We start from the raw sequence: 56,557 nt of genomic DNA on the forward strand, positions 1-56,557 counted from the left end.
AAACCGTCCAACTTTTGGGGGGCAGTTCACTGGAGCGTGCGGAACGATCACCTGCCTATCGTGCGACGCTCCTATTCGTCAATCCCAATGCTGGAGCGTAGGAAGCGATCATCGCACTTATCGTGCGACGCTCCGCGTCGCATGCCGTTCTGGACGCTCTGCGTCCTCTAGCATCAGCCGTCTATCGGCCTGACGATCACCGTGCAGGTCATTCCCGCAGCCAGCAATACGCTTTCCGGTACTGCGTCCAGATGAATGCGCACCGGCACGCGCTGGGCCAGACGCACCCAGTTGAAGGTCGGGTTCACGTCAGCGATCAATTCGCGACTTTGCGGGTTGTCGCGGTCGTAGATACCGCGTGCGATGCTTTCGACATGGCCTTTTAGCACTTCGCCACTCATCAACTGCATATCGGCAGGATCGCCCACGTTAAGGTGCGGCAACTTGGTTTCCTCGAAAAAACCGTAGACCCAGAACGAGTTCATATCGACCACGGCCATCTTCGCTTCGCCAATGCGTGCATAGTCGCCACGATGGACGTTCAGATTGGTGACGTAACCGTCCACCGCCGCCAACACCCGCGTGCGGGACAGATTAAGTTCGGCCGCTTCCAGTTGCGCCTGCGCCAGCTGGTAATCAGCCAGCGCCGAGGTGGCGACATTGCTCGCGTCGTCACGGTTTTCTGCCGAAATGACCAGTTCATCCATGTCGGCACGGCGCTTCGCGTTGAGCTTGCGCATCTCCCACGTCGCCTTGCGTGAAGCCAGCAACGCCTGCGCCTGGCGGACTGCGATCCGGTAATGTTCCGGGTCGATCTGCATCAGCAAATCGCCGCGTTTTACCCGTTGATTGTCGTGCACCGGCACATCGACCACGGTGCCAGACACATCGGCGGCTACATTGATGATATCGGCGCGTACTCGACCATCACGGGTCCACGGCGTATCCATGTAGTCGACCCACAGCGTACGACCAACCCAGAGCGCGATTGCCAGCACCAGCAACGTGGCAAGCAGGCTATAGAACTTTTTCATGGGGATATTTCTCGACTCAGGCGTCAACGATAAAGGGGCAGCGCCAGAGCGCCGAAGATGCAGATAAACACGCACAAGCGCAGCAAGGCCGGGTGCCAGAAATGCCGATACAGGTCAAAACCAGCCAGCAGACGATCCAGCGCCCATGCCAGAACGACAGCCAGCAGAAACATCAGCGTCAGGCTCGGCATGTACAGACCGTGGAAGGCTATTTCACGCGGCATGGGCCATTCCTGAATGGGCGCGTTCGACGCCATAGGCGGCCAGCGGCGATTGCGGGTCCAGCAGCGAGGTGCGGATAAAGTGCAGATAGCTTTTCACCCGACGCAGCACCGAGGTGTCGAAATGCGAGGCGAAGGGTTCATCGGCCTCCTGCACCCGTTTGATGGCCTGATCGACCGCCGACAGGCCGCGCTGCAGATTGACCGCATCGGGCTGGATGAACAGGCGTACCAAGGCGCGTCCCATGACGCGCAACGCGATGCGCCAGGGTTGGTATTCGGCGTAGGCCGGATGAATCGGCAGAATTGCCTGTTCGCGGCGCAGCTCGATAATGGCGTGGCCGATTTCCAGCACCACGAACATCCAGCGCAACAGCTCGCGCTGCACCAAGGGTTTGCTGATCGCCAGACCGTACGCCTGATGCATCAGGTCGCGGGTCTGGCTTTCGAAGCTTGAACCCAGACGCTTGAGCGGTGCGCCAATCGCAAACACCACCTGATTGCGCAAGGCCTGCTCCAGACGCTGCCACATCCAGCGGCTGTTGGGTGGCAGGATGATCGCCCCCGCTGCGGCACAGATCAGCATGCCGATGACCATCGCGAGGTAATCGTTGATGAAGGTGTAAGGGTTGTAGACCGTCAGGTTGTCCGGCACCGAGCCCAGGCTGAAAAAAATCAGCAGCCCCAGGCCGTATCCCGTCCACTGCGGACGTGAACCCAGAAAGGCGCCGAGCACAAACACCGGGGCCAATAGCAGGCACAGCAGCGGGAAGCCGTCGATGTGCGGGAACAGAAAAAAGGTTTCGACAAAACCCAGCAGTGCGCCGAGCAAAGTACCGCCGGCCATCTGCAACGACATGCGCCTGGGGTTGTGGGTGGTCGATGACAGCGCGACAGTCGCCGCCGAAGCCAGGACCATGCTCGCGCCGCTGGGCCAGGCTGTCAGCACCCAATAGGCACTCATCAGGCCGACTACGCAGGTCGCGCGGGCTCCGGACGCCAGGGCTGTCATCCAGTGGGTACGCGGCACGAATGAAGCGTTCCACTGCTCACGCGCATGGGTGTGATCGGCCAGCGATGCGTGGGTCAGTGCGTAATCATGCAGCTCGCTGACCAGCCGGTACAGCAGCTCGAACGCCGTATGAAAATCGAGTCGTTCGGCGTCGCTCGGCAGGGTGTGTTCCAGCTCGGCGCGCAGGCTTCTGACCCGCTCGGGCAACTGCGCCCTGCACGTCTCAAGGCGCGTGACCAGCAGCGCAGCATCATCATTGGTCAACGCGCGGTCGGCGAAGCCATCGAGCAGTTCTGCGAGGGTTTCAAGACCGGGACCGATGTACCTCAACACCGTATCGGCACGTTCCAGCCGCAGCCGTTCAAGCAACTGATGCAGTGCATTGAAGCGCGTCGTAACGGCCATGAACTCGCTGTTCAAGCGATTGAGCCGCCCGTTGCGCCGGCGCATGTGCGGGTCTTCGAACACTGTGACGCTGCGCAGCCCTTCCAGACCGATGGCCTCGGCGACGAAGCGCACGTTTCCGGTTTCAAATGCCGTGCGTGCAATCTCCCCGCGCAAACCCTCGGCCATGAAGCGAGCGAATACGCCGAAGCGCATATACAGAGCATTGCGCATGGCGGCACTGGAACTCTGCGGCAGAATTGCCGCACTCACCGCAGTGGAACAGAGGATCCCCAGGGTGATTTCCAGCACTCGCCACACCGCTGACATGAATGAACCTTCGGGGTGCGCCAGGGCGGGCAGCCCTACCATCGCAGCCGTATACCCCGCCAGCACAAAGCCGTAAGCGCGAAAGTTGCGATAACGTGCCGCACCTGCTGAGCAGACACCGACCCAGAGCGCCAGGCTGCCGAGAAACGGCAGCGGGTTTTGCGCAAACAGGGCCATCAGCAGCACCATCATGGCCGACCCGGCCAGCGTACCCAGCAGGCGGTAAAAACTTTTGGCAAACACCTGCCCGCTCTGCGGCTGCATGACGATGAACACGGTGATAATCGCCGTGTGCGGCTGCGGCAACTCCAGGCGCAGAGCCAGCCAGTACGTCAGAAATGCAGCGATCAATACCTTGAAAAGGTAAACCCAGGTCACCCCGTCACTGCGCGCCCAACTACGAAATTCACGACGCCAGGGCAGAGCGGTCACGCGTTCAAAGGCAGCAATCATTTCGCACACTCAAGATCAGCCGTGGTGTGTGAAGGATGGCAACCGCCGCTCTCCCCACCCAGCGCTACCACCAGCCCGGCATAGGCATTAAGGCGCGCAGCCTCGACCTGTTGCTGAATCTGCTGCTGGCGAAACAACTGGGTCCGTGCGTTGAGTACGTTCAGGTAATCGGTCAGCCCGCGCTGCCAGGCGATCAACGCAATGTCGTAGGTCTTTTGTGCCGACGCCACCGACTCGGCGGCAAGTGCCTGTTGCTTGTCCATCGAGGCGCGACGAATAAGCTGGTCGGAAATACTTTTCAACGCCGTCACCAGCGTCTGGTTGTAACGCGCCACGGCCTGGTCATACGCGGCCGACGCCTGCCCCAGCTGCGCCCGCAAGCGCCCGCCGTCAAAAATCGGCAAGCTGATGGCTGGCCCGACCTTGTAACCCAGCTTGCTGCCGGTCAGAAACTCCAGCATGCCGCCGCCCGTGGCCATGTAGCTCAGGCTGCCGACCAGATCGACATTGGGATAAAAGCCCGCATGCGCAACGTCGATACCACGCGCTTGCGCCGCAACCTGCCAACGAGCGGCCACCACGTCAGGCCGCCGCCCCAGCAGTTCAGCGGGCAATGCCGACGGCAATTTCAGCTCGGTGTGCAACGACAGCGTGGGCCGTTGCAGCGCCGCGCCCTCTCCCGGCCCCTTGCCTGCCAGCGCGGCCAGCTGATTGCGGCTCAGGGCGATGGCCTCTTGCAGCGCATCAATCTGCCGGTGGGCCTCGGGCAGTGGCGTTTCGGCCTGACTGATCTCGAAATGCGTGCCGATCCCGCCCTTGAGGCGACGCTGCGCCAGATCGAGTATCTGTTGCTGCTGGGCCAGCGCTGCCTCGGCGATGTCCAGTCGGGCGTATTCAAGGGCCAGCTGGATGTAGGCGCGAACCACGTTTTCCTGCAATTCGAGCTGCGCCTGACGCTGCTCGGCAGCACTCACGTGCGCCAGATCAAGGGCCTGCTCGCTGGCGTTGCGTTCACGCCCCCACAGGTCCAGCGCGTAGCTCAGGCCCAGCGACGCATTGTTGTCCCAGGTGCGAGTATCGGCCAGCGCTCCGGGACCATAAAACTGATCCTCGGGCCAGTCGTGGCGCATCAGGCTGGCACTGCCCTGCACCTGCACCGACTCGGATGACTCGGCGATCTGCGCCATCGCTCTTGCCTGGCGCACACGGGCAGCGGCCAGCGCCAGACCCGGGCTGCCAAGCGTAGCAATATCGACCCAGTGATTGAGTTGCGCATCGCCGTAGGCACGCCACCATTGCGCTGCGGGCCAATGGGCGTCGAGGGCAGCGCTCTGAATCGCCTGATCGGTGGCCAGGCTGTCCGCGTGCAGAAGACTGCCCTGCGGTTTGATTCCATGTGTTCCGATACAGCCGTTGAGGACCAGCGTAAAAGCCAGGATACCGACGGGCCAGAGCCCTCTGATGATGCGACGCGGCACAGCTGCGAGTTCCCGAACGGAGGTAATACACCTTGAATGGCGGCGATTCTAGGCGGCGCTTGACGCGGCGATAAGCGGGGATATTTGTGAATCTTTGTTACTGAAACGGCGATAATCCTTTGGTCTGGATACATGCATCCGTTACTTCATGTCACAATTTGCCATCTACTCAGAGAAGTACCCATGGACACCCTGCAAAACATGCGTGCCTTCAGTTGCGTGGCGCAAGCGGGCAGCTTCACTGCTGCCGCCGCCGTGCTGGATACCACCACCGCCAACGTCTCGCGCGCGGTCTCCAACCTTGAAGCACATTTACAGACGCGCCTGCTCAATCGCACCACCCGACGCATTGCCCTCACCGAAGCAGGCAAGCGCTACTTGTTGCGCTGCGAGCAGATTCTCGCCTCGGTAGAAGAAGCCGAAGCCGAAGCCAGCGACGCGCATGCCCGCCCGGCCGGGCAACTCAAGGTGCATTCGATGCCCGGCGTCGGCCAGCATTACGTGATTGACGCCATCGCCCGTTATCGCCGCAATCACCCTGACGTCGCGTTCGACCTGACCATGACCCACCGCGTGCCGGACTTGCTGGAAGAAGGCTATGACGTGTCGATCGTGCTGGCCAGCGAACTGGCAGACTCCGGCTTTGTGTCTCAGCGGCTGGGCATTACCTACAGCATCGTGTGTGCATCGCCCGAGTACGTCAAAACTTTCGGCATGGCACACAAGCCTGCCGACCTGCTGAATCACGCGTGTCTGCGCCTGGTCAGCCCGGTGTTCCCGCTGGACAAATGGCTGTTCGATGGCCCGGAAGGCCAGGAGATGGTCACCATCAACAGCTCGCCGCTGCTGGTCAATTCTGCGGATGCCATGAAAACCGCGATTTCCAGCGGCATGGGAATTGGCATTCTGCCGATCTATTCGGCAATAGAAGGGTTGCGCAACGGCACGTTGGTGCGAGTGCTGTCGGATTACCGCTCGCAGGAGCTGAACCTGTACGCCATCTATCCGTCACGCCAGTATCTGGATGCCAAGATCAGAACCTGGGTCGAATACCTGCGAGGTTCCCTGCCGGAAATTCTCGCGGCCGATGAGGCGGATCTGCATGTGCAGGCCCTCAAGTCCTCGTTCTGACATCGTACAACTGTAAAAAGCGGCTGCCAAAGAGCGGAGAGGAATGTTAGCGTGCTACTCATTCAACCGCTCAAGAGTGACTGCCCAATGAAAAAAACCGTACTCGCCTTCAGCCGTGTTACTCCAGAAATGGCCGAGCGCCTGGCACAAGACTTCAATGTGATCGTGCCCAACCCCAAGCTGGGCGACATCAGCGCCCAGTTTAACGAAGCCTTGCCTGAATCCCATGGGCTGATCGGCTCAGGCCGCAAGCTGGGTCGCGAGCAGCTGCAAAATGCAACGAAACTGGAAGTGGTTTCCAGCATCTCGGTGGGCTACGACAACTACGATGTCGACTACCTGAGCGAGCGCGGCATTCTGCTCACCAATACGCCGGATGTACTGACCGAGAGCACCGCCGACCTGGGCTTCTCGCTGATCATGAGCAGCGCCCGCCGCGTCGCCGAACTGGATGCCTACACCAAGGCCGGACAGTGGACGCGCAGTATCGAGCCTCCGCACTTCGGCACCGACGTGCACGGCAAGACGCTGGGCATCGTTGGCATGGGCAATATCGGCGCAGCCATCGCCCGTCGTGGCCGTCTGGGCTTCAACATGCCGATCCTGTACAGCGGTAACAGCCGCAAGACCGAGCTTGAAAAGGAACTGGGCGCACAGTTTCGCAGCCTGGACCAATTGCTGGCCGAAGCGGATTTCGTCTGTCTGGTAGTGCCACTGAGCGAAAAGACCAAACACTTGATCGGCCGTCGCGAACTGAGCCTGATGAAGCCCGGTGCCATCCTGATCAACATCGCCCGTGGCCCGATTGTCGACGAGCCCGCGCTGATCGAAGCCCTGCAGAACGGCACCATTCGCGGTGCCGGTCTGGACGTTTACGAAAAAGAACCGCTGCAAGAATCGCCGCTGTTCCAGCTCAAGAACGCCGTCACCCTGCCCCACATTGGCTCGGCCACCACCGAAACCCGTCAGGCGATGGCCGAGCGCGCTTATCACAACCTGCGCAATGCGTTGCTGGGCGAGCGGCCGCAGGACCTGGTCAATCCGCAGGTGTGGAAGGGCTAAGGCATTCCTGCTCTATAACCGAGGATGAACATCGACTCAGGCCAGTTTGCCGCCGACCAGGACGGCAACCGGCCTGGTCTTCCTGAACACCAGCACATTGCCCGCCATCACCAGCACAAGCCCGAGCAAGGCAGCCACGGTCCACTGGTAGCCTTCGACCCACGTCGAGATGTTCAGCGCCACAATCGGGAACAGCACAGTGCAATAAGCTGCGCGTTCCGGCCCCATGCGCCCGACCAGGGTCAGGTAGGCGGTGAACGCAATCACCGAGCCGGGAATAACCAGGAACAGCAGTGAGCCTACGTAACGCGTGTTCCATTCGAAGGTGAACGGCGTGCCGCTGAGCAGGCAGTAGAGGCCAAGTATGGTCGCCCCGTAGAACATTCCCCATGCATTGGTGGTCAGTGGACGCAGGCCGGCTTTCTGTTGCAGGCTCGACAGCATGTTGCCCGCCGAGAAGCACAGTGTGCCCAGCAGGGCCAGGCCCAGACCGATCAGGGTCTCGCGGCTGGCGCTGTGCCCGGACAGCTCGGGCCAGAACAGACATGCCAGCCCGATCAGGCCCATGGCACCACCGGCCATAACGTTACCGGCGATTTTCTGGCGAAAGAACACCCGCGCATTCAGCGCATTCCACAGCGTCGAAGTCGAGAACACCACAGCGATCAGCCCGCTGGGTATCCACTGGCTGGCCGTGTAGAAACACATGAAGTTGACGCAGAACAGGCACACGCCTTGCGCAAGACAAATCAACTGACCACGACGGTTGACCGGTTGCAGACGCTTTGTCAGCAACAGAAATGCAAACAGCACCAGCGCCGCCAGCGCGAAGCGATAGACAATCGATACCGGAATCGCGACATCGCCGAGTTGAAGTTTCAGGGCGATCCAGGTCGTACCCCAGATCAGCACAGTCAGCAGATAAAGCGAAATGTTCATGGTGCAGGCTCCTTGATGAGCCATCAGTCTGCTGCGTGCCGGTCTGCCAGCGCTTGCACAATCTTGCGCATTTGCTTCAAGCGCTACTGGCAGCGGCGTCGCCAGCGAGTAGGATACAAATCCTAGAGGAATCGTAATGCCCGCTATTGAATCCATCCAGGTCTTTCAGGCCCTGAACAGTTCACCCAATGCCAATCTGGAGCAGAGCGCGCCGCTGGGCGACGGGTTGGTGGCGGCGTTGTGGAACAATCGGCATGACTCGCAGGAATATCACGCACCGACCCACCACACGCTGTCGTGCTACATCGAGGACGGCACCGGGACCTTTCGCCGCGGCAGACCCGACCAGAAAGGTGCGCCGGGCAAGCTGTGCATCTTGCCTGCCGGTCATGAGTCCGCCTGGGTGGTGAACGGCGAGATCCGTCTGGCGCATCTGTATTTCAGCCCGGAACAGTTTGCGCTGGGCTGCGTGACACTACTGGATCGCGAGCCGCGTGAGATGCAACTGCGGGAAAACACCTTTCTGGAAGACCCCGCACAAGCCGCACGCTTCCGGCAGTTGATCCGCCTGAACTGGGCAGAACCCGGTGAGCGTTTGCTGACCAGCAGCCTGGCGCACGAGATGGTCAGCCATGCGTTGCTCAGTCAGGTAGGGTTGCGCGAGGGGTTGCGCCTGAAAGGCGGCCTGGCACCACACCTGCGGCGGCATCTGGTGGACTTCATCGAAATGCACCTCGCCGACCCGCTGAGCCTCGGTCAACTGGCAGGCCTGTGTGCGCTGTCGGAATACCACTTCGCGCGAATGTTTCGCGAAAGCTTCGGCTTGCCGCCACACCAGTACTTATTGGCGCGACGTATCGAACAGGCTCGCCAGTTGTTGCGCAGCACCGGCAAGCCATTAGGCGAGATAGCGCTGGCCTGCGGCTTTGCCAGCGCCAGCCATTTCAGCAATCGGTTTCGTCACGCCGTGGGGGCCACGCCGGGCGAATACCGGCTGGCGTTAGGCCAATAATTGACTCACGGCTGCCAACGGGCTGAGCAGCACGCCGCATCCTGCCAGCGCCAGCACCCAACGCGGCCGGAACGGCAGCAACGCAACCAGCAACACCGCACTGCTCATCAATGCGGCGAACCAGTGCACCGTGCCCATCATCCAGCCATCAGCCTGAACCGCCGCCCATGACGACAACAGCAGCGCGCCCCAGCCAACCAGCTTGAGCACCCGACGCCGCTGTTCGGTAAACGGCCCCTTGAGCAGTTCGCTGTAATGGCGCGCCATGGACAGGCACAGGCAGGTAAACCCTACGTAGCACAGCACGGCAGCCAACAGCATCAGTGGCTCTCCTGAGGTGTGGGCTGCAAGGCAACGCCGGATGTTTTACGGGCGGGTACAGCCGTGAACTTCAGTGCCGCCCAGCCAAGAAACAGCCCGGTGACCAGCGCCGTCAGGTCAAAGGCCGTCATTACCCAGCTTCCCGACATCAGCGAACCCAGCAGATAGCGGCCGCTGGTCAGCAGATCGAGCAGCGGCAGCCCGGCAAACAGCACCGCGCCCAGCCCCAGTTGTTCGCGCCATGCACTGCGCCCTTTGCGCACCAGGGCGTGCAGCACTGACAACGCCCAGCATGTGAAGAACACGCTGACTTCCCAATCGGCACGCCCGATGAAACCCGAAGGCAGCAGACGATTGGCCCAGAAGAAGCTGGCCACGGCAATCATCAACCCGGACATACTGGCGATGTTCAGCACCTCCACCAGACGCAACTCCAGTGGCAGCACGCCGGTTTTAGCGTGCTTGAGCTGACGCTTGCCCAGCCACATCACCAGCCCGGTGCCGATCATTGCGGTTCCGGCGCCCCCGAAAATGAAGTACATCCAGCGCAGCAGCGGCTCGGCGAAATGGCCTACATGCAAACCGTACATCCCGCTGGAAATCAGCAGCGCGACCGGGCGCTCGGGTACTTCGTTCAGCAACGCGCCGCTCGCCCCGCTGAACGTCAGCGCCCCGCCCCGATCCGGCACGATGCTGCCCTTGTCATCACGCGTCAGCAGAACCGAGGCGGTGCTGTCGCCCGGATTATTGACGATCACCCTACCCACCTGCCCGCTGTCCCACTTCGCGTTCGCCGCATTGACCAACGGCGCAAGTGCCACCAGCGGCGCAGGTTTGCCTTCTCGCTTGAGCATTTCCGGGGTCGGATAGGCTTCGCGGTAGAACGCCTGAACCGTGTCGTACTGGCTGAGGATGCTCGCGGGCATCACCATCGACATGAAGATCACCAGACTGCTGTAAGTGATCATCAGATGGAACGGCAACACCAGCACGCCAAGCGCGTTATGCCCATCCAGCCAGGAACGCTGGCCCTTGCGTGGACGAAACGTGAAGAATTCTTTGAAGACTTTTTTGTGAATGATGATGCCGGTGATCAACGCGACCAGCATCACCATCGCGGCGCTGGTTGCCAACCATCGGCCCCAGGGATATGGCATCTGCAGTTGATAGTGAAACCGGTAGAAGAAATCGCCACCGCGTGTGTCACGCGCCTGCACCTCACTGCCGGTCTGCGGATCGAGCAGCTTGCGTACGAAGTTGTTGCGCTGGCCCTGTTTGCCTTCGGGCAGCCAGCCGACCATCAGGCCGGGCGTGCGCTGATCGGGCAGACTGATGAACCAGCGCGTAGCCCCGGCGGCATGGCTTTGCAGATAATCCTGAGCCCGCTGCACGCTGGCACCGGCATCCAGAGCGCGCACCGGAATTTCCGGCTGCATCCACTGGGTAATTTCATCCTTGAAGTAGGAAAGCGTGCCGGTCAGAAAAATAGCGAACAACAGCCAGCCGAACAGTAAACCGACCCAGGTGTGCAACCAGGCCATCGACTGACGAAAACCCTCTTTCACAATAGCCACCGACCGCAGGCGCAGGCAGCCGCCAGCAATGCGCACGGCGCCAGCACTCCGACCCAGGCCTGCAACGCCGTGCGGCAGGCAAAACACCAGAGCACCGCGACCAGATAAACCAGAAAGGACAGCATCATGCCTGTCACCACTGCTTCGGCGCGGGGGATGGGCAGCCACTGCGCAACGCAGATGCTGACCACTGAGGCGAGCACATAACCGGCAAACACGGCCGCCAGCGCCCGCGAGGTAACGGCAAGCCGATAGGCAACCGTCAGGCCCTTGCTTCTGGATTTCGCCATGCGTTTTTCCGGCAGCGAACCGCTTGCGGTGGTGACATCCATCAAAGGGTCTTCATTGATTCATCAAATCTGGGAAGCCGGATCACCAGCCCTCGGGAAGAGGCCGCGATGAATGCCAGCTGTTTGCGCCATTCGTCCCTGAGTGGGATAAATGAACCGCAATATTAATGATAAATATTCTCATACGCAAAAGAGTCTGCCAGAATCCACGCCATCAACGAGTCCCCGTGGATTGTTCCCGTGATGCCCATCGCCCACTCCGCTCTCAATCACACTGTCGAAAGCCTGTACAGGGCACACAACACCTGGCTGACGACCTGGTTGCGACGCAGGCTCGGCTGTCCGCACAGCGCAGCGGATCTGGCCCAGGACACCTTCATCAAGGTATTGGGCGCACGCGATACGCCGCAGATCATCGAGCCTCGCGCTTTTCTGACGACGATTGCCAAACGTGTATTGTGCAATCACTACCGGCGTCAGGACCTGGAGCACGCCTACTATCAGGCGCTGGCTGAGCTGCCGGAATGCGTGGCACCTTCGGAAGAAGAGCGGGCGATCATTCTCGAAACCCTGGTGGAACTCGATCAACTGCTGGACGGCCTGCCGGTGCTGGTCAAGCGGGCGTTCCTGATGTCGCAGGTCGACGGGTTGAGCCACGGCCAGATTGCCGCCGAACTGGGCATCTCCATCGCAACGGTCAAACGCCATCTGAACAAGGCCGCACTGCGCTGCTATTTCGCCTTATGAACCCGAGCAACGAGTCCTTGAACAAATCCGACATCTCGCCTGGCGTAGCGCAGCAAGCGGTCGGCTGGCTGCTGGAAATGCAGGAAGGCACGCTGGATGCGCGTCGTCAGCAGGCCTGGCAGCTCTGGCTCAATGGCAACGCCGAACATCAGCGGGCCTGGGCGCATATGCAGCGGGTCAATCAGCGCCTCAGCGGGCTGTCTTCGCCGCTGGCGCATGCGACACTCAATGCGCCGAAATCCGCCAGCCGTCGGCACGCTCTGAAACTGCTGTTGTTGCTCGGCGCAGGCTCGGCAGCAGGCTGGAGTCTGCGCGAGCAGATCGCCCTGCAACCCTTGCTGGCCGACTACAACAGTGGCGTTGGCGAGCAGCGCAAGGTGGCCTTGAGCGATGGCAGTCAGGTGCAGTTGAATACGGCCAGCGCGGTCGATGTGCGTTTCGATGCACAGCAGCGCCTGATCAAGCTGTTGCAGGGCGAAATCCTCATGACCGCCTCGGCGGACAGCCGCCCGCTGAGCCTGTTGAGCGCCGAGGGCACGGTCAGGGCATCGACAGGCGCCAGCCGTTTCAACCTGCGCCAGCTGGATGGGCGCACGCAATTGGCGGTGTTTGCCGGAGCCCTTGAAATAGCCCCTGCCGGCAAAAGCGGCCCCGGTTTAATGCTGCGGGCCAGCCAGCAAGTGACCTTCAGCCGTGATGCCTGGGACAGCGTGAAACCGATAGATGCGGGCAGTGGCGCGTGGGCGGACGGGATGCTGGTGGCGTCGCGCATGAAGCTGTCCGACTTCCTCGCCGAGCTGGGCCGCTATCGACGCGGTCGTTTGAACTGCGATGCAAAAATCGCCAGCCTGCTGATTTCCGGCAGCTATCCGCTGGCCGACAGCGAGCGCATCCTCGACATGCTGGAACTCGCCCTCCCGGTGCATGTACAACGCCTCACCCGCTATTGGGTGAACGTGCAGGCGCGGGTTTGATGTCTCCTCAAATGCTGACCGCTCGCTCCTGCGTTCCAGTGTTTATGGAGATACCGAAATACGAGGCTGAAACCACGCTAACTATCGTTCCCACGCTCCGCGTGGTAATGCAGTTCGTGACGCTCCGCGTCACACAACTCTGCGATTCAGTGAGATTTCGGCTCGACTCAAGTCACCTTTTCGCCCCTCGGCGAGTTACTTTGAAGGGGCCAAAGTAACCAAAGCCCTTCGCTCCTGTTTCCGGCCCGACTTCGTCGGGTTCCTTCGCCCTGTCACCGATCCGGGGGTCGCCAAACGCATCACCACGCGAGGCGCGGGTGCGATAATCAAACCCGGAAAAATAATTTCAAAACCCGTGAGCCGTTTTCTGTTGCTCGCGTGACAGACAGTGAAAGCCTCTCTCAACCTTCCGGTCAAAGGACTCCTGCATGTCAGCCCGCCCTACCCAACTTTCTCCGCTGGTGCGTACGTTGCGCCATGTCATTTTCGGTGCCAGCCTTTCGGTCGGCAGTCTGTCGATGGCGCAAGCTGCCGAGGTGGCACCCAAGGCGTATCACATTGCGCCAAGCGAGCTTGAAGCTGCGCTGAGCCAGTTCGGTCGAGAGTCCGGTGTGTTGATTTCCTATGGTTCGCAAATCACCAGCGGCCTGAAGAGCCGAGGCCTGGAAGGTCAGTACACGCCCGAGCAGGGCCTCAATGCGTTGCTCGAAGGCACCGGGCTGCAGGCCCTGGCCGACGGCAATAACGGCTTCACCCTGCAACCGGTCAATGCTGCTGGCGCGCCTATCGAGCTGGGTGTGTCCACCGTGGTCGGCGACTGGCTGGGTGCCGCGCAGCAGACCAACGTTTTCGAACACCCCGGCGCACGTGATGTGATCCGTCGTGAAGAATTCGAGCGTGTCGGCGCAACCTCGGCGCGTGAAGTGCTCAATCGCATCCCGGGCGTCAATGCCCCGGACAACAACGGCACCGGCAGCCACGACATGGCGCTTAACTTCGGCATTCGTGGCCTCAACCCGCGTCTGGCGTCACGCTCCACCGTATTGATGGACGGCATCCCGGTGCCGTTCGCACCTTATGGTCAGCCGCAGCTGTCCTTCGCGCCGATCAGCATGGGCAACATGGACGCAGTCGATGTGGTGCGTGGCGGTGGTGCGGTGCGTTACGGGCCGCAGAACGTGGGCGGTATCGTCAACTTCGTGACCCGTGCCATCCCCGACGCACCTACCCTCAAAGGCGGCATACAGACCGAAACCAGCCCGTCGTCCAGCCACGATGGTTTCAAGACCACCGGCAACCTGCTGGCAGGTGGTACGGCGGACAATGGTCTGGGCGGCGCGATTCTGTATTCCGGCGTACGCGGCGGTGACTGGCGCGAGCACAGCTATACCCAGATCGACGACTTGATCCTCAAGGGCAAATACCAGATCGACGAAGCCAACAGCCTCAATGCCATGGCGCAGTATTACGATGGCGAAGCGCAGATGCCCGGCGGCCTGAACGTCAGGGATTACGATGCCGATCCGTACCAGTCGACGCGTCTGAAGGACAAGTTCTGGGGCCGTCGCACCATGTTCAACTTCGGCTACCGCTATGAAGAGGATGCGCGCGTCTTCACCGCCAACACGTTCTTCACCAAAACCCTGCGCAGCGGCTATCTGGATCAGGGCAGCTTCGTTTCCCTGTCGCCCCGCGAATATTGGGTACGCGGTCTGGAAACGCGCTTCTCGCAAGGCTTTGCACTGGGCGAGACCTGGCATGAAGTGGGCGTCGGCTACCGCTACGTCAACGAAGCGGGTCACGAACTGCGCTATCGCGAACCGGTGACCGGTAACCTGCCGACCACCGCCAGCCGCAACGACCGTGACACCCGCGGCGCGACTGAAGCGCATGCGTTCTACATTGATGACCGTATCGACATCGGCAAGTGGACCATCACGCCCGGCGTTCGCTACGAGATGATCGACACCGCGCAGAACAACAACCTGACCAACGCCCGCTATCAAGGCGACTACAGCACCGCACTGCCAGCGCTGAATGTGCTTTATCACCTGACCGACACCTGGAACCTGTACGCCAACACCGAAGGCTCGTTCGGCAGCGTGCAGTACAGCCAGATGCCCAACCGCGTTACCGGCGATGAAGTCAAACCGGAAAAAGCCCGCACCTGGGAACTGGGTACGCGCTACGACAACGGCAACCTGCGAGCCGAGATCGGTGCATTCCTGATCAACTTCGATAACCAGTACGACAGCAATCAGACCAACGACACCGTGATCGCACGCGGCGAGACGCGTCATCAGGGGATCGAGACCAGCGTCAACTATGCGCTGGAAGGCCTGAGCCCGGTATTGGCCGGTTACGATGTCTACGCGAGCTACGCTTTCGTTGACGCGACAATCCGTGAAGACGGCCCGAATAAAGGCAACCGCGTGCCGTTCTCGTCAAAACACAAAGGAACGATGGGCGTCAGCTACACCGAAGGGCCGTGGAAGCTGAATTTTGACAGCTCTTTCCAGAGCGACCAGTTCGCCGACAACGCCAACACAGCGGCCGAAAGCGCCGACGGCAGCACTGGCAAGATCCCTGGTTACATGCTGTTCAGCACCCGCGCCAACTACGATTTCGGCCCGCAACTGTCGGACCTCAACGTAGCGGTCGGGATGAAGAATATCTTCAACCGCCAGTACTACACCCGCTCGTTCGACGACAACAACCGCGGCAAATACGTCGGCGAACCGCGCACCGTGTACGTACAAACGTCGGTCGCATTCTAGTTCCCGGACGCCAGAGCGTGAGAGAAATGTTCTCCCGGACACCTCTCGTTCCTCACGCTCCGCGTGGGGGGGGGTGCCGTTCTGGACGCCCTGCGTCCGCTCCTGATTCTCAGCCTTGAATCAGGGCGGCCATTTTTTGCTGCGAAATATTTCTTACACATTGGGGTTGAATTGTCAGGCCATTGCCGCCAACACTGTGAATGAGCGCAAACGAAATCGATTCCGCAAGGAATCACGTAGTCCAGCCTCGCACGAGCAAGCCCTAATAAGGATTAACTATGCAAATCCAGGTCAATAGCGATAATCACATCGAAAGCAGTATCCGACTGGAGGAGTGGGTTCGTACCACCGTTGAAAGCACGCTCGAACACTACGATGAAAACCTGACCCGCGTGGAAGTCCACATCCGCGACGAAAACGGCGACAAGCCTGGCCCGCACGACATCAAGTGCCAGATGGAAGCTCGCCCCAAAGGACACCAACCTATTTCTGTTTCCCACAAGGCCGATACGGTAGATCAGGCTGTGGATGGCGCTGCTGTAAAACTCGATCACGCCCTCGAGCATCTGTTTGGCAAGCTGCGCGGCAAACGAGGTGCCGCACCGATCATCGCCGAGCAGGATGAAGATCCGGTCAGCCCGGACGCGCTGCTCGAAGAAGAATTTCTGGAAAAAGAGCAGGAGAAAGAAGCCGCTCGTCTGACCTGATGTTCCACTGACACGTTTTGCAAAAAAAGGGCGAACCGGCAACGGTTCGCCCTTTTTGTTTGCCATGGATTGTTCCCCATGAGCAGGCAAACGCAGCGCTCCACGCACGCCGACAATCTGTCGACCAGCGTGCCCTACACACGGTTGTGCCCCAATCAGTGCGCACCACAAACGCTCGCTGCACAGCTTTGGCCACCTTGCCCCATCGCTCGCCTCGCAGCGATCTCGATCGCCGGTTGCCGTCTATCGAATTTAACATTCAGCACCGGGCAGTCCGAGCACGGCACCTGACAGCCATAGGCGAGCAAAAAATCATGCCCCTTGCCTACATGAGCAGGCGGGTCAGCCCTTCAAACCGACAAGCGTTCAACACTCACCCTGCCGCTCTGCAGCAAGACGCTCAACGTCAGGACCTGGGCAGCAGGCGAGTACGGTTTTGACCCGTCTTTACGAATCTCTGACGCCAGAATTCGGTTGTCGGAGTGTCAGACAATCACTCGAAAAAGTCGTACGCAAACTGCATTCGCGAAAGGAGCAGGCCATGTCAGGGACGTGTTCTTCGCGCCTCTTCAAGAGCTCTTTTGCCAACCAAATCACCGGTTCGCATTGAAGCCAAACAAGCCGTGAAGCAACTGCAATGGGCTCCCGTTCAGCGGCTTATCGCGCATCACACATGCAATATGGCCCGAACCATGCAATGTCCTGCAGTACGCGCTACGAGGCTGGCCATCAGGAGGGCCACTTCCCGGCGCGGACTCGTTAAAGCGTCTCAAACGAAACCTGTCATCCACGCGAAAGACGACAGCAAACTGTCAGCAGCAGGCGAAGGAGTAACGCAACCGCTGATCAGTCGTCGAGAACCAAAAGGACTATTACCCGGTCAACTTATGCAGACCATTGAGCAGGTGAATGATATGGACAATCCTTTTCAGATGATCACGGACACTTTTCACCCCGACTATCGGGTGAATCTGAGCATTCAAGGGCTGGACGGCAGCATCATGCTGACCCTGTCCAACGAATGCGGAGTCGTTGCCAAGCGTCTGATCAGCGCAGCGCAACGCAATGACCCGCAACGCCTGCGCAAGCTTATCGAAAGCGTGCAATTCGGCATCGCCATCGAGCGTGGCGAAAGCGCGATCAAGATTCTTGCAGCGATGACTGATGGTGCCACGCTCAAAAAGACACCTGGCCCGGCCAATGGTCTGTGGTCGCAGAATCAGGCCGCGGTGAATGCCGGGGTTTGACGGGCGCTTTCTTCTTCCGATTCAGTGCCTTTGATGGCGCTGAATCGGGATGGAATTCATTGATGCCGTTTTTCATCAGTTACGTTAACTGAATATCTTCAGCGGCGTGTATCGCGGCCGATTGGTCATCAACTTCAAGAAAAAACCCATACTCGCCATGCCCCCTTATGCAGCCTGCAAGGCCTGAAAAATCAGGCACTTCGCCATCAAACTCCCTCCCGCCTCTTCAGCAAAAGTACAGATACATCCTGCTACAACAATCCTTGCGCAGAAACATTCGAGCGACTGGGCACTGCGTTCAGCGCCACTGCACCTGCGGATGATTCCGAGGAGGCAACATGTTCTTAAGGTATGGGGTATTGATCGCATCACTTGCGATAGCGTCAGGCTGTGTCGAAGAGCGGGTGGTCCATGAGCGACCACACGTACATCATGAATACGTCGAAGAAGTCATCGCCCCGCAACCACCCCCTGAGCGGGTAATCGAAGTAGAACCAGCGCCTCGTCCCGGCTACATCTGGGCGCGCGGTTACTGGCACTGGAACGGGCAGCGTTTCGTGCCGGTTCATGGTCACTGGGAGGCGGAACGACCTGGCTACCACTACGTGCATCCGCACTGGGAAAGCGCCGGAGACGGCTGGCACTGGCATGCCGGTGTGTGGCTTAACTGACAGGCGACTTCCATAGCAACCTACTGGCGGCGTCGATCACCGATGCCGCCAGTGTCTCGATCAGACCTCGCCTTTCTCTTCGGTCACAGCGCCTTTGACCGAACTGGACGAATCGGGAATCTTCGCCGACGGGTATTTGTACGACGCGTAGCGCACCACCAGAATTGCAAACGCCAGCAACAGAATGCCGCCACACAGGTAGATGATGCCGATGTCCGGCGGGTTGTGGTGGGACACGTCGGAAATCAGCAGGCGGGTCAGTGCAGTGATCGCAACGTAGATCAGGAAGCGCACGGGCATGTGGTTGGTCTTGAAATAAATCCCGGTCATCGCCCCCAGTTCCAGGTAGATGAACAGCAGCAGGATGTCATCGACCGTGACGTTGCCTTTCTCGACCATGCCCAGGAACGCAACCACTGATGCCCAGGCAGTGATCGCGCCAATCGCGAACAGCGCCAGAAAGTGAAAGCTCTCGACGCAGAGATTACCCAGTGACTCGGCCTGGCCATGCACGCGGTGTCTTATCTTTACTGCCCATTTGTTTCCCATGACGCTCTACCTCTGAACCTTCGTTTATGCCGACCGGATGATGCCGGGTACTGGTGACACCTTTAGTGGCCTGCTTTTTAAAGCAGGAACAGGGCCATAGGCTATGGTTGAGAGCGCGACGGGTTGTCGCAAGGCACATTTGCAGCGCAAAAAAGATGCTTAAACGCCACTATTCAGGGAGGGGTTGATTGGTGCAGGCTTTTTACTGTATAAAAACACAGTAATCAAGAAATCACCTTCAACGCCGATGCGTCGGAGAGCGGCCTTCATGCAGACCCTCATATGGATATGCATGCAGCGCCCCGCTACACCTGACCGGCATGCTGGTCTTGCAGGATCAATGCTTTTGCATACCCGCTGGTCAGAGCGTGAAGCGCTGAACGTCCGGGTCTAGCCCTTTCAACACTGGATAACACGACGAGGCCAAAATGGCTGTTGAAACCCTTTACCGCAGTACCCGCGATCTGGAGACTACTTTCGTGGACCGTAAACTCGCCGATGCGCACGATCAAATGCTCGAGCTGGCCGAGCTTCTCACCGACGTCCTGATCAAGAACGTGCCGGGGATCTCGGAGAAGCATGCAGAGGATGCGAGTATCTACATGGCGAAAAATCGCGCCGTCTTTGCCGCCGCCTTCAAAAACAACGCGACTGCGCTCAGCGAGCTGTCGGAGCCTGCCGAGTCGGAAGGCTGATTGCGTTCTGCACCGCGACCCCCTCATTTGGAGGGGTTCGCTAATCATTCTCATTTAATAACTGGGCAACTGTCCGCATTGCTGCTACAACTCAATAGTGCAGCTCACTTAACTTTAGCGGTATGTAAGCTATTCCTTAACATCTCGTTCACCTGCAGCGCATCAAACTCGATACAAAAGCAAAGTTCCACACTGTCATTATATCAGCGCCATTTTTGTGAACCCCTTCGCTTTTCCTGTCATTAATCAGGCGTCAGTATTCTGCTGTAGTGATGCACGCCACAGCACGGCGATTTTTGTTGGAACTTTTTGCCATCATGGCGACTTTCAGCACATTAGCGTCCTTTGAAAACAGCCTGACCGACGCTATCATGCGCCCGCAAAACCCCCGTATTCATTGGGCAAAACGGATTTTTCAAAAGTTATAACCCTGAACTGACCATCCTGAAAAACCAAAGTTCCTGAAAACTATTACTTTGAAAAATAGTTAATAAAACATTTTGCTTTATTATTTTGTTCTGCTAATAATCCCGACAATTCCGGGTAACAAGGCACATTGCTACATCACATTGAAGTGAATATCGAGCTATGCACTCCGATCTTCCCCGCCCGAGAAACTCATTAACTCGCCAGCTGGTCACGCTGCTCTCAGCCTGGCTTTGCTATTGCGCGGCGCGCTCAGAGCGCGGGAGGAAATAATGGCTGGTCAGCAACCGAGGATGAAGGTCCTTTCCATATTCGGCACTCGTCCAGAGGCCATCAAGATGGCTCCGTTGGTCAGAGCACTGGCCGCAGAGCCGGGTATCGATTCGAGAATCTGCATCACCGGACAGCATCAGAGCATGCTGCAACAGGTGCTGGACATGTTCGAGCTCAAGGCCGATTACAGCCTTGATGTGATGCGCCCCGATCAGACTCTGAACTCCCTGACCGCGGCGCTTTACGCAGCTATCGATCCGATTCTGGACGAGATGAAACCGGACAAGGTGCTGGTTCATGGCGACACCACATCAGCAATGGTGGCGGCCATGTCAGCCTTTCACCGACGTATTCCCATCGGCCACGTCGAAGCGGGCCTGCGCACTGGCGATATCCGTCAGCCGTGGCCTGAAGAGATGAACCGTCGTTGCATCGATCTGATCTCCGATCATCTGTTTGCACCGACGGCCGAGTCGCGCCGCAACGTGCTGGGCGAGCGCCTGCAAGGTATCTCGTTCGTGACCGGTAATACCGTGATCGACGCCCTGCACCTGACCGCTCAGCGGATCGACAGCAACCGCCAGTTGCGCCACGCACTGGATCGCCAGTTTTCGTTTCTGGTACCTGAACGCAGGGTGTTGGTGGTGACCGGGCATCGGCGCGAGAATTTTGGCGACGGCTTCCTGAATATCTGCAAGGCGCTGGGCGAACTGGCCCGACGCGACGACATACAAATCGTCTACCCGGTGCATCTGAACCCCAACGTTCTGGGGCCGGTCACCGAGCACCTGGGCGATTTGCCCAACGTGCACCTGATCAAGCCTCTGGATTACCTGTCGTTCGTGCGCCTGATGCAACGCGCCCACGTCATCCTTACCGACTCCGGCGGCGTGCAGGAAGAAGCGCCGTCGCTGGGCAAGCCGGTGCTGGTCATGCGTGATGTCACCGAGCGTCCCGAGGCAGTCGCAGCGGGTACTGTACGTTTGGTAGGCACCGAGACCGACGCGATCATTAGTGGCGTGAACGCCCTGTTTGATGACGACGCCTTGTGGCAGAGAGCCTCCCATGCCGCCAACCCTTACGGCGACGGCAAGGCCAGTGCGCGCATCGTCGATGCCCTGATGGGTCGTCCGGTGGATGAATTTGTCGCCGAGCTGCCGCGTTATCGCACCGACCCGGTCGATGTGCAGCTCGACACGCTTATCCAGCCTCAGCCTCAGCACCAGCATAACCAGATGCGCTCGATGGCAGGTTAGCGAGAACACGCGCAGGTAGCGCAAAAGAACACCAAACATATCCGCAGGAAGCAGTCCGCAGACGATACGGGCACCCGGTTCACACCGAGTGCCCGAAAAACGTTGTAGCAGACCGGCAGCCTGTATCAAGACCCAATGGCCTTGAGCCTTTACCGAGATCTGCACGATGAAATCTTCCGTTGCCGTAAACATGGGCGCGTTGAACGTCCTTGCCTGCGGGATGAGCCTGCTGGCTCTGATGCCTGCATTTGCCCTGGCTGCCGAAAGCCCGTTGACCCAGGCGATCAACCGAATCACTGCCGACAGTCGTCAGGAGCGAGTGATCGAGCTGCGGGAACTGGGCATCGATCGCCCGATCATTCTCAGTGCCACTGATGCGCGCCGTGAGCTTTACCTGCCGGTGCCCGCCAATGTGCCGCTGACGGATGCGACGCTGAATTTTGACGCCAGCTATCTGAATGGCGAAGCAGGCCGCAACACGCTGCTACTGTCGCTGGATGGTTATCCGGTGCGCGCGCTGGGCCTCAACGAAGAACAGGGTAATGCCAGTGCCGTACTGGGCGTCGACAAGGCAGCCCGGGAAAGCGGCTCGGTGCGCCTGGGCATTGCCTGGTCCTCGGTGATCTCGAAAGTGCTCTGCGAAGACGAACGCGCCATCGGCAATGTGCTGCGCATTGATCCGCACACGCGCCTGACTTACGGCTATGACGCCAGCAAGTTGCAGGATGTGGGTGCGGCGTGGAATGCACTGCCCGGCAAACCTGGCCTGTTGGTCGCCCCCGGCACCTTGTCGAGCGCCAGCTACGACGCCGCCTGGCGTCTTGGCGTAGCGCTGGAACGCATCGGTAAACAGGCGCGTATCCTGCCGTTTCCTGCCGTGCAGGACAGTGTGGACCTGAGCGGCCTGAATATTCCGGCAGAACTCAAGCAGATTCCGGCATTCGCCAGCCTTGACGGCAAAGGCCAATACACCTTGCTCGACCCGGCGCAGATCGGCGCATTGCTGATGCTTGGCCAGACCCCGGCATTGCAGGGCGATCTTGCGATCAGCGATCCGCAACTGCTCAAGGCAATCGACGACGCTCTGAACGCCCTTCAGGCACAGGTACAAGGACTTGACGCAACCGCCGCCGCAGCACTGGGCCAGTGGCGCGAACGTCATATCAAGCAACCGCTCGCCAACAGCAGCGAAGACGTGAGTCTGGCCCTGCTGGGCAATCGCGCGCTGCTGATGATCAAGCCGGAGTCGGCGAACAAGGCCATCGGCCTGTTCAGTTCTGCGTGGAACAAACTGGCGCGCAATCGCCAGTTGACCATCGGTGAAGAAACCGCAATGCCACTCAGCGAAGACGGTCGCGTAGCGCTGACGCGCCTGGGCGGCAAGCCCGGCACGGTGGATGTGCTGGCTAAAACCGACTGGAGCGCCTCGTTCCCGCTGGGCAGCGTGGCCTATGACGGGCGCGTACCGGTAACCGCGATGATTGATGTTGCTGCGGCCCCCGGCGCATCCGGAACGCCACCGGTTGCGACGCTGTTTCTCAACGACTACCTGATCGGTGCGATGCAACTGACTGCCGATGGCAAGAAAGAGCGCATCGAAGCAAGAATTCCGCAATATGCACTGGCAGCGCAGAACACCTTGCGCGTCTCGTTCCAGCGTCAGCCGGTCAGCAACCAGTGCCTGGAGACGCCACAGGCGTTCCCGATCTCGGTATTGCCGACCAGCCATGTGGTACTGGACAAGGTCACGCCTGACGAAAACTTTTCGGGCATGGCAGCACGCTTCGCTACGGACACTCAGATAATGGTGCCCAAGGCCTATCTCGAGCGCCCGGCCAGCAGCCTGCCGCAAGTGATCCGCGTCGCCAGCGCTTCCGGTGTCTCGCCGCTGCGTGCGCAACTCAGCGTCAGCGATGACGCCAGCGTAGCCGTGACGCCCGCCAAAGCGTTTCTGGCGTTCGAACTGCCAGTCAAGGATGGCGTCGAGTCGGTCAAGGCCAGCAACGACGGGCATCTGCTGATCAATCACAAAGAGCAGACGCTGCTCGACCTCAAATCCCTCAACCACCTGGCCTCGCTGCAAGTGATCGACGCGGGCGGCCAGCACGGCATGATCTATCGCACGCTTGGCGGTCAGGCCCCGGTTTTCGAGCGCCCGCTACTGCTGGAGCGCGGCAACGCCACGCTGTTGGCTGACAACGGCCCGATCGCCACCTTCGACGCCAAGGACCCGACCGGCAGCCAGATGATCGAAGACGAGCAAAGCACTGGCCTCGACGCCTGGCGCAAACCGTCGCTGCTGTGGCTGATTCCGGCTGGCATCGTACTCTTTCTCATCCTGTTGCTGGCTGGCCGTAGCGCCCGTCGCAATCGCTCGTAACGGGCCGCCGCAATGACGTCGCTCTATTGGCCTTACTGGCTGGCCCATTACTACAGCGTGCTGGAAGTCGCGACGATCGTTGTCGGGCTGATTATCCTGGTATCGAGTATCGATGACCTGTTCATCGATATCTGGTACTGGGCCAGGCGGCTGTACCGCAAGTTCACCGCCGAACGCCGCTACCGGCCACTGACCGCCGAGCAGTTGATTGCCCGCGACGAGCAGCCGCTGGCAATCATGGTCCCGGCCTGGCTGGAATACGACGTCATCGCGCCGATGATCGAAAACATGGTGTCGACGCTCGATTACCAGAACTACGTTGTGTTCGTCGGCACCTACATCAACGACCAGCGCACCATCGATGAAGTGGAGCGCATGCGTCGCCGTTACAAGCAGTTGCACCGCGTGGAAGTGCCGCACGCCGGCCCGACCTGCAAGGCCGACTGCCTGAACTGGGTCATCCAGGCGATTTTTCTGTATGAAAAGACTCACGCCGTACAGTTCGCCGGGACCATCCTGCACGACAGCGAAGATGTGCTGCACCCGCTTGAACTGCGCCTGTTCAATTACCTGCTGCCACGCAAGGACATGATCCAGTTGCCGGTCGTGTCACTGGAGCGCAACTGGTACGAATGGGTTGCAGGCACCTACATGGACGAGTTTGCCGAATGGCACGGCAAGGATTTGGTCGTGCGCGAAAGCATGACTGATACCGTGCCTTCGGCTGGCGTCGGCACCTGCTTCTCGCGACGTGCACTGATGGTGCTGGCCGATGAAAACCAGAACCAGCCTTTCAATACCGAAAGCCTGACTGAAGACTACGATGTAGGCGCTCGGCTGGCGAAATACGGTATGCAGGCGATCTTTGTGCGCTTCCCGGTGCAATTTCGGGTGTTGCGCAAATCGTGGTTCCGCAAGCCGTATGAGTCGACGCTGGAAATGCCGCTGTGTGTGCGTGAATTTTTCCCGGACACCTTCCGTACCGCCTTTCGCCAGAAAGCGCGCTGGACTCTGGGCATCGGCCTGCAGGGCTGGGAGCAAATGGGCTGGACCGGGTCGCTGGCCAACCGTTACCTGCTGTTTCGGGATCGCAAGGGCGTAGTGACTTCGTTCGTCAGCATCCTCGCTTACTTTATCCTCATTCAATTGCTGGCCTTGATTGTGCTGCGCTCCAGCGGACTGTGGAACACCAGCTTTCCGACCCCGTTTGAAACCACAGGTCTGATTCAGTACCTGCTGGTGGCCAACGGCATCGCGTTGCTGTGGCGGATCCTGCACCGCTGCTACTTCACTACCGTGCTTTACGGCTGGCAGCACGGCTTGTTGTCGATACCGCGCATGGTGGTGGGCAACTTCGTCAACTTCATGGCTGCGGCACGCGCCTGGCGCATGTTTCTGGTGGGCAAAGTGCTCAACCGCAAGCTGGTCTGGGACAAGACCATGCATGACTTTCCGTCTACCGATCTGGTCGCCGTCGCGCCACGTCGTCTGGGCAGCGTGCTGATCTCATGGCAGGCCATCAACGACGAAAAACTGCAGACCGCGCTGACTGAGCAACAGACTCGCCAAGTGCCACTGGGCCGGATTCTGTTGAGCCATGGCTGGCTCGATGACGAGACCCTGGCTGAGGCCATCGCCTTCCAGAACGACCTGCCGCGGGTCTTCGACGTCGCTGGCAAACGTTCGGCAACCAGTGTCCTGGCCGATGAGTTCTGCCTGCGCTGGCGCGTTGTACCGTTGCAAATGAATGCGCTGGGCCGTCAGGAAATTGCCGTGGCCAGCCCGTTGACGGATGAAGGTCTGCAACAGATTACCGAGCAACTGGGTGCCGAGCCGGTGCAGTTGATTGCGCGTGAAAGCGACATCGTCGCGCAGTTGCGTCAGCTTCAGGTAGTCGAGGGCCAACCATTGCCAGCCACTGCCCCGCTGCTGGGCGACCTGCTGATCGAGCAAGGCCTGTTGGACCGCGAAGTATTCCAGAAAGCCATGCTCGGCTACCGCCCGCATGTGCATGGCCGGATCGGCGATTACCTGGTCGACATCGGCGTGCTGCCCCGAGAAACCATCGAGCAGGCAGTGGCGCGTCAACACAACCATTACCGATCTGACGATCATACGGAGCAGCCACTATGAAGCGCCCCTTCATCCTGTCGCTGCTGGTGAGCGGCCTGGGTCTTGTTGCACCGCTCAGCCAGGCGGAAACACTGCCCTTGCCGTTGACCGGACCCGCCTACGCCATCGCCAACGAAGCCTACATGGCCTACAACCGCAAGGACTACGACCTGGCCATCGCCAAGGCGCGCGAAGCGTTGCGTCAGCGTGCGGATGCCGATCAGTTGCGCGATCTGATTGCCCTGGCCGAACGCGACAAATACCGACGCGATCACCCTCAGCGCTTCCCCAAGGCTCGCCCAAAACCGGGCTACCAGGAGGGAAATCAGGCGCTGCGTGCGTATGCCAATCGCGACTACGACGGCTCGGCAAACCATGCGCGCAAGGCCATCGCACAGGCACCGAAAAATCTTGATTACCGCATGATGCTGATCGAGGCGCTGCAACGTCAGCAGCGTCTGGACGAAGCACAGCTGGCCATCAACGATGCAGAGCAGGCAGTCGGTCCACAGCCGGTTTTGACTCGTCGTCGGCAAGCGATTCAGGAACAGGCAGCAGTCGATAAGGCAGCCTCTGGTTATAAGGCACTGGCACGCGGAGATAACGACACCGCTGTCAGCGAGGCGCGGGAGGCTGTGCGCAGTTTTCCCAAACAGATGGCCTATCGCAAGCTACTGGTCAGCGCATTGATCGCTCAAGGGCAGTATGCCGAAGCGCGCTCTGCGGCCACCGAAGCACTGGCGCTCAATGGCAACGACGCCACCCTGCTCGTCCAGCGTGGACAAATGCGTCAACGCCTGGGCGATCAGGACGGTGCGCGTCAGGACTTCGCTCAGGCACTCGCCGTGGGTAATCTGCCACTGCGCGAGCAAGCTTCCTTGTACGCAGCGATGGGCCAGCCGAGCGAGGCGCTGCAACGCCTGCAGAAAGCTCGCGATGCGGGCGAACTGCAACCCGGCGATGAAGTGCAGATTGCCTATTTCCTAAGCCAGGCGGGCGACGATCGTGGCGCGCTGGACGAGTTCAAACGGGTCGACCGCAGCTCCGGGCTCAAGCCGCGTGAAGTTCAGGACGCAGCCTACAGCGCCATGCGTACACCAGACGACGCACAGGCCATCGCCTACTTCAAACGCGTGCTCGACTATCAGCAGGCCGGTGATTTGCAGATGCCCGCGCAACAGGTGTTCGATACCCGGCGCGCCGTTTCCGATCTTTCCCGTGAATGGGGTTTGACCAACACCACGACGTACCGCGGTGCCAGCACCAGCAGCGGCCTGAACGGCGCGCCGAGCAGCAACACTGACAGTGTGCAGAACAGCACCGAAGTGTTCTGGCGACCCTTCGGTTACCGTAACGCGCGCTTCGTCGAACTTTACGGACGCGTCACCGACACGCTGTGGAGCAAGGAAGGCGACTCCGACACAGGCGCGGACGCCTTGCAGGGCGCGCTCGGTATCCGGGTCAAACCGTTCAGCTCAGTCAACGTCATCGGTGCTTTTGAGCGTACCTTTCCGTTGGGCAACTCCAACGCCGACGGCGACTGGCTGGTACGTCTGGGCTATGGTTCCAGCATCGGTACTGATTTGCGCGTCGACGTGCCCAGCTGGTGGACCTCGCAGCTGTATGCTGAGGGCGGCCGTTATTTGCAGGACAAGCGCAACTATTTCAACAGTGAATGGCAGGTCGGACGCAGCTTTCGTCTGGACAGCATCAGCCCCAGACTGGTGGTGTTTCCACACGTGGTCGCCGCAGTGGATTACGATTCGAAGATGCGCAGCGAAGTCGACAGCAGTGGCCGCAGCAGTACGTCATCCGGCAACGCTGGCGGGCTGGGTGTCGGCACCGGCTTGCGCTACTGGTTTCGCGAGGACACGTACAAAGCGCCACAGTCGTATGTCGACTTCTCGGTGCAGTACCGCGAGAAAGTCTTTGGCGACGACCGCGCAGAAGGCGTGTTCGCACGCATGACATTCTCGTGGTGACAATCGCGAGTCATCCATCAGGGAGTAATGTTTGAAGGCTTTGGCCGCACTGCTACGACAGACAGCATTGATCAAGACCTCGCTGGCAGCCGCCCTGGTAGGTGCGCTGACCCTCGTCTCCAGCGAGCTGTATCAACTGATACAGCCCAGTGGGCCGGGAATTGTCGGCATCGTCTGGCAACCGGATAACGCAACGGTGGGGATAAGCGGCAACTGGGACAAACTCGGCGCACGGCAGTTGCTCGTGCAATGGACGGCGGTCGATGACCAGTCGTTCATACCAGGTACCCAGATGGCCAACGTGCCGGTGCTGCCGGACTGGGCGCGGATCAGCAAGGAACCTTGGGCGCAGGAGGTGATTCTCGGGCTGGCCGGGTACTTCAGCGAAAACCGCTCAAGGGACAATATCGAACAGTTGGCAGTGCTTTCGGCACAACTGGCCAAAGTGAAAACGCCGCTCAATGTCACCGGCTGGTATTTCCCGGCCGAGGTCGACCCCAGCTGGAGTCGCGCCAAGGAATTACCCGCGCTGCTGGCGAAGCTGCCCAGGCCGTTATGGATCAGCGTCTACGATGGTGCCAACATCGGCCCCGCCGCCACTGCGGACTGGCTGAAAACCTGGCTGCCGGACGATATCGGCGTGTTCTTTCAGGACGGTGTGGGTGTCTATGCGCGCACCGCTCCGGTTGCCCGAACCTACGCAGACGCGTTACGTAAACGGCTGGGCAAAAATCGCGTCAGAATCATCGTCGAAGCGTTTCGCCCGCAAGTGGGTGGAGGTTTCCGACCGGCGACGGCTGCCGAACTGAAACCGCAAATAGCGGCTTTCGATGGCTATCCGCTGTACCTGTTCGACGGTCCGCACTATGTGACGCCCGACTTGATAAAAGCCCTGAACAAGTAGAAACAACTGGCGCTGGACGAAATTCCCGCGCGGGGCTACAAAGAGTCTTCCTACTGGATTTTCAGTTGCACGGAGCGGTCGATGACTCCACGTCAGCATTGCCTGGCCTGTCTGCAACAGACACCGCCCTCGGTGTTTGAAGCAGCGCTATGGGTGTCGAGCGAGCATGACGCACACTTTGCCCGGCATGCGGTGATCAGCGACATGGACCAGCTACAGCGCCAGATCGACGCTGCGCTGCCGGTCTTGCCTGCCCCCGAACTCGCGCAACCGCTTTTACGACAACTCAATGCGCTGGGTTTTCAGCAAGATGACTGGAACCCGCCCAAACCCGACTCGGCGCTGCTGCACAAGGTCGTGCAGCAGCGTCGCGGCCAGCCATTGGGGCTGGCACTGATCGCGCTGGAGATTGCACGGCGGCTGGAGATTGCGCTGGAGGGCGTGAACTTTCCAGGCCACTTTCTGCTGCGCGTGCCGGGCGCCGATCATTTGCTCGACCCCTGCAGCGGACGCAGGCTTTACCCAAGAGACTGCCGCGAGCTGTTGATCCGGCAATTCGGCCCGACCATGCAACTGCGCGCCGAACACATGACACGCGCAACACCCACCAGCATGCTGCAGCGATTGTCGCGTAACCTGCGGCATCTGCATCAGATCAACGATGACTTTCTCGCTGCGCTCAAGGACGCCGACCGCATCGTCGAGCTGGGTCAGGCAACCAGCGGAGATCACCTGGCCCGCGCCAGCCTTTATCAACGCCTTGAATGCCCGCAGGCCGAACGTTTCGACCTGGAGCGCGCGCTGTTGCTCAGCGAAGACCCGCTGCAACGAATCGAGCTTGCCGAGCGCCTGAGCCGGTTGCCGGCGAACCACAGCGTTCACTGACGCCCTTGCACATTCCCCGCGAATTATTACCTGCGGAGTAATGCTGCATATCCTGTACGGGGATTTTTCAGAACAGTAATGGCAGGTAACCTGCGCCCGTTAAATCGACGTGGATTTGCAAGCTCCCTTGATCCTGCGTTTTGTTTGGCCGCTGCGTGGCTATCCATGCAGCGGCCTTTTTTATTGCCGGACGTTTTAGTGTCGAAACACCCTCACGCCTTGGCGTTTGGTGTTTTTTTGACCAGCCCCTTGTTTTCCATGTCCTTGATCTTGAGCATCTCGTAACTGTCGCCCGACTCGGCAAACGTCTGAAGATTCTGCATGATATGGATCGTGCGAATGTAATCAGGCAATAACACTTTGGCGTACGGGTCTCCGCTCATTGCCTTTTCTTTCATTTCAATAATTCGATTGGCAAAGAATTCCAGTGCATTGATTTCCTTGCTCGGGTCGACCAGTTTGCCTTTCTTGTCGAATTCATCGCCTGCTCGGCTCATGAGTTCGGCCGTATGATTGTCGATCATGCCGAACTTGTACAAGATCATCCCTGCCCTGTTGAGGTCCTTGGGCGTAATCTGCTCAGGGTTGAATCCCTTGAACAGCGGCTTCATCTTACGCTTTTCCATCGCCAGCGAGTTGAGCGCAACGGCGTTCTCACCGACCTCCTGCAACACCTGGCTAACCTGGGCTGCGGCCTTCTTGAGCTTGAGTCTTTCAGGCGGCGCAGCGACAGTTACCGGTGGCAGGTCACCCCACATTGTTCTTCCCACGAGATACTCCCTATATGAATGCGTTCAAACTTCATATCGGAGCAAAAACTGCCTAATTAATAGCCACACCAAAATCCATACCGAGCCTACAAAGCCAAAAGACAGTTCTTACAGGACACGGTAACAATTCCGATAAATAACTAACCAGTTATAAAATCGTGCACCTAACAGAGACTTCTTTTCCAAAGCCGCCTCGTATCCCAGAACCTGCTTAATTAGCGTATTTCTGCAGATTGGCCATCATTTCTTTCAACGCCTCGATATTGTCGGCGGGGTGCGCGGCCTGATCGAAATCAGCAATCGTCTGCCATTGTGCAGCAACGTCTTCGGGGCTGAAGCCTGCCTGCGGATCGAAGCATGCTCCCTGACTGCGCTCCCAACGGACCTTGCCGATCCAGCCGCCGCCCACTTCAAACAGGTCGCCGCTGTCCTGACACTGTTCGCTGCCCAGGTACACCACCAACGGGCTGATCAGTTCAGGTTTGAGCAGCTCGAATACGTTGGCAGGAATAAGCCCCTCGGTCATGCGCGTGCCCCCGGTCGGGGCTATGGCGTTAACGAAAATCCGGTGCTTGCGGCCTTCCAGCGCGAGGGTGCGAGTCAGTCCGTAAAGCCCGAGCTTGGCGGTTGCATAATTCGATTGGCCGAAGTTGCCATAGATGCCGGATGTCGATGAAGTGAAGATCACACGCCCGTAATTCTGCTCACGCAGGTATGGCCAGGCGGCATGTGTGACCTTATAGGCGCCCTCGACATGGACGCGGTAAACCAGGTCCCAGTCGGCGTCCTCCATTTTGGCGAAGGTCTTGTCGCGCAGGATGCCAGCGTTGTTGACCAGCACATCTATGCGACCGAAGGCATCAAGCGCGTGTTGCACTATGCGCCCGCCGTCAGTCACCGAGTCATGGTTGGCTACAGCGGTGCCACCGGCTTCACGAATCTCGGCCACAACGCGATCGGCAGCAGAAGCACTGGCCCCTTCGCCATGGGCAGAACCGCCCAGGTCGTTGACCACTACCCGCGCGCCGTGCTGTGCAAACAGCAGCGCATGAGCCCTTCCCAGCCCGCCTCCTGCGCCCGTCACAATCACGACTTTATCTTCAAAACGCACTGACTCACTCATCGCAGGCTCCAGGATCAAAGGAAACGTTGCGATGAGTGTCGTCCAGGCACCTGCCAGTCACAATCAACACGCGCAGTGCTGAATCATGCTCAATAAAGCAGCGGGATGATTTCAGCCCAAGTGCTTGATGAACGCTGCCAGCCAAGGCTCGGCGTCGGTTTCCGGGGTCACGCTTTCACTTCCGTCCAGACGCAGCATGTCCTGCACTTCATTCACACCCAGTTCAGCGAACAATTCACGCATCTGCTCGCCGCCTGCACAGAAGGTGTCGCCGTAGCTGGCATCACCCAATGCGATCACACCACCCGGCAAGCCACGCAGTTGGCCAGGCAAAAGATCACGAAGCTCTGAATAGAGAGGCATGAGGTTGTCGGGCAGCTCACCCATCCCGGTGGTCGACGTCACCGCAAGGATGGCTTGAGGCTCGAAAGCCAGCACATCAGGCAACGCGAGCCTAGGGTTGACGAGTGTTTCGTGACCAGCGGCACGCAACAGTGCAGAGGCGTGTCTGGCAACTTCTTCGGCCGATCCGTAAACCGTTCCACACACGATGGCAACTTTCATGGCTATTCCTGCAGCAGCTGAAAAAAAGTGAAACATTATGCCCTAGAATGCCATCTGAATTTTCTACGGACCCTTTTGCCTTTGGCCGGCACGGAAAAAGCACAGCCAAGTTGAAACATTAAAATGGAAAAATATGATGAGCGGTCCGAACAACTTGCGGAATCAATGGTCTTTGTTCTCAATAACCGGTCAGACCGAGCCTTCCGCCAATGCAACCTGATTCTCTCCTCACACAGGCTGAACTGGATTTTATCCAGAGCATGCAGCGCAATCCGAAGCTGAACGTGCGCGACAGCACGCGTAGCCTTCTGGTCAATGGCGGGGTTCAGATTCAGGATCTGCTGACACGTCTGGCTGCTCACGAGCAGGTCACGATCCATGCGCAGTTCGAAAACCAGCAGATGAATTTCCCTCTGCATCTGGTCGAGGACGAATTCCATGCTCTGCATCTGGAACTGGGCGCACCGAGTATTTTCGAGGAAGGCCCGAAGATTCGCCCCTGGCGGCTCGTGCTTGAAGAGCCGATCCCGCTTGAGACCGAAAAGGGTGCATTGACGGCGCTCTGGGTTCACGAGCTGTCGTTCAAGGGCGTGCTGCTTGAGTACCGCAAGGAAGGCAAGCTGCCGAGAAACTTCTCAGCCTGGTTCAACCCGCCAGGTCAGGCTCCTATCCCGATGCGTGGCAAGCTGGAGCGAATGACCGAACACAGTTTCGGCGCCTATCACTTCAGCAAGCATGGCAAGGACGACGCCGAGCGCTTGCGTCAGTACATCCTCCAAGAGCATCGCCGCAAGCACCCGTCCCTGCACAAGTAATCAGCCAACACCGCAAAGCTCTACCGGTCCGTCAGCGTTTCAGGAATAATCCTTGCTTGCTTTTCAAGTGAAGCTGTCGCGACCCACCACCCCGGATCGCGGCATGTGACCTCCCTACCCGGGAATCTCACGCCTCTACCGGAGATACACAATGTCTACCTCACCCGTCACCTTGATGGTCGCCCGCCGCGTGGCACAGGGTCGCTACCATGAAATGATGGCCTGGCTGCACGAAGGCGAACAGTTGGCCACGGATTTCCCGGGGTATCTGGGTTCCGGTGTGCTGGCTCCTCCGCCTGGCGATGATGAATTTCAGATCATTTTCCGCTTTACCGATGAGCACACCATGCACGCCTGGGAGCATTCCGCCTCAAGACGCTCCTGGCTGGTGCGCGGCAGCGGTCTTTTCGCACAACCTTCGGAGCATCGGGTCAGCGGCATCGACGGCTGGTTCGGCGCAATCGATCAGCGTCCGCCACGCTGGAAACAGGCTGTCGCGATCTGGCTGGCGTTTTTCCCCGTGTCGCTGATCTTCAACTTTCTACTCGGCCCGTTGCTCAATCATCTGGACCTGTTACCGCGCATCATGATCAGTACAGCGGTGCTCACCCCGCTGATGGTCTACCTGTTCATCCCGCTGTCCACGCGCCTGCTCGCACCCTGGCTGCAGAGCACGCCTGCACCGGTACGCCCTACGCAATCACCTTCCCCTCGCTAGACTCATAAAGACCTGTACACCTTTACACCTCGGTACAGGTCTTGGTCGCGTCTCAGCCCCGCTCGCTCCCTCAGCCTCCCCGTGCTCAGCGGCTGCGAGCACTGCCTCGGCGAGTTTCATGATGCCCAGGGTTGTACAAAAAAATCCCCTGGTATAACTTTGCCTGTAAACCGGAAGAAACAATCGACCGTACAATCCCCGTCCACTGTGGATAACCGATACGTGAGCTGTCGATGACATTATCTTCTGCACCGATTCTGATCACCGGAGCCAGCCAGCGCGTAGGCCTGCATTGCGCCTTGCGCCTGCTTGAGCATGGACATCGGGTCATCATCAGTTATCGCACTGAACACGCAAGCGTGACGGAACTGCGCCAAGCCGGAGCGGTGGCCCTCTACGGCGATTTTTCGTGCGAAACCGGGATCATGGCGTTCATCGATCTGCTGAAAACCCAGACTTCAAGCTTGCGCGCCGTTGTACACAATGCTTCCGAGTGGCTGGCAGAAAACCCGGGCGAGGAAGCCGATAACTTCACGCGCATGTTCAGCGTACACATGCTGGCGCCCTACCTGATCAATCTGCACTGTGAGCCGTTGCTGACCGCCAGTGAGGTCGCTGACATCGTGCATATCAGCGATGACGTGACCCGCAAGGGCAGCAGCAAGCACATCGCCTACTGCGCAACCAAGGCCGGCCTGGAAAGCCTGACGCTGTCCTTCGCTGCCCGTTTCGCCCCTCTTGTCAAAGTCAACGGCATAGCACCGGCGCTGTTGATGTTTCAACCCAAGGACGATGCGACCTACCGCGCCAACGCCCTGGCCAAGTCGGCCCTGGGCATAGAGCCTGGTGCAGAAGTGATCTACCAGAGCCTGCGCTACCTTCTGGACAGCACCTATGTCACCGGCACAACACTGACCGTAAACGGCGGACGGCACGTCAAGTAAGCCGCCCCGAGGAACATTCTGATGAGCTCATCCCTGCCACAGCATTACCGGGAAATCCTGCTCGGTCTTGGAGAAGATCCAGACCGCGAAGGCCTTCTGGACACGCCAAAACGCGCTTCCAAAGCGATGCAGTATCTGTGTCACGGCTACACCCAGAGTGTCGACGAAATCGTCAACGGCGCCCTGTTCGCTTCGGACAATGATGAGATGGTCATTGTCCAGAACATCGAGCTGTATTCACTCTGCGAGCACCACCTGTTGCCATTCATAGGCAAGGCGCATGTGGCCTATATACCTACCGGCAAAGTGCTGGGCCTGTCGAAGATCGCGCGCATTGTGGACATGTTTGCCCGTCGCCTGCAGATTCAGGAAAATCTGACCAAACAGATTGCCGACGCCATTCAGCAAGTCACCGGGGCCGCAGGTGTAGCCGTGGTCATCGAGGCAAAGCACATGTGCATGATGATGCGCGGTGTCGAAAAACAGAATTCGACCATGAACACTTCCGTGATGCTGGGTGCCTTCCGCGACTCGAGCACCACCCGCATGGAGTTTCTGCAATTGATCGGACGGAGCAGACAATAATGGCAAGACTCGAACCTGGCACCGCGCGCATCCGGGTCAAAGACCTGCGCCTGCGCACGTATATCGGTATCAACGAAGACGAAATCGTCAACAAGCAGGACGTGCTGATCAACCTGACGATTCTCTACGCCGCACAGGAAGCCGTTCGCGATAACGACATCGAGCATGCTCTCAACTATCGCACCATCACCAAGGCCATCATTCAGCATGTCGAGGGCAACCGTTTTGCCCTGCTGGAAAGACTGACGCAGGAAGTGCTGGACCTGGTGATGAGCCACAAGGCTGTGACTTACGCCGAAGTGGAAGTCGACAAGCCGCATGCGCTGCGCTTTGCCGAATCGGTATCGATCACGCTCGCCGGTCAACGCTGAAACTCTTATCATGACGCGAACCGTCTATTGAAAAGAGCCCGTCATGACCGAGCAAGAACGCCTCGAACTCGAAGCTGCAGCCTTCCGTCGCCTGGTCGCGCATCTGGACAGCCGCAAGGATGTCCAGAACATCGACCTGATGAACCTGTCCGGTTTCTGCCGTAACTGCCTGTCCAAGTGGTACAAGGCCGCCGCCGATGAAAAGCACATCGACATCAGCCTTGATGATGCGCGCGAAGTGGTTTACGGCATGCCGTACAGCGACTGGAAAGCCCAATACCAGAAAGAAGCAAACGCCGAACAACAGACGGCGTTCGCCAAGGAACCCAAACATGACTGATCTGAACTCCCTGCGCACCAGCCTGCGCAGCGGCGAGCATGTGTTCGCTGATACCCTGGCCTTTATCGCAGAAGGTTACGATTATCAGCCTCAGCCGTTCAGAAACGGCGACGTCGACAATGCTGCCGGGCAAAACGAAGGGTCTTGCAAGACTCTTGGCCTGGCGCTACTCGAAGGTTTGAGCGATGAAGAGGCACTGTTGGCATTTGGCGAGCACTACCGCTCGGTGCAAGCCACGCCCGAAGGCAGCGACCACGGCAATATCCGTGCGCTGATCAAACATGGGCTGGCAGGTGTGAAATTCGAAGGCGAGCCGCTCAAGCGCAAGGCTTGAGCTGGCGGGTTCTCGTACCAACACATTGGCACGAGAACCCGTTGCAGAGGCTTGGGGGGACGCCAATCAGAACGTGGCGTTTGCCAGACCGTCCAGATAACGCTCTACGTCCAGTGCCGCCATGCAGCCTGCACCAGCCGAGGTGATGGCCTGACGGTAAACGTGGTCAGCCACGTCACCGGCCGCGAACACACCTTCAACGCTGGTCGCAGTCGCATTGCCTTCACGGCCACCGTGCACAACCATGTAGCCATCTTTCAGAGCCAGTTGCCCTTCGAACAGCGAGGTGTTCGGCGTGTGGCCGATGGCGATGAATACGCCGTCGACTTTCAGCTCGTCACTGGTCCCGTCATTGTTCTTCAGACGCGCACCGGTCACGCCCATGTTGTCACCCAATACCTCGTCCAGCGTGGCATTGAGCTTGAGCTCGATCTTGCCTTCGGCGACACGTGCGTGCAACTTGTCGATCAGGATCTTCTCGGCACGGAAGGTTTCGCGACGGTGAACCAGAGTCACCTTGCTGGCGATGTTGGCCAGATACAGCGCTTCTTCCACCGCCGTGTTACCGCCACCGACCACCGCGACTTCACGGTTGCGGTAGAAGAAACCATCGCATGTGGCGCAGGCAGAAACCCCCTTGCCCATGAAAGCTTCTTCCGAAGGCAGACCCAGGTAACGGGCACTGGCACCGGTGGCGATGATCAGTGCGTCGCAGGTGTAGGTTGCGCTGTCGCCCTGAAGGCTGAACGGCTTGCCGGCCAGATCAACGGAGTTGATGTGGTCGAAGACGATTTCAGTCTCGAAACGCTCGGCATGCTCGCGCATGCGTTCCATCAGCGCAGGACCGGTCAGGCCGTGCGGGTCGCCTGGCCAGTTATCAACTTCTGTAGTCGTGGTCAATTGGCCGCCAGCCTGCATGCCAGTAATCAGCAGAGGCTTGAGGTTGGCGCGAGCGGCGTAGACCGCAGCGCTGTAACCGGCAGGGCCGGAACCGAGAATGATCACTCGGGAATGACGTACGTCTGACATGACACACTCCTATCGACCGACCGTTTACGCCGCGGTCGGGACGGCTGGATAAAAAAGGACCGCCGAAACACTTGGGGAAGTGCCATTCACTCGGCGGATCCTGAAAGTTCTGACTCCTGAGACAGGTCCTGAAATTGGTGCCAAGCCTATCGGGGTAGCAAAGGTTAAGGAAATATCGTTTCACAATCCACCCCATAGGTCACTTCTATAGGGTGACTGACCGACAGCAGTGTACTCGCGCGAACATCCGGCTCTGACAAGCGCACGCCGGGCTCGGCGAATGGTGCTGAGCGCCGACATCCATCACCTCTTTCATGGCTACCACAAAGCCGGTAAGGTCACGCCTTTCAGCACCTGGAGACTGCCATGCCCGCGCCCGCCCTTACCGGCCCGCAATACCTCAGAGAGGGCCTGAAACTGGTCCTCAGTCCTGGTTTGCGATTATTCGTCCTGCTGCCCTTGAGCATCAATGTGGTGTTGTTCTGCGGCCTGATCTACCTGGCGGTGCACCAGTTCGAGCTGTGGGTCGACACCTTCATGCCTACGCTCCCTCACTGGCTGAGCTTTCTCAGCTATATACTCTGGCCGCTGTTCGTGGTGCTGGTCCTGCTGATGGTGTTTTTCACCTTCACCGTGGTCGCCAACATCATCGCCGCGCCGTTTAACGGGTTTCTTTCCGAAAAAGTCGAAGCCGTGGTTCGTGGCGTGGATGATTCGCCGGATTTCAGCTGGACCGAACTGGTGGCCATGGTGCCACGCACCCTGGCCCGCGAAGCCCGCAAGCTGGGCTATATGCTGCCGCGCATGCTCGGGCTGTTCATTCTGTCGTTCATCCCTGTGGCCAATATCATAGCCGCCCCGCTGTGGCTGCTGTTCGGCGTGTGGATGATGGCGATCCAGTACATTGACTACCCCGCCGACAACCACAAACTGGGCTGGAACGAAATGCTCGGCTGGCTGAAAAGCAAGCGCTGGCAAAGCCTGAGCTTCGGCGGCATTGTCTACGTCGCCTTGCTGATTCCGGTGGTCAACCTGCTGATGATGCCCGCCGCAGTGGCCGGTGCGACATTGTTCTGGGTGCGCGAGCGCGGGGCGGATGCGTTGCCGGTGACGCAGGCACGGGGCTGAACCCCGAAACATTGCCGGGCCGCGCAATACGGCCCGGACTATCTGAAAAAAATCACTCGCTATATATATTTACCGCACAAGGCTCTTTCGACTGAGGCTCAATAGAGCCTCAACAAACCCGTTCATGTGAAGTCTGCTTCCATCGAACATGCGACACATGAACTTAACAAGGAAGTTAAATCATGAATACTCCAGTAAACCCTGCAGCATTTGCCGCTGAAAACGCCACAGTCGAAGAAAAGATTCGTGCATTTCTGGTCAGTGAACTGGCCGAATGGTCGATCAATCCGGACAACGTTTACATCAACGGCGTAAATAACCCGGAAGAACGTTTGGTCATCAGTTCCAGCTCCCTGACTGCCGAGGCAGCCAACCGTGTTTTCGAGAAAGACGCTCCGTCCTACTCTACTCGCACCGCAGGCCTGTTCACCGTGGCGTATTCGTATGCCGACGAACATCGCCTGGCTGCACCTGACCTGGCCAAGGTGGGTGAAGTGATTGGCCAACTGGTCAATGACCTGGGCTGATTACTCTGATTGACTGGCTGAGTGACGACAAAGCCTGAAAGAGTGCCGACTAGATAATGGATGATCTGTTCGGCACTTCAATTGGCGTCAGTAGCATCTACGCTGCAGCAGACGCAGAGAGGTAGGTCGGTATACTCATCAACCAGATAGCACACCCGGCAAGAATCCATAGGCCATTGGCCCATGTCAATCTTGAGTTGGTACTTCCGTCTGGATCAAGCGCCGCGGCATTCATCTTCGACTGCACCAGCATTAAATTAAATGTTTGCGCAGTGGCCAGCAGAACCGCCCATACCAGCCAGCCGCCGACCGGTTTGAATTGCACATGCCCAGAGACACCTTGCGAAAGCACCATCCCCGCAATAGTCAACGCCAGCAACACCAGGCCGCTAATCGCCCAGTACGCCATGTGACCACGCCCCTGTCGCCGCAGACTTTTGTCCACAGTGCGAAATAGTGGAAAGGCGTAAATAACGGCGAAGATCACACGCGCAGCGGGCCACACCTTACTGCCTGAAAATTTCTTGTTCAGCGACCAGTTTCGATAAAACCAGTGAATCGCGAAAAAGCCCGATGTCAAAAGATACAGAATGAAGAATTTCTTTAGAGACACGACATAAAATTCCGGACCTCTACTGCCCGCTTCATCTTTTTCCAGGCTGGCTTTCGGTGGCGCATACATTAAATCTGACATTTCATATCCCTTTGAAAAGAGAGCGGATGCTATCAGACGAATCAAAAGCCTGCAAAAAATATAGCTATAAAGAAGCTTCCTACAAACAAAAACCTCAAGCCTTACAACCATGACCAAACTCGTCTACCTGGCAATCGGCAAGCGGTTGCCGCTAAAGAACAAACGTTGCCAGCGTTTCAAAAAATTTCATGTAGGCCGTCTCTGTAGGCAAAAAAATTAACACCCTGCCCACTCGGCTCAAGCGTGTAGGACCAAACTAATATATCAATATTGGCATTGCGCTTGCTCTGTTGCGTCTAGACAACAGGAGCCATAGAGCAATGGAAAGTAAGAGAGGACCGTTGAAATGACCTATAGCAACTCTACGCCGTTTCTGAACGTTACACCGTTGGGAGTACGACAAAAAACAACACCACTCACCACCACATCGACACCTGGAATCTTCGCTAACGTGCTCCAAAAAACCATCCTTGAGAAAGAAGCACCTCATACAATTCTCCGAGGGGGAGAGCTCAGGCACAAGTTGATGGCACAGGCTGAAAACCACCCAAGTGAAGCAAACTTCCTTGCCACGCAATATGCTCATAACTCACTGAATGGTGAAGCGGTGGATTTATCTGATTACCCTGTAATTCGTTACTGTGCTACTGGAAAAGTCGTAACACCCGAGTCAAGCGCTTACTTTCAGAAAATAGAGGGTTGGATGCATAAAGAGAGAAGAGCCCTTTATGAAGAGGAGCACTTGAAAGGTACGCCCGCAGCTAAAATCCTTGAGAAAATATTAAACTTTAATGACTCTCTTCCTAAAGCATTTCGAGACATGGCTAATTGGTAGTATGAGCGCCCTCCCCAGTTGAGGGGAGGGCGCCTGTGAAATTACCAATCGACAGTGATTCTTCCTTGCTGCCCTGCCACCGGGACTCTTCCTGTATCTCCAATCTTCATCGTGTAATAAAACGTGCGACTTGCCAATTGATTGCCAAAGAAAGTTGTGGAGCCCGTTCGCTGGCGGGATACGTTAAGGCACACGCTGGCCCCTTGGCATAAATAGACCTCAAGGCCTTGAGGCCAGCCTGCCACGTTCCAGTTCCAACTGACATTTTTGATCGTTGCTACCGGGGGCACATGCCTGCTTACTGGCAGCGCGGCAGTGTGCATGTAGCCTTTTGAATGAATAACCGGCAAAGCGACCGATGATTGATAGTTCCCAGCCAGTGCAAGATTTGAATAGGCTAAAAGCGCCAAAGCAATTCCTGAGGCCGAACGAGTCCACTTTAACTTTTTGTCATTAAATTTCATTTTATTTTCCCAGTATAGGTACAAGCAGAAATAACTGAAAAACTCAGTCTTTCCAACTCAGAGCTCACGAACCATTAAGTTCGATAACCAGACATTACCGGGCAGACCGTCAACATCAACACTTATTGGAGCGCACTACACACCTTTGGGAAATCTTGTAAACTTTTGTAGGACGCCAATATGCTTAATCATGTTTTTTATAAAAAACACTTTACAGTTAATCCATTTACCTATTGGCTATTACGCGCAATTTCACGCCCGCTAACCTATCTCCCAGCGTCCTATCACCAATCCATCACACAACCGCCACATAACCGAAATGTAACCAGCCGAAACTGCTCCCATGAGCCAAATTCTTAATGTCACCCTGATTACTGAAACCTTCACTCCCGAGATCAACGGCGTTGCCAATACCCTGGGGCGTCTTTGTGAAGGGTTGCGGTTGCGCGGGCACCGGGTCGAGCTGGTCCGGCCGCGCCAGAATGACGAGACCAACGCAGGTGCCGCAGAAGACCTGTTGCTGTGCCGGGGCTGGCCGATACCGGGCTATCCAGGGTTGCAATGGGGTCAGTCTTCTATGCACAAGCTGCTGCGTCGCTGGCAGCGGCGTCGACCGGATGTGTTGTACATCGCCACTGAAGGCCCGCTGGGTTTGTCAGCGCTACGGGCAGCGCGGCGCCTGGGAATAGCGGTGATCAGCGGCTTTCACACCAACTTTCCACAGTACACGCAGCAATACGGCATGGGTTTTATCACTCGGCTGCTGACCCACTACCTACGCTGGTTCCACAACCGCTCGCGCATGACGCTGGTGCCGAGCATCAGCCAGAAGGTGGAACTGGAGCGGCGCGGCTTTGAAAGGATCGAGTTGTTGTCTCGCGGCGTCGACAGCCAGTTGTTCACCCCGTCCAGGCGTTCGCAGACTCTGCGCGAAAGCTGGGGCCTGCAACCAGGTGATATCGGCGTCATACACGTCGGCCGCCTGGCACCCGAGAAAAACCTGGGCTTGCTCAAAGTCAGCTTCGAAACGCTCAAGGACAGTTACCCGCAACGTAATATCAAACTGATTGTTGTCGGCGAAGGGCCTCAGCGCCAGCAGCTTGAGCAGCAGATCCCGGATGCGATCTTCTGCGGCACTCAGCGCGGTGAAGTGCTGGCCATGCACTATGCCTCGGCAGATATGTTTCTGTTCCCCAGCATGACCGAAACGTTCGGCAACGTGGTCCTTGAAGCGTTGGCCTCAGGGCTGGGTGTGGTCGCTTACGACGAAGCCGCTGCCGGGCAGCATATTCGTCATGGCCACAATGGGGCCCTTGCCATGCCGGGTGACGAGACGGCGTTCATCGACGCGGCGCGCTGGTTGCTGGAAGACAGCGAAACGTTGCGCCGGGTGCGCCTCAATGCTCGTCAACACGCCAGTCGCCAGGGCTGGACGGCAATCATCGATCAGTTCGAACGACAATTGCGTGAGGCCTGCCCGGGCGAAAAACCTGTAAATGTCAAAGAGACCAGGCAGGCAGCTACCAAGAAGATCAGGCCAGTGTCGTCAGTGCCTCTCGACTGAATGGCAGGATGTCCTGCTCGCGCCCCTCACGCACTTTCAATGCCCAGTCAGGATCGACCAGCAAGGCACGTCCCACCGCCACCAGATCAAACTCATCGTTGCCCAGCCGCTTCAGTAGATTTTCCAGGCTGGCCGGCTGAGCGACCTTGTCGGTGTTGACCATGAACTGCAGAAACTCACCGTCCAGCCCGACACTGCCGACGGTAATGGTCGGTTTGCCGGTCAGCTTGCGCGTCCAGCCTGCGAGGTTCAGGTCAGAGCCTTCAAACTCGGGCTCCCAGAAACGCCGCGTAGAACAATGGAAGATATCCACCCCGGCGTCAGCCAGCGGTTGCAGGAATTCGCCCAGCGCTTCGGGCGTCTGCACCAGACGTGCGGTGTAATCCTGCTGTTTCCATTGTGAGAAACGGAAGATGATCGGGTAGTCCGCACCAACCGCGACGCGCACCGCCTTGATCAGCTCGATGGCAAATCGCGAACGGTTGGCCAGGCTGCCACCGTACTCGTCACTGCGCTGATTGCTGCCCTCCCAGAAGAACTGATCAATCAGATAACCGTGGGCCCCATGAATTTCGACACCGTCCATGCCAATCGCCTTGGCATCGACAGCGGCCTGAGCAAAAGCGGCCACAACATCGTCGATGTCCTGTTTGCTCATGCCATGCACCAGCACTTGACCGTCCTTGACCTTCTCCATCGGCCCATAGGCAGGCACGCTTCCGTCCGGCTCGGTACCAAGACGACGAACCGCACCGACGTGCCAGAGTTGCGGGACGATCTTGCCACCCTCAGCGTGCACCGCCTCAACTACCTTGCGCCAGCCCGCCAGTGGCGCATCACCAAAAAACTGCGGAACGTTCGGGTAACCGTTGGAGGCCTTGTGGTTGACCGTCGTTCCTTCGGTGACAATCAGCCCGACCCCTGCCGCCGCGCGACGCCGGTAGTACTCGATAACCTTTGAGTTGGGCACATGCCCCGGCGAGAACGAACGGGTCATGGGTGCCATCACCACCCGCGACGACAATTCCAGGCTGCCCAGACGGAAAGGCGTGAACAAGGCTTCTACCGACATGTGAAACTCCGGAAAAATGGTCGATTGCACTACGGCGACAAGCGCCGGATGAGAGGCGCAGAATATCGCCGGGCATCAGCGCTGGCCCAGTACTATTGATTTGGCTGATTTGAGTGCAAAAGCCGCCAAGGCGCAAGACAGCCGGGCGAGCACACGCTAACCCGGTGCTTCCCCGGCGAGGTGATCAGCTTTGTGCCAGGGCCTTTTCAATGGCCTGAATCACTGCAGGATCATCCGGTGCTGTACGCGGAGAGAAACGCGCGCTCACGCCACCGTTCTTGCCGACCAGAAACTTTTCGAAATTCCAGGTGATATCCCCGGGAAACTCGGCGCCTTCGCCAGCCAGCAGGCGATAAAGCGAATGCCGGTCAGGCCCGTTGACGTCGAGTTTTTCACCCAGCGTAAAGGTCACGCCGTAATTGAGCTCGCAAAATTCGGCGATCTCTTTTTCGCTGCCCGGCTCCTGCCCGGCAAACTGGTTGCACGGCAGCCCGAGTATCTCAAGGCCCTTGTCCTTGTATTGCTGATAGAGGTTTTCAAGTGCTGCGTATTGCGGTGTCAGCCCGCATTTGGACGCGACGTTGACCACCAGAACCACTTTGTTCTTGAAACCCGCCATCGGCAGTTCCTGACCACCCAGCGCTTTCAATTTGATGTCGTGAAAAGCACTCATGAGAACCCCTTTTGAAACAAGTAACCCAAAGCCACAACCTGAAAAAAGGCACCGTGACCGCACGCGTAACGAAAGTCGTCATCGCAGAACAGCCAGGGCGCCTTTTCAGTGACCTGAGCTTAGCAGCACAAATCAGTGTTGATGACCGCCTTCACCGTGAACATGGCCGTGAGCCATTTCTTCTTCACTGGCATCGCGGATAGCCACAACCTTTACGTCGAAGTTCAGGCGCTGGCCAGCGAGCGGGTGGTTGCCGTCAACAGTGACGTCGTCGCCGTCCAGATCGCGGATGGTCACGATCTGCATGCCGCCGTCCGGGCCGGATGCGTGGAACTGCATGCCGACTTCGAGTTTGTCGACACCTTCGAACATGCTGGCGCTCAGGGTGCTGACCAGTTCGGCGGAGTATTCACCATAGGCATCCTCCGGCTCGACGGCTACCTTCAGCTCGTCACCGACGTCCTTGCCTTCCAGTGCCTTTTCCAGGCCCGGGATGATGTTGCCTGCACCTTGCAGGTAAACCAGCGGCGCACCACCGGCAGAGCTGTCGATGACCTCACCAGCGTCGTTGGTCAGGGTATAGTCAATGGAGACAGCCTTATTGGCGGCGATCGGCATGGGGACAAGACCTTTTGCTTAAGATTGAAGAACGAGCAAGTTTAACCAAGCAATCGCCCGAAAGCGAACGCAACTCTGACAAACGGCCCAGAATGGAAGGTTCAACTGTTATCAACTTGCAACAGGATCAAGAAGGGCACTGGATTGCCGTGCTGTCCTGCGGCCACACTCAGCACCTGCGCCATCAGCCGCCATGGCAGTCGCGAGCCTGGGTTCTTGACCCGATAAAACGCCAACAGATGACAGGTCAGGCCTTTCGCTGCGGCTGGTGTGCTAATGCCGCAGATAACGATAGTCTTGCCGCAGAGAAATCGCGTTAGACGGTTTCCGGACTTTTTTGGTCAGCAGCTGTTCCCTATGTGCTGCGACCCTTGCACTGCTCAATCGAGAAGCCAGTATGCAGACTTTTTTTATCGCCCCCACTGACTTTGGCGTGGGGTTGACCTCTATCAGCCTGGGCCTGGTGCGCACACTGGAGCGCGCAGGCTTGAAAGTAGGTTTTTTCAAACCGATTGCCCAGCCGCACCCCGGCGATCTGGGCCCCGAACGCTCGACCGAACTGATGGCCCGCACCCACGGCCTGAAACCGCCCAAGCCTCTGGGGCTGGCGCATGTCGAGCGCATGCTCGGCGATGGTCAGCTGGATGAACTGCTCGAAGAGATCATCAATCTTTATCAGCAGGCAGCGGTCGGCAAGGACGTGCTGGTGGTCGAAGGCATGGTCCCGACCCGCAGCGCGAGCTATGCCGCGCGGGTCAATCTGCATCTGGCCAAGAGCCTGGATGCTGACGTCATTCTGGTCTCTGCCCCGGAAAACGAAGTGCTTGCCGAGCTGTCGGGCAGGGTCGAATTGCAGGCCCAGCTGTTTGGTGGCCCCAAGGACCCGAAGGTGCTGGGCGTCATACTCAACAAGGTGCGCACCGAAGAGAGCATGGAAGTCTTCGCCTCACGCCTGAAAGAGCACTCTCCACTGCTGCGCAGTGGCGATTTCCGACTGCTGGGCTGCATCCCCTATCGCGCTGAACTGAATGCGCCGCGCACTCGTGACGTGGCCGAATTGCTGGGCGCGCAGGTGCTCAACGCAGGCGATTATGATCAGCGGCGCATGTCCAGAATCATTATCTGTGCCCGAACGGTGCTCAATACCGTTCCGCTGCTCAAGCCGGGCGTGCTGGTAGTAACGCCGGGCGACCGTGACGACATCATTCTGGCGGTGAGCCTCGCGGCAATAAATGGCGTGCCGCTGGCGGGCCTGCTGCTGACCAGCGATACCGTGCCCGACCCGCGCATCATGGAACTGTGCCGAGGTGCATTCCAGGCCGGTCTGCCTGTGCTGTCGGTCAGCAGCGGTTCCTATGACACGGCAAACCGGCTCAATCAGTTGAACAAGGAAATTCCCATCGATGACCGCGAGCGCGCGGAAAACATCACCGATTTCGTGGCCAGCCATCTGGACGCAAGCTGGCTGCACCAGCGCTGCGGCACCCCCCGCGAGCTGCGCCTGTCGCCTGTCGTGTTTCGCTATCAACTGATCCAGCGAGCGCAGGCAGCCAACAAGCGTATTGTCCTGCCCGAAGGCAATGAACCGCTGACCATTCAGGCGGCGGCCATCTGCCAGGCGCGCGGTATCGCCCGCTGTGTGTTACTGGCCAGACCCGAGGAAGTGCAGGCCGTGGCTCAGGCACACGGTATCGAGCTGCCACCGGGGCTGGAGATTCTTGACCCGGAGCTGATTCGCGAGCGCTATATTGCGCCGATGGTGGAACTGCGCAAAAACAAAAGCCTGAACGCGCCCATGGCCGAGCAACAGCTCGAAGACCCGGTGGTGATTGGCACCGTAATGCTGGCGCTGGACGAAGTCGACGGGCTAGTATCGGGCGTCATTCACTCCACCGCCAACACCATCCGGCCTGCACTGCAACTGATCAAGACCGCGCCGGGCTGCACGCTGGTGTCTTCGGTATTTTTCATGCTGTTCCCCGAGCAGGTGCTGATGTACGGCGACTGCATCATGAACCCGCACCCGAGTGCCAGCGAGCTGTCCGAGATCGCCTTGCAAAGCGCCGACTCAGCCACTGCGTTTGGCATTTCGCCACGGGTAGCGATGATCAGCTATTCCAGCGGCAACTCGGCCAGCGGCGAAGAAGTCGAGAAGGTCCGCGAAGCAACGCAACTGGCACGGGAAACCCGGCGCGATCTATTGATCGACGGGCCGCTGCAGTATGATGCGGCCGCCAACGAACATGTCGCCCGACAGCTGGCTCCGGATAGCCCGGTGGCAGGACGTGCCAACGTGTTCGTGTTCCCGGACCTCAATACTGGTAATACCACTTACAAGGCGGTGCAACGCAGTGCCGACTGCGTAAGCCTTGGCCCGATGCTGCAAGGCCTGCGCAAGCCGGTGAACGACCTGCCACGTGGCGCACAGGTGGATGACATCGTCTATACCATCGCACTGACGGCGATACAGGCCGACACGCTGTCCTGATGCCTACTCATGATGCCGCAGCCCCATCTGCGGCTTCCGATAACTTGCGGAGCCATCACCTTCATGGATTTCCTGCCTGCCCCGTTACGCGGCGTCATTGCCTCGCTGTTATTGGCGCTGAACACCATCGTCTGTTGCACGGTGCTGTTCGCGGTCACGATCTTCAAGATCTGCCTGCCCTTCTCTGCGGCACAGCGCTTTACCGACTGGCTGATGAGCCACATCCATGAAACCTGGATCGGCAACAACAATGCCTGGATCAAGCTGCTGTGCCACACCCGCTGGCACCTGAGCGGTCTGGAAGGGCTGGATTACAAACACTCGTATCTGGTCACCAGCAATCACCAGAGCTGGGTCGACATCATGGTCTTGCAATACGTGCTCAACCGGCGCATTCGCCCGTTGAAATTCTTCCTCAAGCAGGAGTTGATCTGGGTCCCGATCATCGGTCTGGCGTGGTGGGCGTTGGGTTTTCCGTTCATGAAGCGTTACTCCAAGGCTTACCTTGCGAAGCATCCGGAAAAGAAAGGCAAGGACCTGGAAACCACCCGGCGCACCTGCGCGAAGTTTCGTCACAACCCGGTGGGGATTTTCAACTTCGCAGAAGGCACGCGCTTCACCGCTGGCAAACACGCGCAGCAGAACTCGCCGTTCCGCCACCTGCTTAAACCCAAGGCTGGCGGCATCGCTTTCGTGCTCGACGCAATGGGCGAACAGCTGGAGTCGATCATCAACGTGACCATCCACTATCCGGGCGGGCAACCAGGCTACTGGGACCTGCTGTGCGGCAATGTCAAGGAAGTGGTTGCCCACTTCGAAGAGATCAAAATCCCGCAGCAGTTTCTCGGCAAAAATTACGACCAGGACGGCGAGTACCGCCTGGAATTCCAGCAGTGGATCAATGCGCTATGGGAAGAAAAAGACCGACTGCTGGACCGGCTGCATGAGCAGTATCCGGCGCAGCATGGATAGTAACTCGTGGGAGCGAGCTTGCTCGCGAAGAGGCCATAAAGGCCGCCGCAAAACTAGCGTTTTAGCCATCGCCTTCGCGAGCAAGCTCGCTCCCACTTTGCCCCGCATTCAACCAACCCGCAACACAACGGTGTTGATCAATACTGCTGACCCGGAATCGGCTTGAGGTTGACCTCTACGCGGCGGTTCTGGGCGCGGCCGTTGACGTCGGCGTTGCTGGCAATCGGTTGGTCGGGGCCCGCGCCTCGCACGGAGAGGTGCGATTGATCAACGCCCTGCGAAGTCAGGTACGTCGCAACGCTTTGTGCGCGCTGCTGCGACAGGTCCATGTTGTGCTGACGGCTGCCGGTGCTGTCGGTATAGCCGACGATTTCAATGTTGTTCTGGTTGAACTGCTTAAGCGAATTCGCCAGGTTGTTCAGCGGCGAATAGAAGCTGCTGGCGATAGCCGACGAGTCCGTCGCGAAGGTGATGTTACCCGGCATGATCAGTTTGATCTGGTCACCCTGACGCTGCACCTCGACACCAGTATTGGCCATGCTCGCGCGCAATGCTGCTTCCTGCTTGTCTGCGTAATAGCCATACCCCGCCGATGCAGCGCCCGCAACAGCAGCGCCAATCAATGCGCCCTTGCCACGATGATTGTGGTCGATGGCGGCACCAGCTACTGCACCGGCCAATGCGCCGAGTCCGCCGTACTTGGCTGTTTTGCTCATGCCACCGGAGCTTTGCGCCTGGCCTTGATTGTCATAGGGATTGGATGTTGCACAGCCCGACAGCATGGCTACGGCGGTGGCAACAATGATCAAACGACGCGAGGTAAACATTCAGGAGCTCCTGGTTTTGACGAACGCTGGTAACCGGATTAGAGCATGCCGGCTGTCAAAAATTCCTTAACCCGTGCTGAACCGCCCGTATTACGGCGCTTGACGTGTTTTGCTCAGCGTCGTTCCTCACGAATATAAGGCTCGCCCAACGCACCCGGCTGACTGCTGGATTGACGCTTGCCGCTTGCCACCCAGACCATCACCAACAACGTGACCGCATAGGGCGTCATCAGTACGAAATACTGAGGCAGGCGCACCCCCGTGGCCGCCAATTGCGGAATCAGCGCTTCGATACCACCGAACAGCAAGGCACCGGCCAGCGCACGCCAGGGTGACCAGCGCGCGAAGATCACCAGCGAAACCGCAATCCAGCCACGTCCGCCTGTCATGTCCGCGATCCACATCTTGGTACTGAGTACGGCAATGAAGCCGCCCGCCAGGCCCATCAATGCAGAACCGGCGACAATCGCCGCCAGACGGTAACCCAACACGGAAATGCCTGCGGCATCGGCAGCCTGAGGGTTCTCGCCAACTGCCCGCAAACGCAGCCCGGTTCGGGTGCGGTCAAGCAGCCAGACCACCGCAATGAAAATCACCACGGTCAAATACACCAGCGGGTTCTGGACAAACACACGGCCCACCACCGGTAGCTCGGACAACGGCCACAGTTCCACCGCTTGCAAGCCGCTGATCGGACGATTGGTCCAGCCAAGCAGCGTGCCCAGCAGCCCGGTCAAGCCCTGACAGAAGAACACCAGCGCCAGCCCGGCAATCACCTGATTGATCCGCAGCACCAGTACCATCAGCGCAAACAGCAACGACACCAGACCTGCCGCCACCATCGACGCCAGCAAAGAAAGGCCAGGCGAGCCGAGGCTCAATTGCATGCCGATGCCCGCCAATGCGCCGACCAGCATCAGCCCCTCGACACCCAGCGCCAATACGCCACTGCGCTCGATGAGGATCAGGCCCAGCGCGGCCAGGGCGAACGGCACGGCAAAATCCGGTGCGCTGCCCAGCCAGTGGGAAATAAGCTCCATCAACGTTCTCCTGCCTGAATGCGCCGCAGGCGATGGCGGATGAAAAAGTCCGACGACGCGACGCAGATCACCAGGATTGCCTGGATCAGTTGCACCATCGAAAACGGAATCTGATAGAACACCTGCAGGTTGCGCCCGGCCACGAACAGCATGGCGATCAGCAGCGCGACCACGGTGGCGGCCACCGGGTTATTGCGGGCCAGAAAGGCGATGAGAATCCCGGAAAACCCGTAGCCCTGATAGAACGACTGGGTAAGGCGCCCTTCCTGCCCGGACGTCACAACGAAACCTGCGAGCCCCGCCAGTGCACCTGAAAGCAGCACAGTGCCAATGATCATCTTGCGCACCGGCACTCCCACAGCCCCGGCGACCTTCGGGTTGGCATCGACGAAGCGCAGGTACAGCCCGGCCCGCGAGACGCCGACAAACCACAGGGTCAGGCCGGTGACCAATAGCGCCAAGGGGATCGCCGCGTTATACCCCGCAAACAGATCAGGCAAACGCTCAAAGCTCTGAAACGCAGGCGAGTAGGGAAAGTTGTCTCGCGGGTCTTTCCAACTGCCGTAAACCAGATGCAGGAGGAAATTGGCGGCAATGTAATTGAGCATCAGGGTCGAGATGATCTCGTTGACCTGCCACTTGAGCTTCAACAGCACCGGCCCCAGGCTCCACAGCAACCCGCAGATCACAGCCGCCGCCATCATCAGCGGCAGGCGCAGAACTTCCGGCCCCACCTGGAACAGCGAAATCGCGGTGGCACCAATCGCTCCCCAGATCATCTGGCCTTCCAGCCCCAGGTTCCAGAAGCGCGCGCGAAACGCCATGCACCCGGCCAGGCCGACCATAATCATCGGCGATGCCTGAAACAGCACAGCCTTGAAGTTCTGGGCATCGAACACCGTCTGAACGACGAATTCGTTGAGTAACTCGTCAGCAGGCACCCCGGCAAGAATCAGGATCGTGGTACAGATCGCCAGGCCGACCAGCAACGCCACGGCTATGATCAGCGCCTGCAAGGACCAGCCGGTCTGCTGACGAAGTTCCAGCGTGTAGCGGCGCGACAGCAACGGTTGGCGTGCCGGAGCAGTCTGTTGCAATGCAGTTGTGTCACTCATGGCTCACCATCGCTTTGCCGATGGCCTGACGATCAGCGGGGTAATCGAACTCGGCGACGATACGCCCGCCGTTCATTACGCCAATACGGTCAGCCAGGCTCAATACTTCGTCCAGGTCTTCGCTGATCACCAGCACCGCAGCGCCTGTGTCGCGTGCTGCGCGCAGGCGGGCATGCACCGCCTGTGTGGCACGCACGTCCAGGCCCCGGCTCGGGCTATGCACCAGCACCAATTGCGGGTCGCGGCTGAATTCACGGGCGATCACCAGTTTCTGTGCGTTGCCGCCCGACAGCAGTGCAGCTTTCTGATCGAGAGAGCGCACGCCCTGCACATCGAAGTCCGCCACCGCGCGTTGCGCGTCCTGTTTCAGGCGCTTGTAGCCCAGACGCCAGAAAGAACCGTATTGCCCGCTATGGATGTTGCCGATGCCGAAGTTTTCGGCCACCGACAGCGACCCGGCCAGCGCCGCGCCGTAGCGGTCCGCCGGGATGGAAGCGATGCGCAGTTGCCGACGCTGATCAGCTGACGCACTGCGCAGGTCGCCGAAAGAGGTCATGTGGATATCACCCTCAGTGGCCTGCGGCAGCCCCATCAATGCGTTGGCCAGTTCGGCCTGACCATTGCCGCCAACGCCTGCAATACCGTAGATCTGCCCGGCGTGCAGGGTCATGTTCACGCCGTTGAGTGCGCCGCCGACGCTGCGCAAATCGCGTACCTGTAAACGCACCTCACCTGGCGTTGCGCAATGATGCTCTGCGACCGGCACCGATTCGCCCACGGTCAGTTGCACCAGTTGCTCGACACTCACCTTCTGCGGATCAACAGTCTGCACGGTGCGCCCGCCGCGCATCACGGTCACACGGTCGGCATAGCGTTTGACGTCGGCCATCTTGTGCGTCACCAGAATCACCGCAGCGCCCTGCCGCGCAAAGGCCTGAACGGTCAGCAGCAAACGTTCGGCCTCCTGATCGGTCAGGACTGCGGTCGGCTCATCAAGGATCAGAATGCGCGCACCGGCCAGCAGCACCTTGAGAATCTCGACGCGCTGCTGCTCGGCAACCGACAGGCTGTCGACGGTCCGGGTCGGGTCAATCGCAAACCCCAGTTCGTCCGCCTTGCTGACAATCTCTTGCTCCAACGCACGCAGACGCTTGCGATAGCTGCCTTCGCCCGGTTGCTCGGGCAGTGCCAACAGAATGTTCTGCGCCACTGTAAAGGGCTTCACCAGCTTGAAGTGCTGGTGAACCATGCCAATCCGGTAACGGCTGGCGTCCCTGGGCCCCTGAAGCCGAACCGGGTTGTCGTCCAGCAGCAGCGTGCCGGTTTCCGGTGCGTACAGCCCGGCTGCAATGTTCATCAGCGATGACTTGCCTGCACCGTTCTCGCCAAGCAACGCATGCACTTCGCCCCAACAGGCGGTGAAATCGGCATCGATCAGCGCCTTGAAGCCATCGAACGATTTACTGATGCCGGTGAGTTGCAGCGCGTTGACCTGACTCATTGCTGAGTCTTCACGCCTTCGACAAACCAGTCCATTTTCCACAGATCCGGGTCAGACAATTGCTGACCGGCCGCAACCCGCTCCTTGCCGTCACGGTCCGCCAGCGGTCCGCTGTAGATGATTTTCCTGCCTGCCAGCAGTTCGTCACGCTCGGCCATGATCTTCTTGCGATTGTCTTCCGAGATGATCGGGTCTTTGCTCAGCATGATATCGGTGCCGCCCTGCTGCATCGACAGCAGTGCACCGTTGGCGGGCGGGGTCCAGTTGCCCGCGATGACCTTTTTGAGCTCTGGCCCCAGGAAGCGGTCCCAGACCCACAACGAGGAACAGACGGTTGCCTTGGGGGCAAACTCGCTCAGATCCCGATGGTGGCCGGTGCCATGAATGCCGCGCTCCTGAGCGACGATCTGCGGTGTCGGGCTGTCGACGTGCTGGCCGACCACATCGACGCCGTTGTCGATCAATGCCATGGTTGCCGCGCGCTCCTTGACCGGGTCATTCCAGGCGCCGGTATAAACCACAGTGACGGTGGCTTTCGGATTGATCTGCCGGGCACCCAGTTCGTAGGCGTTGATGGTCCAGTTGACCTGGCCGAACGGGTTGGCGGCGACGAAGCCCAGCTTGCCGGTTTTCGACGCAGCACCAGCGGCCATGCCGCACAGGTACTGGCTCTCGTAGGTACGGCCATAAAACGATTCGAGGTTCGCCGCGTTGGTGGTGCCCGAGCCGTTCAGGAACGCGACATCAGGGTATTTTTTGGCCAGCGCAAGGAAGGTGTCTGAGTAACCGAATGCAGTACCGACGATGATATTGGCACCGCGCGCGATGAGCCGGTCGACAACTGGGGTAATGGCAGCGGCGTTCTCGGGCACGCTTTCAACGAACTGGATTTTTGTGTCCAGATCCTTCTCAAGCTTCACGCGCGCCTCATCGAATGCCTGAGTCCAGCCGCCGTCATTGCGCGGGCTGATGTAGACCATGGCGATTTTCGCAGGTCCCTTCAGGGTCAAGCCCTCGGCCTGAGCGAAGCCGGCGGCCCCGAACGCTACAGCCGCACACAATGTCCCGGGCAACAGTTTCTTGTACATAGACGTTTTCCTGAGGGTAATGGCCGATGAGGGCAGCACGTGGCCGACTCTCAGGCCGTAGCAGCATCCATGCCACTACCGGAAAAACGCTATGGAACAACGGCCTGACTCGATTTCAGCGCGCAGAACAGATCAAATGGTCTGAATCAGAGCACTTGGTTTGTGCATGACCTGCATTCACTGCGCGTCCAGGGTGCGCGTGTCGGGGCCCGCGCAATTTTTCAGGCAGTACGCGGCAGGATGCCGTCCAGGATCATGCTGCGCAGGCTCGCCAGCACTTCTTCGAAAAACACCGGGTCGTCCAGCGTCTTGCCGGTCACGGCCTCGACCTGAGTGCGGAAATCGGCGTAATGCTGAGTGGTCGCCCACAGGGTGAAAATCAGATGGTGCGGGTTGATCGGGGCCAACTGGCCGCTGTCGATCCAGTGCTGAATGACTGCCACCTTGGCCTGCACCGTGTCGCGCAACGGGTGCTGCAACTCGCCCTGAATCAGTGGCGCGCCCTGCATCACTTCCATACAGAACAGCCGTGATTCGGCCGGGTGATCACGGGACATTTCCAGTTTGGCCTTGATGTAGGCGCCGATAGCCTGCACCGGCTCCTTGTCGGCAGTGAAATGCACCAGCGGGCTCAGCCAGACCTCAAGCAACTGACGCAATACGTTGAGGTACAGATCATCCTTGCTGCTGAAGTAATACAGCAGGTTGGTCTTGGAAACATCCGCCAGGCTCGCGACCTGATCCAGGCTGCTGCCGTGCACGCCATAGCGGGAAAATATCTCCAGCGCCGCATCGAGAATCAGCGTGCGCTTGCCTTCCATCAGGCGCATGCGCCGCTTCAGTGAAGTAGCGCTGGGCTCGCGAGTGGTCTTGACCACGGTTTCGGGCTTGACCTTGCGTCCGCGCTTGCTCGCGGGCTCCGTCACAGGAGGTTTCTTGTTCACGCACATCCATCCAGTGATGCCGAAATGAGCGGGCATCTTAACGGGCGCAGCTGTTTTGTCGATATGGGTTACCCACCCGGTCGGCTCTGCCCCATCTGCGTGCGCCCTGCACAAACCAAGTGCTCTGATTCAGACCAAATGGTCTGCAAAAAATGAGTTTTATTTGTAAGCAATTGAATAAAAACAATAAAAAATTATGGCCCGCTTAATGCAATGGCGAATTAAGAGATGAATCAAGTGCTCTGGCACGCATCGACCAACGCAGAGAGGCCTTATATGGACATCGGTATCTTCATCCCCATCGGCAACAACGGCTGGCTGATTTCCAGCAACGCACCGCAGTACATGCCGACTTTCGAGCTGAACAAACAGATCGTGCAAACGGCCGAGGGCTACGGTTTCGACTTTGCGTTATCGATGATCAAACTGCGCGGCTTCGGCGGCAAGACAGAGTTCTGGGAGCACAACCTGGAGTCCTTCACGCTGATGGCTGGGCTGGCCGCAGTGACCAGCAAGATCCAGCTGTTCGCCACCGTCGCCACCCTGACCATTCCACCTGCCATCGCTGCACGCATGGCCTCGACCATCGATTCGATCTCCAACGGCCGCTTCGGGATCAACCTGGTCACCGGCTGGCAGAAGCCGGAATACGAGCAGATGGGCCTGTGGCCGGGCGATGAGTTCTTCCACACCCGCTATGAATACCTGGCCGAGTACGCTCAGGTTCTGCGCGACCTGTGGGCCACCGGCAGCAGTGATTTCAAAGGCGAACATTTCAGCATGCAGGACTGCCGCGTCAGCCCTCGCCCACAGGCCGACATGAAGCTGATTTGCGCCGGTCAAAGCGAAGCGGGCATGGCTTTCTCGGCGCAGTACGCCGACTACAACTTCTGCTTCGGCAAAGGCGTGAACACCCCTACGGCCTTTGCACCCACCGCACAGAAGCTGATCGAAGCCAACGAAAAGACCGGCCGCAACGTTACCTCCTGTGTGCTGTTCATGATCATCGCCGACGATACCGATGAAGCAGCAAGGGCTCGCTGGGAGCACATCAAGGCGGGTGCCGACGAAGAGGCCATCGCCTGGTTGAGCGAGAAGGGCTCGGCGGATAAAAGCGCTGGTTCGAACCTGCGGCAGATGGCCGACCCGACCTCGGCGGTCAACATCAACATGGGCACGCTGGTCGGCTCTTGGGCCACCGTGGCGCGAATGCTTGATGAAGTCGCCAGTGTGCCGGGGACTCAGGGCGTGATGCTGACCTTCGATGACTTCGTGAAAGGCGTCGAGGATTTCGGCGAGAAAATCCAGCCGTTGATGACCAGTCGCAAGCACATCGCGCAGCTCAAGGAGGTGGTCTGATGAATGCTACGGCAACTGTCGCAGGCGTCGACCTGCCCGACGGGCAACCCGCCCGCGTGCTGCCCGCCCGCCCCGAGCCGCTGCGGATGAAGCCCGGCGAAACCGCGCTGGTGGTCGTCGACATGCAGAACGCCTACGCATCGCTGGGGGGTTATCTGGACCTTGCCGGGTTCGATGTCAGCAGCACCGGGCCGGTCATCGCCAATATCAACAAGGCCTGTGCCGCCGC

At 58.8% G+C, this 56,557-nt stretch carries 56 protein-coding genes (1 of these 56 cut by a window edge); 32 read left to right on the top strand and 24 right to left on the bottom strand.

What is annotated here, in order from left to right:
- Positions 1-173 precede the first annotated feature (173 nt).
- Genes AO068_RS15865 through AO068_RS15880 form a run of 4 tightly spaced genes read right to left on the bottom strand, consistent with a single transcriptional unit; the run spans position 174 to position 4,912 of the window.
- Positions 174-1,034 carry an efflux RND transporter periplasmic adaptor subunit gene (locus AO068_RS15865; protein ID WP_058408857.1) on the bottom strand — a complete coding sequence of 287 codons (861 nt, stop codon included), beginning with the start codon at positions 1,032-1,034 and terminating at the stop codon, positions 174-176.
- Between the two features lie 23 nt (positions 1,035-1,057).
- Positions 1,058-1,258, bottom strand: a complete 201-nt coding sequence (locus AO068_RS15870) for a DUF1656 domain-containing protein (RefSeq protein WP_058408858.1) — start codon at positions 1,256-1,258, stop codon at positions 1,058-1,060.
- Complete coding sequence (locus AO068_RS15875; protein ID WP_058408859.1) at positions 1,248-3,434, bottom strand: FUSC family protein; 2,187 nt, start codon at positions 3,432-3,434, stop codon at positions 1,248-1,250. The genes AO068_RS15870 and AO068_RS15875 overlap by 11 nt, the downstream gene beginning before the upstream one ends.
- Positions 3,431-4,912: an efflux transporter outer membrane subunit gene (locus AO068_RS15880; protein WP_058408860.1), complete on the bottom strand. Its 1,482-nt coding sequence runs from the start codon at positions 4,910-4,912 to the stop codon at positions 3,431-3,433. The genes AO068_RS15875 and AO068_RS15880 overlap by 4 nt, the downstream gene beginning before the upstream one ends.
- A 183-nt stretch (positions 4,913-5,095) precedes the next feature.
- Here AO068_RS15880 and AO068_RS15885 point away from each other — a divergent pair, with 183 nt between their 5' ends.
- Together AO068_RS15885 and AO068_RS15890 are read left to right on the top strand one after the other, a co-directional pair.
- A complete protein-coding gene (locus AO068_RS15885; RefSeq protein ID WP_002552240.1) occupies positions 5,096-6,043 on the top strand; it encodes a LysR family transcriptional regulator in 948 nt (315 codons plus the stop codon).
- Between the two features lie 87 nt (positions 6,044-6,130).
- Entirely contained in the window at positions 6,131-7,105 is a 975-nt protein-coding gene (locus AO068_RS15890) for a 2-hydroxyacid dehydrogenase (RefSeq protein WP_058400607.1), read from the top strand.
- Positions 7,106-7,141: 36 nt separating this feature from the next.
- Here the strand turns inward: AO068_RS15890 and AO068_RS15895 are convergent, their stop codons facing one another.
- Positions 7,142-8,044 carry a DMT family transporter gene (locus tag AO068_RS15895; protein WP_057422374.1) on the bottom strand — a complete coding sequence of 301 codons (903 nt, stop codon included), beginning with the start codon at positions 8,042-8,044 and terminating at the stop codon, positions 7,142-7,144.
- Positions 8,045-8,180: 136 nt separating this feature from the next.
- On the opposite strand from AO068_RS15895, the gene AO068_RS15900 reads away from it, so the two are divergent.
- The gene (locus AO068_RS15900) at positions 8,181-9,056 is read left to right on the top strand and encodes an AraC family transcriptional regulator (RefSeq protein ID WP_058408861.1); all 876 of its coding nucleotides are present in this window, start codon (positions 8,181-8,183) and stop codon (positions 9,054-9,056) included.
- On the opposite strand, the gene AO068_RS15905 is transcribed toward AO068_RS15900, so the two are convergent.
- From AO068_RS15905 to AO068_RS15915, 3 genes are read right to left on the bottom strand one after another with little or no spacing between them, the layout of a single operon-like run.
- Positions 9,045-9,377 carry a DUF3325 domain-containing protein gene (locus tag AO068_RS15905; RefSeq protein WP_058408862.1) on the bottom strand — a complete coding sequence of 111 codons (333 nt, stop codon included), beginning with the start codon at positions 9,375-9,377 and terminating at the stop codon, positions 9,045-9,047. The two genes, AO068_RS15900 and AO068_RS15905, sit on opposite strands and share 12 nt — an antisense overlap.
- Positions 9,377-10,918, bottom strand: a complete 1,542-nt coding sequence (locus tag AO068_RS15910) for a PepSY-associated TM helix domain-containing protein (RefSeq protein ID WP_058408863.1) — start codon at positions 10,916-10,918, stop codon at positions 9,377-9,379. Before AO068_RS15910 ends, AO068_RS15905 begins: the two co-directional genes overlap by 1 nt.
- Positions 10,919-10,938: 20 nt before the next feature.
- A complete protein-coding gene (locus tag AO068_RS15915; RefSeq protein WP_058408864.1) occupies positions 10,939-11,283 on the bottom strand; it encodes a DUF3649 domain-containing protein in 345 nt (114 codons plus the stop codon).
- A 201-nt stretch (positions 11,284-11,484) separates the two neighbouring features.
- Between AO068_RS15915 and AO068_RS15920 the strand changes: the two genes are divergently transcribed.
- The 6 genes from AO068_RS15920 (at position 11,485) to AO068_RS26190 (ending at position 18,364) form a co-directional block, all read left to right on the top strand.
- Positions 11,485-11,988 carry a sigma-70 family RNA polymerase sigma factor gene (locus AO068_RS15920; RefSeq protein ID WP_005746036.1) on the top strand — a complete coding sequence of 168 codons (504 nt, stop codon included), beginning with the start codon at positions 11,485-11,487 and terminating at the stop codon, positions 11,986-11,988.
- Positions 11,985-12,962: a FecR domain-containing protein gene (locus tag AO068_RS15925; protein ID WP_058408865.1), complete on the top strand. Its 978-nt coding sequence runs from the start codon at positions 11,985-11,987 to the stop codon at positions 12,960-12,962. Before AO068_RS15920 ends, AO068_RS15925 begins: the two co-directional genes overlap by 4 nt.
- 428 nt (positions 12,963-13,390) lie before the next feature.
- Positions 13,391-15,739 carry a TonB-dependent Fe(3+) dicitrate receptor FecA gene (gene fecA, locus AO068_RS15935; protein WP_058408866.1) on the top strand — a complete coding sequence of 783 codons (2,349 nt, stop codon included), beginning with the start codon at positions 13,391-13,393 and terminating at the stop codon, positions 15,737-15,739.
- A gap of 278 nt (positions 15,740-16,017) precedes the next feature.
- Entirely contained in the window at positions 16,018-16,446 is a 429-nt protein-coding gene (locus AO068_RS15940; protein WP_002552231.1) for an HPF/RaiA family ribosome-associated protein, read from the top strand.
- Between the two features lie 914 nt (positions 16,447-17,360).
- Positions 17,361-17,693, top strand: a complete 333-nt coding sequence (locus tag AO068_RS15945) for a DUF3509 domain-containing protein (RefSeq protein WP_004663953.1) — start codon at positions 17,361-17,363, stop codon at positions 17,691-17,693.
- A gap of 338 nt (positions 17,694-18,031) precedes the next feature.
- On the top strand, positions 18,032-18,364 hold the full coding sequence (locus tag AO068_RS26190; protein ID WP_002552229.1) for a YXWGXW repeat-containing protein: 333 nt from the start codon (positions 18,032-18,034) through the stop codon (positions 18,362-18,364).
- A 60-nt stretch (positions 18,365-18,424) separates the two neighbouring features.
- On the opposite strand, the gene AO068_RS15955 is transcribed toward AO068_RS26190, so the two are convergent.
- Entirely contained in the window at positions 18,425-18,913 is a 489-nt protein-coding gene (locus tag AO068_RS15955; RefSeq protein ID WP_054077840.1) for a phosphate-starvation-inducible protein PsiE, read from the bottom strand.
- Between the two features lie 428 nt (positions 18,914-19,341).
- Between AO068_RS15955 and AO068_RS15960 the strand changes: the two genes are divergently transcribed.
- From AO068_RS15960 to AO068_RS15990, 7 genes are all read left to right on the top strand, one after another.
- Positions 19,342-19,608 (top strand): YebG family protein, encoded by a 267-nt coding sequence (locus tag AO068_RS15960; RefSeq protein WP_005615333.1) that lies wholly within the window; start codon positions 19,342-19,344, stop codon positions 19,606-19,608.
- 698 nt (positions 19,609-20,306) lie between these two features.
- Positions 20,307-21,563, top strand: coding sequence for a non-hydrolyzing UDP-N-acetylglucosamine 2-epimerase (wecB, locus tag AO068_RS15965; protein ID WP_058400600.1), 1,257 nt, complete (start codon positions 20,307-20,309; stop codon positions 21,561-21,563).
- 166 nt (positions 21,564-21,729) lie between these two features.
- Entirely contained in the window at positions 21,730-23,943 is a 2,214-nt protein-coding gene (locus AO068_RS15970; protein ID WP_058408867.1) for a cellulose biosynthesis cyclic di-GMP-binding regulatory protein BcsB, read from the top strand.
- 12 nt (positions 23,944-23,955) lie between these two features.
- A complete protein-coding gene (locus tag AO068_RS15975) occupies positions 23,956-26,076 on the top strand; it encodes a glycosyl transferase family protein (protein ID WP_058400598.1) in 2,121 nt (706 codons plus the stop codon).
- Positions 26,073-28,037, top strand: a complete 1,965-nt coding sequence (locus AO068_RS15980; RefSeq protein WP_058400597.1) for an NfrA family protein — start codon at positions 26,073-26,075, stop codon at positions 28,035-28,037. Before AO068_RS15975 ends, AO068_RS15980 begins: the two co-directional genes overlap by 4 nt.
- 31 nt (positions 28,038-28,068) lie before the next feature.
- Complete coding sequence (locus AO068_RS15985) at positions 28,069-28,941, top strand: hypothetical protein (protein ID WP_058400596.1); 873 nt, start codon at positions 28,069-28,071, stop codon at positions 28,939-28,941.
- An 81-nt stretch (positions 28,942-29,022) separates the two neighbouring features.
- Positions 29,023-29,826 carry a SirB1 family protein gene (locus AO068_RS15990; RefSeq protein WP_058400595.1) on the top strand — a complete coding sequence of 268 codons (804 nt, stop codon included), beginning with the start codon at positions 29,023-29,025 and terminating at the stop codon, positions 29,824-29,826.
- Between the two features lie 212 nt (positions 29,827-30,038).
- Here the strand turns inward: AO068_RS15990 and AO068_RS15995 are convergent, their stop codons facing one another.
- The 3 genes from AO068_RS15995 to AO068_RS16005 all read right to left on the bottom strand — a co-directional run bounded on the left by AO068_RS15995 (position 30,039) and on the right by AO068_RS16005 (position 32,283).
- Positions 30,039-30,584, bottom strand: coding sequence for a hypothetical protein (locus AO068_RS15995; RefSeq protein WP_058400594.1), 546 nt, complete (start codon positions 30,582-30,584; stop codon positions 30,039-30,041).
- A 223-nt stretch (positions 30,585-30,807) separates the two neighbouring features.
- Positions 30,808-31,719 (bottom strand): SDR family oxidoreductase, encoded by a 912-nt coding sequence (locus tag AO068_RS16000; protein ID WP_058408868.1) that lies wholly within the window; start codon positions 31,717-31,719, stop codon positions 30,808-30,810.
- A 111-nt stretch (positions 31,720-31,830) separates the two neighbouring features.
- Entirely contained in the window at positions 31,831-32,283 is a 453-nt protein-coding gene (locus AO068_RS16005) for a flavodoxin (RefSeq protein ID WP_002552219.1), read from the bottom strand.
- Between the two features lie 209 nt (positions 32,284-32,492).
- On the opposite strand from AO068_RS16005, the gene AO068_RS16010 reads away from it, so the two are divergent.
- The 7 genes from AO068_RS16010 to AO068_RS16040 all read left to right on the top strand — a co-directional run bounded on the left by AO068_RS16010 (position 32,493) and on the right by AO068_RS16040 (position 36,390).
- Positions 32,493-33,098, top strand: a complete 606-nt coding sequence (locus AO068_RS16010; protein WP_002552218.1) for a hypothetical protein — start codon at positions 32,493-32,495, stop codon at positions 33,096-33,098.
- A gap of 151 nt (positions 33,099-33,249) precedes the next feature.
- Positions 33,250-33,816, top strand: coding sequence for a hypothetical protein (locus tag AO068_RS16015; protein ID WP_058408869.1), 567 nt, complete (start codon positions 33,250-33,252; stop codon positions 33,814-33,816).
- Between the two features lie 233 nt (positions 33,817-34,049).
- The gene (folM, locus tag AO068_RS16020) at positions 34,050-34,760 is read left to right on the top strand and encodes a dihydromonapterin reductase (RefSeq protein WP_058408870.1); all 711 of its coding nucleotides are present in this window, start codon (positions 34,050-34,052) and stop codon (positions 34,758-34,760) included.
- Between the two features lie 21 nt (positions 34,761-34,781).
- The gene (folE, locus tag AO068_RS16025) at positions 34,782-35,345 is read left to right on the top strand and encodes a GTP cyclohydrolase I FolE (RefSeq protein ID WP_058400591.1); all 564 of its coding nucleotides are present in this window, start codon (positions 34,782-34,784) and stop codon (positions 35,343-35,345) included.
- Positions 35,345-35,716 (top strand): dihydroneopterin triphosphate 2'-epimerase, encoded by a 372-nt coding sequence (gene folX, locus AO068_RS16030; RefSeq protein WP_002552214.1) that lies wholly within the window; start codon positions 35,345-35,347, stop codon positions 35,714-35,716. Before folE ends, folX begins: the two co-directional genes overlap by 1 nt.
- 43 nt (positions 35,717-35,759) lie before the next feature.
- Complete coding sequence (locus AO068_RS16035; protein ID WP_058400590.1) at positions 35,760-36,056, top strand: DUF1244 domain-containing protein; 297 nt, start codon at positions 35,760-35,762, stop codon at positions 36,054-36,056.
- Positions 36,049-36,390: a HopJ type III effector protein gene (locus AO068_RS16040; protein ID WP_058400589.1), complete on the top strand. Its 342-nt coding sequence runs from the start codon at positions 36,049-36,051 to the stop codon at positions 36,388-36,390. Before AO068_RS16035 ends, AO068_RS16040 begins: the two co-directional genes overlap by 8 nt.
- Before the next feature lie 66 nt (positions 36,391-36,456).
- Here the strand turns inward: AO068_RS16040 and trxB are convergent, their stop codons facing one another.
- Entirely contained in the window at positions 36,457-37,419 is a 963-nt protein-coding gene (gene trxB, locus AO068_RS16045) for a thioredoxin-disulfide reductase (protein WP_004659967.1), read from the bottom strand.
- 366 nt (positions 37,420-37,785) lie between these two features.
- Between trxB and cysZ the strand changes: the two genes are divergently transcribed.
- Both cysZ and AO068_RS16055 read left to right on the top strand, forming a co-directional pair.
- Entirely contained in the window at positions 37,786-38,547 is a 762-nt protein-coding gene (gene cysZ, locus AO068_RS16050) for a sulfate transporter CysZ (RefSeq protein WP_058400588.1), read from the top strand.
- A 182-nt stretch (positions 38,548-38,729) separates the two neighbouring features.
- Positions 38,730-39,074 carry a hypothetical protein gene (locus tag AO068_RS16055; protein ID WP_004659963.1) on the top strand — a complete coding sequence of 115 codons (345 nt, stop codon included), beginning with the start codon at positions 38,730-38,732 and terminating at the stop codon, positions 39,072-39,074.
- Positions 39,075-39,171: 97 nt separating this feature from the next.
- Here the strand turns inward: AO068_RS16055 and AO068_RS16060 are convergent, their stop codons facing one another.
- On the bottom strand, positions 39,172-39,768 hold the full coding sequence (locus AO068_RS16060; protein WP_058400587.1) for a hypothetical protein: 597 nt from the start codon (positions 39,766-39,768) through the stop codon (positions 39,172-39,174).
- Between the two features lie 346 nt (positions 39,769-40,114).
- Here AO068_RS16060 and AO068_RS16065 point away from each other — a divergent pair, with 346 nt between their 5' ends.
- Positions 40,115-40,603 carry a hypothetical protein gene (locus tag AO068_RS16065; protein ID WP_058400586.1) on the top strand — a complete coding sequence of 163 codons (489 nt, stop codon included), beginning with the start codon at positions 40,115-40,117 and terminating at the stop codon, positions 40,601-40,603.
- Between the two features lie 41 nt (positions 40,604-40,644).
- Here AO068_RS16065 and AO068_RS27105 read toward each other — a convergent pair whose 3' ends face one another.
- On the bottom strand, positions 40,645-41,067 hold the full coding sequence (locus AO068_RS27105; RefSeq protein ID WP_080394934.1) for a flagellar protein FlhE: 423 nt from the start codon (positions 41,065-41,067) through the stop codon (positions 40,645-40,647).
- Positions 41,068-41,410: 343 nt separating this feature from the next.
- Here AO068_RS27105 and AO068_RS16070 point away from each other — a divergent pair, with 343 nt between their 5' ends.
- Complete coding sequence (locus tag AO068_RS16070) at positions 41,411-42,631, top strand: glycosyltransferase family 4 protein (protein ID WP_058400585.1); 1,221 nt, start codon at positions 41,411-41,413, stop codon at positions 42,629-42,631.
- On the opposite strand, the gene AO068_RS16075 is transcribed toward AO068_RS16070, so the two are convergent.
- From AO068_RS16075 to AO068_RS16085, 3 genes are all read right to left on the bottom strand, one after another.
- Positions 42,600-43,703 (bottom strand): NADH:flavin oxidoreductase, encoded by a 1,104-nt coding sequence (locus AO068_RS16075; protein WP_058400584.1) that lies wholly within the window; start codon positions 43,701-43,703, stop codon positions 42,600-42,602. The genes AO068_RS16070 and AO068_RS16075 overlap by 32 nt on opposite strands.
- Before the next feature lie 184 nt (positions 43,704-43,887).
- Positions 43,888-44,376: a glutathione peroxidase gene (locus AO068_RS16080; protein ID WP_002552206.1), complete on the bottom strand. Its 489-nt coding sequence runs from the start codon at positions 44,374-44,376 to the stop codon at positions 43,888-43,890.
- A 132-nt stretch (positions 44,377-44,508) separates the two neighbouring features.
- Positions 44,509-44,994 (bottom strand): FKBP-type peptidyl-prolyl cis-trans isomerase, encoded by a 486-nt coding sequence (locus AO068_RS16085; protein WP_002552205.1) that lies wholly within the window; start codon positions 44,992-44,994, stop codon positions 44,509-44,511.
- Positions 44,995-45,008: 14 nt separating this feature from the next.
- Here AO068_RS16085 and AO068_RS27110 point away from each other — a divergent pair, with 14 nt between their 5' ends.
- From AO068_RS27110 to AO068_RS16095, 3 genes are all read left to right on the top strand, one after another.
- Positions 45,009-45,314: a DUF3565 domain-containing protein gene (locus tag AO068_RS27110; protein WP_005733216.1), complete on the top strand. Its 306-nt coding sequence runs from the start codon at positions 45,009-45,011 to the stop codon at positions 45,312-45,314.
- 77 nt (positions 45,315-45,391) lie between these two features.
- Positions 45,392-47,482: a phosphate acetyltransferase gene (gene pta, locus AO068_RS16090; protein WP_058408871.1), complete on the top strand. Its 2,091-nt coding sequence runs from the start codon at positions 45,392-45,394 to the stop codon at positions 47,480-47,482.
- Positions 47,483-47,545: 63 nt separating this feature from the next.
- Positions 47,546-48,454, top strand: coding sequence for an acyltransferase (locus AO068_RS16095; protein WP_058400582.1), 909 nt, complete (start codon positions 47,546-47,548; stop codon positions 48,452-48,454).
- Positions 48,455-48,591: 137 nt separating this feature from the next.
- Here AO068_RS16095 and AO068_RS16100 read toward each other — a convergent pair whose 3' ends face one another.
- The 6 genes from AO068_RS16100 to rutR form a co-directional block, all read right to left on the bottom strand.
- Positions 48,592-49,281 carry an OmpA family protein gene (locus AO068_RS16100; RefSeq protein WP_005733218.1) on the bottom strand — a complete coding sequence of 230 codons (690 nt, stop codon included), beginning with the start codon at positions 49,279-49,281 and terminating at the stop codon, positions 48,592-48,594.
- 113 nt (positions 49,282-49,394) lie between these two features.
- Positions 49,395-50,321, bottom strand: a complete 927-nt coding sequence (locus AO068_RS16105; RefSeq protein WP_058400581.1) for an ABC transporter permease — start codon at positions 50,319-50,321, stop codon at positions 49,395-49,397.
- A complete protein-coding gene (locus AO068_RS16110) occupies positions 50,321-51,436 on the bottom strand; it encodes an ABC transporter permease (protein ID WP_058400580.1) in 1,116 nt (371 codons plus the stop codon). Before AO068_RS16110 ends, AO068_RS16105 begins: the two co-directional genes overlap by 1 nt.
- Positions 51,429-52,937, bottom strand: coding sequence for an ABC transporter ATP-binding protein (locus AO068_RS16115; RefSeq protein ID WP_058400579.1), 1,509 nt, complete (start codon positions 52,935-52,937; stop codon positions 51,429-51,431). Before AO068_RS16115 ends, AO068_RS16110 begins: the two co-directional genes overlap by 8 nt.
- Positions 52,934-54,025 carry a BMP family ABC transporter substrate-binding protein gene (locus AO068_RS16120; RefSeq protein ID WP_058408872.1) on the bottom strand — a complete coding sequence of 364 codons (1,092 nt, stop codon included), beginning with the start codon at positions 54,023-54,025 and terminating at the stop codon, positions 52,934-52,936. The genes AO068_RS16115 and AO068_RS16120 overlap by 4 nt, the downstream gene beginning before the upstream one ends.
- A gap of 221 nt (positions 54,026-54,246) precedes the next feature.
- Complete coding sequence (rutR, locus tag AO068_RS16125) at positions 54,247-54,975, bottom strand: pyrimidine utilization regulatory protein R (protein ID WP_005752985.1); 729 nt, start codon at positions 54,973-54,975, stop codon at positions 54,247-54,249.
- Positions 54,976-55,245: 270 nt separating this feature from the next.
- Here rutR and rutA point away from each other — a divergent pair, with 270 nt between their 5' ends.
- Together rutA and rutB are read left to right on the top strand one after the other, a co-directional pair.
- The gene (gene rutA / locus AO068_RS16130; RefSeq protein ID WP_004659937.1) at positions 55,246-56,328 is read left to right on the top strand and encodes a pyrimidine utilization protein A; all 1,083 of its coding nucleotides are present in this window, start codon (positions 55,246-55,248) and stop codon (positions 56,326-56,328) included.
- Positions 56,328-56,557, top strand: partial view of a pyrimidine utilization protein B gene (gene rutB / locus AO068_RS16135; RefSeq protein ID WP_019741090.1) — the start only. The gene runs 508 nt beyond the window's last position; the window shows 230 of its 738 coding nt (coding positions 1-230); it begins with the start codon at positions 56,328-56,330; its stop codon lies off the right edge, out of view. The genes rutA and rutB overlap by 1 nt, the downstream gene beginning before the upstream one ends.

The sequence above is a fragment of the Pseudomonas sp. ICMP 3272 genome, from assembly GCF_001466905.1.
GTDB classification, from domain to species: Bacteria; Pseudomonadota; Gammaproteobacteria; order Pseudomonadales; family Pseudomonadaceae; genus Aquipseudomonas; species Aquipseudomonas amygdali.

Bases quoted from the DNA above. Each gene is read 5' to 3' on its own strand.
- wecB (WP_058400600.1), top strand. From the start codon at position 20,307: ATGGCTGGTCAGCAACCGAGGATGAAGGTCCTTTCCATATTCGGCACT.
- AO068_RS15895 (WP_057422374.1), bottom strand. From the start codon at position 8,044: ATGAACATTTCGCTTTATCTGCTGACTGTGCTGATCTGGGGTACGACC.
- AO068_RS15870 (WP_058408858.1), bottom strand. From the start codon at position 1,258: ATGCCGCGTGAAATAGCCTTCCACGGTCTGTACATGCCGAGCCTGACG.
- folX (WP_002552214.1), top strand. From the start codon at position 35,345: ATGGCAAGACTCGAACCTGGCACCGCGCGCATCCGGGTCAAAGACCTG.
- AO068_RS16000 (WP_058408868.1), bottom strand. From the start codon at position 31,719: ATGAGTGAGTCAGTGCGTTTTGAAGATAAAGTCGTGATTGTGACGGGC.
- AO068_RS15975 (WP_058400598.1), top strand. From the start codon at position 23,956: ATGACGTCGCTCTATTGGCCTTACTGGCTGGCCCATTACTACAGCGTG.
- AO068_RS15890 (WP_058400607.1), top strand. From the start codon at position 6,131: ATGAAAAAAACCGTACTCGCCTTCAGCCGTGTTACTCCAGAAATGGCC.
- AO068_RS16070 (WP_058400585.1), top strand. From the start codon at position 41,411: ATGAGCCAAATTCTTAATGTCACCCTGATTACTGAAACCTTCACTCCC.
- AO068_RS16105 (WP_058400581.1), bottom strand. From the start codon at position 50,321: ATGGAGCTTATTTCCCACTGGCTGGGCAGCGCACCGGATTTTGCCGTG.
- AO068_RS16015 (WP_058408869.1), top strand. From the start codon at position 33,250: ATGTCTACCTCACCCGTCACCTTGATGGTCGCCCGCCGCGTGGCACAG.
- fecA (WP_058408866.1), top strand. From the start codon at position 13,391: ATGTCAGCCCGCCCTACCCAACTTTCTCCGCTGGTGCGTACGTTGCGC.
- AO068_RS16075 (WP_058400584.1), bottom strand. From the start codon at position 43,703: ATGTCGGTAGAAGCCTTGTTCACGCCTTTCCGTCTGGGCAGCCTGGAA.
- pta (WP_058408871.1), top strand. From the start codon at position 45,392: ATGCAGACTTTTTTTATCGCCCCCACTGACTTTGGCGTGGGGTTGACC.
- AO068_RS16060 (WP_058400587.1), bottom strand. From the start codon at position 39,768: ATGTCAGATTTAATGTATGCGCCACCGAAAGCCAGCCTGGAAAAAGAT.
- AO068_RS15875 (WP_058408859.1), bottom strand. From the start codon at position 3,434: ATGATTGCTGCCTTTGAACGCGTGACCGCTCTGCCCTGGCGTCGTGAA.
- AO068_RS16110 (WP_058400580.1), bottom strand. From the start codon at position 51,436: ATGAGTGACACAACTGCATTGCAACAGACTGCTCCGGCACGCCAACCG.
- AO068_RS15940 (WP_002552231.1), top strand. From the start codon at position 16,018: ATGCAAATCCAGGTCAATAGCGATAATCACATCGAAAGCAGTATCCGA.
- AO068_RS16005 (WP_002552219.1), bottom strand. From the start codon at position 32,283: ATGAAAGTTGCCATCGTGTGTGGAACGGTTTACGGATCGGCCGAAGAA.
- AO068_RS16040 (WP_058400589.1), top strand. From the start codon at position 36,049: ATGACTGATCTGAACTCCCTGCGCACCAGCCTGCGCAGCGGCGAGCAT.
- AO068_RS16085 (WP_002552205.1), bottom strand. From the start codon at position 44,994: ATGCCGATCGCCGCCAATAAGGCTGTCTCCATTGACTATACCCTGACC.
- AO068_RS16095 (WP_058400582.1), top strand. From the start codon at position 47,546: ATGGATTTCCTGCCTGCCCCGTTACGCGGCGTCATTGCCTCGCTGTTA.
- AO068_RS15915 (WP_058408864.1), bottom strand. From the start codon at position 11,283: ATGGATGTCACCACCGCAAGCGGTTCGCTGCCGGAAAAACGCATGGCG.
- folM (WP_058408870.1), top strand. From the start codon at position 34,050: ATGACATTATCTTCTGCACCGATTCTGATCACCGGAGCCAGCCAGCGC.
- AO068_RS16115 (WP_058400579.1), bottom strand. From the start codon at position 52,937: ATGAGTCAGGTCAACGCGCTGCAACTCACCGGCATCAGTAAATCGTTC.
- AO068_RS26190 (WP_002552229.1), top strand. From the start codon at position 18,032: ATGTTCTTAAGGTATGGGGTATTGATCGCATCACTTGCGATAGCGTCA.
- AO068_RS15960 (WP_005615333.1), top strand. From the start codon at position 19,342: ATGGCTGTTGAAACCCTTTACCGCAGTACCCGCGATCTGGAGACTACT.
- AO068_RS15920 (WP_005746036.1), top strand. From the start codon at position 11,485: ATGCCCATCGCCCACTCCGCTCTCAATCACACTGTCGAAAGCCTGTAC.
- AO068_RS15990 (WP_058400595.1), top strand. From the start codon at position 29,023: ATGACTCCACGTCAGCATTGCCTGGCCTGTCTGCAACAGACACCGCCC.
- AO068_RS15995 (WP_058400594.1), bottom strand. From the start codon at position 30,584: ATGTGGGGTGACCTGCCACCGGTAACTGTCGCTGCGCCGCCTGAAAGA.
- AO068_RS16120 (WP_058408872.1), bottom strand. From the start codon at position 54,025: ATGTACAAGAAACTGTTGCCCGGGACATTGTGTGCGGCTGTAGCGTTC.
- AO068_RS27105 (WP_080394934.1), bottom strand. From the start codon at position 41,067: ATGAAATTTAATGACAAAAAGTTAAAGTGGACTCGTTCGGCCTCAGGA.
- AO068_RS15925 (WP_058408865.1), top strand. From the start codon at position 11,985: ATGAACCCGAGCAACGAGTCCTTGAACAAATCCGACATCTCGCCTGGC.
- AO068_RS16100 (WP_005733218.1), bottom strand. From the start codon at position 49,281: ATGTTTACCTCGCGTCGTTTGATCATTGTTGCCACCGCCGTAGCCATG.
- AO068_RS16035 (WP_058400590.1), top strand. From the start codon at position 35,760: ATGACCGAGCAAGAACGCCTCGAACTCGAAGCTGCAGCCTTCCGTCGC.
- AO068_RS16065 (WP_058400586.1), top strand. From the start codon at position 40,115: ATGACCTATAGCAACTCTACGCCGTTTCTGAACGTTACACCGTTGGGA.
- folE (WP_058400591.1), top strand. From the start codon at position 34,782: ATGAGCTCATCCCTGCCACAGCATTACCGGGAAATCCTGCTCGGTCTT.
- cysZ (WP_058400588.1), top strand. From the start codon at position 37,786: ATGCCCGCGCCCGCCCTTACCGGCCCGCAATACCTCAGAGAGGGCCTG.
- AO068_RS16080 (WP_002552206.1), bottom strand. From the start codon at position 44,376: ATGAGTGCTTTTCACGACATCAAATTGAAAGCGCTGGGTGGTCAGGAA.
- trxB (WP_004659967.1), bottom strand. From the start codon at position 37,419: ATGTCAGACGTACGTCATTCCCGAGTGATCATTCTCGGTTCCGGCCCT.
- rutR (WP_005752985.1), bottom strand. From the start codon at position 54,975: ATGTGCGTGAACAAGAAACCTCCTGTGACGGAGCCCGCGAGCAAGCGC.
- AO068_RS16010 (WP_002552218.1), top strand. From the start codon at position 32,493: ATGCAACCTGATTCTCTCCTCACACAGGCTGAACTGGATTTTATCCAG.
- AO068_RS15945 (WP_004663953.1), top strand. From the start codon at position 17,361: ATGGACAATCCTTTTCAGATGATCACGGACACTTTTCACCCCGACTAT.
- AO068_RS15980 (WP_058400597.1), top strand. From the start codon at position 26,073: ATGAAGCGCCCCTTCATCCTGTCGCTGCTGGTGAGCGGCCTGGGTCTT.
- AO068_RS15955 (WP_054077840.1), bottom strand. From the start codon at position 18,913: ATGGGAAACAAATGGGCAGTAAAGATAAGACACCGCGTGCATGGCCAG.
- AO068_RS15865 (WP_058408857.1), bottom strand. From the start codon at position 1,034: ATGAAAAAGTTCTATAGCCTGCTTGCCACGTTGCTGGTGCTGGCAATC.
- rutA (WP_004659937.1), top strand. From the start codon at position 55,246: ATGGACATCGGTATCTTCATCCCCATCGGCAACAACGGCTGGCTGATT.
- AO068_RS16055 (WP_004659963.1), top strand. From the start codon at position 38,730: ATGAATACTCCAGTAAACCCTGCAGCATTTGCCGCTGAAAACGCCACA.
- AO068_RS15905 (WP_058408862.1), bottom strand. From the start codon at position 9,377: ATGCTGTTGGCTGCCGTGCTGTGCTACGTAGGGTTTACCTGCCTGTGC.
- AO068_RS15885 (WP_002552240.1), top strand. From the start codon at position 5,096: ATGGACACCCTGCAAAACATGCGTGCCTTCAGTTGCGTGGCGCAAGCG.
- AO068_RS15910 (WP_058408863.1), bottom strand. From the start codon at position 10,918: ATGGCCTGGTTGCACACCTGGGTCGGTTTACTGTTCGGCTGGCTGTTG.
- AO068_RS15970 (WP_058408867.1), top strand. From the start codon at position 21,730: ATGAAATCTTCCGTTGCCGTAAACATGGGCGCGTTGAACGTCCTTGCC.
- AO068_RS15900 (WP_058408861.1), top strand. From the start codon at position 8,181: ATGCCCGCTATTGAATCCATCCAGGTCTTTCAGGCCCTGAACAGTTCA.